Origin of the sequence: Paenibacillus sp. FSL M8-0212 (genome assembly GCF_038004645.1) — a bacterium.
Lineage (GTDB): Bacteria > Bacillota > Bacilli > Paenibacillales > Paenibacillaceae > Paenibacillus.
Genome location: NZ_JBBORP010000001.1, coordinates 4,094,289 through 4,151,959, shown reverse-complemented (window position 1 = coordinate 4,151,959; position 57,671 = coordinate 4,094,289). Strand labels below are relative to the sequence as shown.

The 57,671-nt window shown below is 47.1% G+C and carries 51 protein-coding genes, 1 pseudogene and 2 riboswitches (2 of these 54 cut by a window edge); of the genes and pseudogenes, 12 read left to right on the top strand and 40 right to left on the bottom strand.

Going from position 1 to position 57,671, the window contains the following annotated elements:
* Positions 1–770, bottom strand: partial view of a PTS mannitol transporter subunit IICB gene (locus MKX68_RS18340; protein ID WP_315938449.1) — the 5' portion only. It extends 685 nt beyond the left edge of the window; only the first 770 of its 1,455 coding nucleotides appear in the window; it begins with the start codon at positions 768–770; its stop codon lies off the left edge, out of view.
* Positions 771–1,189: 419 nt separating this feature from the next.
* A complete protein-coding gene (gene gcvH / locus MKX68_RS18335; RefSeq protein WP_047844042.1) occupies positions 1,190–1,582 on the bottom strand; it encodes a glycine cleavage system protein GcvH in 393 nt (130 codons plus the stop codon).
* A 343-nt stretch (positions 1,583–1,925) separates the two neighbouring features.
* Positions 1,926–2,048, top strand: a riboswitch (glycine riboswitch).
* A 3-nt stretch (positions 2,049–2,051) separates the two neighbouring features.
* Positions 2,052–2,152: riboswitch (glycine riboswitch) on the top strand.
* A 217-nt stretch (positions 2,153–2,369) separates the two neighbouring features.
* Here gcvH and gcvT point away from each other — a divergent pair.
* From gcvT to gcvPB, 3 genes are all read left to right on the top strand, one after another.
* On the top strand, positions 2,370–3,506 hold the full coding sequence (gene gcvT / locus MKX68_RS18330; RefSeq protein ID WP_340913449.1) for a glycine cleavage system aminomethyltransferase GcvT: 1,137 nt from the start codon (positions 2,370–2,372) through the stop codon (positions 3,504–3,506).
* On the top strand, positions 3,503–4,858 hold the full coding sequence (gene gcvPA, locus MKX68_RS18325; RefSeq protein ID WP_340913448.1) for an aminomethyl-transferring glycine dehydrogenase subunit GcvPA: 1,356 nt from the start codon (positions 3,503–3,505) through the stop codon (positions 4,856–4,858). The genes gcvT and gcvPA overlap by 4 nt, the downstream gene beginning before the upstream one ends.
* A 137-nt stretch (positions 4,859–4,995) precedes the next feature.
* Complete coding sequence (gcvPB, locus tag MKX68_RS18320; protein ID WP_340915430.1) at positions 4,996–6,435, top strand: aminomethyl-transferring glycine dehydrogenase subunit GcvPB; 1,440 nt, start codon at positions 4,996–4,998, stop codon at positions 6,433–6,435.
* Positions 6,436–6,730: 295 nt separating this feature from the next.
* On the opposite strand, the gene ptsP is transcribed toward gcvPB, so the two are convergent.
* The 11 genes from ptsP to MKX68_RS18265 form a co-directional block, all read right to left on the bottom strand.
* On the bottom strand, positions 6,731–8,443 hold the full coding sequence (gene ptsP, locus MKX68_RS18315; RefSeq protein WP_036617013.1) for a phosphoenolpyruvate--protein phosphotransferase: 1,713 nt from the start codon (positions 8,441–8,443) through the stop codon (positions 6,731–6,733).
* The gene (locus MKX68_RS18310; RefSeq protein ID WP_036617010.1) at positions 8,436–8,711 is read right to left on the bottom strand and encodes an HPr family phosphocarrier protein; all 276 of its coding nucleotides are present in this window, start codon (positions 8,709–8,711) and stop codon (positions 8,436–8,438) included. The genes ptsP and MKX68_RS18310 overlap by 8 nt, the downstream gene beginning before the upstream one ends.
* A 77-nt stretch (positions 8,712–8,788) precedes the next feature.
* On the bottom strand, positions 8,789–10,840 hold the full coding sequence (gene ptsG / locus MKX68_RS18305; RefSeq protein WP_340913447.1) for a glucose-specific PTS transporter subunit IIBC: 2,052 nt from the start codon (positions 10,838–10,840) through the stop codon (positions 8,789–8,791).
* Positions 10,841–11,127: 287 nt separating this feature from the next.
* Complete coding sequence (gene glcT, locus MKX68_RS18300) at positions 11,128–11,982, bottom strand: glucose PTS transporter transcription antiterminator GlcT (protein ID WP_047844046.1); 855 nt, start codon at positions 11,980–11,982, stop codon at positions 11,128–11,130.
* 165 nt (positions 11,983–12,147) lie between these two features.
* The gene (locus tag MKX68_RS18295) at positions 12,148–13,704 is read right to left on the bottom strand and encodes a flotillin family protein (RefSeq protein ID WP_091027708.1); all 1,557 of its coding nucleotides are present in this window, start codon (positions 13,702–13,704) and stop codon (positions 12,148–12,150) included.
* Between the two features lie 63 nt (positions 13,705–13,767).
* Entirely contained in the window at positions 13,768–14,304 is a 537-nt protein-coding gene (locus tag MKX68_RS18290; protein ID WP_017686844.1) for a hypothetical protein, read from the bottom strand.
* Between the two features lie 278 nt (positions 14,305–14,582).
* Positions 14,583–15,746, bottom strand: a complete 1,164-nt coding sequence (locus MKX68_RS18285; RefSeq protein ID WP_340913445.1) for an iron-containing alcohol dehydrogenase — start codon at positions 15,744–15,746, stop codon at positions 14,583–14,585.
* A 93-nt stretch (positions 15,747–15,839) separates the two neighbouring features.
* Positions 15,840–16,427, bottom strand: a complete 588-nt coding sequence (locus tag MKX68_RS18280) for an MSMEG_1061 family FMN-dependent PPOX-type flavoprotein (protein ID WP_315938442.1) — start codon at positions 16,425–16,427, stop codon at positions 15,840–15,842.
* A 152-nt stretch (positions 16,428–16,579) separates the two neighbouring features.
* Positions 16,580–18,178 (bottom strand): UDP-glucose--hexose-1-phosphate uridylyltransferase, encoded by a 1,599-nt coding sequence (locus MKX68_RS18275; protein ID WP_340913443.1) that lies wholly within the window; start codon positions 18,176–18,178, stop codon positions 16,580–16,582.
* 14 nt (positions 18,179–18,192) lie between these two features.
* Positions 18,193–19,182, bottom strand: coding sequence for a UDP-glucose 4-epimerase GalE (gene galE / locus MKX68_RS18270; RefSeq protein ID WP_315938440.1), 990 nt, complete (start codon positions 19,180–19,182; stop codon positions 18,193–18,195).
* Between the two features lies 1 nt (position 19,183).
* Entirely contained in the window at positions 19,184–20,365 is a 1,182-nt protein-coding gene (locus tag MKX68_RS18265; protein ID WP_340913440.1) for a galactokinase, read from the bottom strand.
* A gap of 153 nt (positions 20,366–20,518) precedes the next feature.
* On the opposite strand from MKX68_RS18265, the gene MKX68_RS18260 reads away from it, so the two are divergent.
* Positions 20,519–21,493 carry an AraC family transcriptional regulator gene (locus MKX68_RS18260; RefSeq protein WP_340913438.1) on the top strand — a complete coding sequence of 325 codons (975 nt, stop codon included), beginning with the start codon at positions 20,519–20,521 and terminating at the stop codon, positions 21,491–21,493.
* A gap of 81 nt (positions 21,494–21,574) precedes the next feature.
* Here the strand turns inward: MKX68_RS18260 and mgrA are convergent, their stop codons facing one another.
* The 6 genes from mgrA to MKX68_RS18230 form a co-directional block, all read right to left on the bottom strand.
* Entirely contained in the window at positions 21,575–22,582 is a 1,008-nt protein-coding gene (gene mgrA / locus MKX68_RS18255) for an L-glyceraldehyde 3-phosphate reductase (RefSeq protein ID WP_340915428.1), read from the bottom strand.
* A 78-nt stretch (positions 22,583–22,660) separates the two neighbouring features.
* Positions 22,661–23,401, bottom strand: coding sequence for an NAD-dependent protein deacylase (locus tag MKX68_RS18250; RefSeq protein WP_340913437.1), 741 nt, complete (start codon positions 23,399–23,401; stop codon positions 22,661–22,663).
* A 273-nt stretch (positions 23,402–23,674) separates the two neighbouring features.
* On the bottom strand, positions 23,675–24,442 hold the full coding sequence (locus MKX68_RS18245; RefSeq protein WP_340913436.1) for an HAD family hydrolase: 768 nt from the start codon (positions 24,440–24,442) through the stop codon (positions 23,675–23,677).
* 63 nt (positions 24,443–24,505) lie between these two features.
* Positions 24,506–25,270 (bottom strand): alpha/beta fold hydrolase, encoded by a 765-nt coding sequence (locus tag MKX68_RS18240; RefSeq protein ID WP_340913435.1) that lies wholly within the window; start codon positions 25,268–25,270, stop codon positions 24,506–24,508.
* Positions 25,271–25,365: 95 nt separating this feature from the next.
* Positions 25,366–26,031 carry a bifunctional 2-keto-4-hydroxyglutarate aldolase/2-keto-3-deoxy-6-phosphogluconate aldolase gene (locus tag MKX68_RS18235; protein ID WP_340913434.1) on the bottom strand — a complete coding sequence of 222 codons (666 nt, stop codon included), beginning with the start codon at positions 26,029–26,031 and terminating at the stop codon, positions 25,366–25,368.
* An 88-nt stretch (positions 26,032–26,119) separates the two neighbouring features.
* Positions 26,120–27,085 (bottom strand): sugar kinase, encoded by a 966-nt coding sequence (locus MKX68_RS18230; RefSeq protein ID WP_340913432.1) that lies wholly within the window; start codon positions 27,083–27,085, stop codon positions 26,120–26,122.
* A 222-nt stretch (positions 27,086–27,307) separates the two neighbouring features.
* Between MKX68_RS18230 and MKX68_RS18225 the strand changes: the two genes are divergently transcribed.
* The 3 genes and pseudogenes from MKX68_RS18225 to ilvD all read left to right on the top strand — a co-directional run bounded on the left by MKX68_RS18225 (position 27,308) and on the right by ilvD (position 30,719).
* The gene (locus MKX68_RS18225) at positions 27,308–28,348 is read left to right on the top strand and encodes an acyltransferase family protein (RefSeq protein WP_340913431.1); all 1,041 of its coding nucleotides are present in this window, start codon (positions 27,308–27,310) and stop codon (positions 28,346–28,348) included.
* Between the two features lie 124 nt (positions 28,349–28,472).
* Positions 28,473–28,715: pseudogene (locus MKX68_RS18220) on the top strand (KGG domain-containing protein); the annotation flags it as partial.
* A gap of 318 nt (positions 28,716–29,033) precedes the next feature.
* Positions 29,034–30,719: a dihydroxy-acid dehydratase gene (gene ilvD, locus MKX68_RS18215; protein WP_074096200.1), complete on the top strand. Its 1,686-nt coding sequence runs from the start codon at positions 29,034–29,036 to the stop codon at positions 30,717–30,719.
* Positions 30,720–30,803: 84 nt separating this feature from the next.
* On the opposite strand, the gene MKX68_RS18210 is transcribed toward ilvD, so the two are convergent.
* Complete coding sequence (locus tag MKX68_RS18210) at positions 30,804–32,207, bottom strand: polysaccharide deacetylase family protein (RefSeq protein ID WP_339789447.1); 1,404 nt, start codon at positions 32,205–32,207, stop codon at positions 30,804–30,806.
* A 174-nt stretch (positions 32,208–32,381) separates the two neighbouring features.
* Between MKX68_RS18210 and MKX68_RS18205 the strand changes: the two genes are divergently transcribed.
* A complete protein-coding gene (locus MKX68_RS18205; protein WP_340913429.1) occupies positions 32,382–33,578 on the top strand; it encodes an AI-2E family transporter in 1,197 nt (398 codons plus the stop codon).
* On the opposite strand, the gene MKX68_RS18200 is transcribed toward MKX68_RS18205, so the two are convergent.
* The 14 genes from MKX68_RS18200 to MKX68_RS18135 all read right to left on the bottom strand — a co-directional run bounded on the left by MKX68_RS18200 (position 33,557) and on the right by MKX68_RS18135 (position 49,610).
* Entirely contained in the window at positions 33,557–35,368 is a 1,812-nt protein-coding gene (locus tag MKX68_RS18200; RefSeq protein WP_340913428.1) for a peptidoglycan D,D-transpeptidase FtsI family protein, read from the bottom strand. The genes MKX68_RS18205 and MKX68_RS18200 overlap by 22 nt on opposite strands.
* Before the next feature lie 122 nt (positions 35,369–35,490).
* A complete protein-coding gene (locus MKX68_RS18195; RefSeq protein ID WP_340913427.1) occupies positions 35,491–37,779 on the bottom strand; it encodes a methyl-accepting chemotaxis protein in 2,289 nt (762 codons plus the stop codon).
* Between the two features lie 234 nt (positions 37,780–38,013).
* A complete protein-coding gene (locus MKX68_RS18190) occupies positions 38,014–39,342 on the bottom strand; it encodes a peptidase U32 family protein (RefSeq protein WP_340913425.1) in 1,329 nt (442 codons plus the stop codon).
* 17 nt (positions 39,343–39,359) lie between these two features.
* Complete coding sequence (locus MKX68_RS18185) at positions 39,360–40,289, bottom strand: peptidase U32 family protein (RefSeq protein ID WP_339789434.1); 930 nt, start codon at positions 40,287–40,289, stop codon at positions 39,360–39,362.
* A gap of 15 nt (positions 40,290–40,304) precedes the next feature.
* Complete coding sequence (mltG, locus tag MKX68_RS18180) at positions 40,305–41,345, bottom strand: endolytic transglycosylase MltG (protein WP_340913424.1); 1,041 nt, start codon at positions 41,343–41,345, stop codon at positions 40,305–40,307.
* 76 nt (positions 41,346–41,421) lie between these two features.
* The gene (locus MKX68_RS18175) at positions 41,422–41,736 is read right to left on the bottom strand and encodes a DUF1292 domain-containing protein (RefSeq protein ID WP_047844066.1); all 315 of its coding nucleotides are present in this window, start codon (positions 41,734–41,736) and stop codon (positions 41,422–41,424) included.
* Positions 41,737–42,036 carry a DUF1292 domain-containing protein gene (locus MKX68_RS18170; protein WP_017686820.1) on the bottom strand — a complete coding sequence of 100 codons (300 nt, stop codon included), beginning with the start codon at positions 42,034–42,036 and terminating at the stop codon, positions 41,737–41,739.
* Between the two features lie 12 nt (positions 42,037–42,048).
* The gene (gene ruvX / locus MKX68_RS18165) at positions 42,049–42,465 is read right to left on the bottom strand and encodes a Holliday junction resolvase RuvX (RefSeq protein WP_062835871.1); all 417 of its coding nucleotides are present in this window, start codon (positions 42,463–42,465) and stop codon (positions 42,049–42,051) included.
* Positions 42,466–42,590: 125 nt separating this feature from the next.
* Positions 42,591–42,851, bottom strand: a complete 261-nt coding sequence (locus MKX68_RS18160; RefSeq protein WP_036616950.1) for an IreB family regulatory phosphoprotein — start codon at positions 42,849–42,851, stop codon at positions 42,591–42,593.
* Positions 42,852–43,125: 274 nt separating this feature from the next.
* Entirely contained in the window at positions 43,126–45,756 is a 2,631-nt protein-coding gene (gene alaS, locus MKX68_RS18155; protein WP_340913422.1) for an alanine--tRNA ligase, read from the bottom strand.
* A 435-nt stretch (positions 45,757–46,191) separates the two neighbouring features.
* A complete protein-coding gene (locus tag MKX68_RS18150; protein WP_091027676.1) occupies positions 46,192–47,259 on the bottom strand; it encodes an AI-2E family transporter in 1,068 nt (355 codons plus the stop codon).
* Between the two features lie 293 nt (positions 47,260–47,552).
* On the bottom strand, positions 47,553–47,762 hold the full coding sequence (locus tag MKX68_RS18145) for a hypothetical protein (protein ID WP_017686815.1): 210 nt from the start codon (positions 47,760–47,762) through the stop codon (positions 47,553–47,555).
* 10 nt (positions 47,763–47,772) lie between these two features.
* The gene (locus MKX68_RS18140) at positions 47,773–48,294 is read right to left on the bottom strand and encodes a PRC-barrel domain-containing protein (protein ID WP_017686814.1); all 522 of its coding nucleotides are present in this window, start codon (positions 48,292–48,294) and stop codon (positions 47,773–47,775) included.
* 164 nt (positions 48,295–48,458) lie between these two features.
* A complete protein-coding gene (locus tag MKX68_RS18135; protein ID WP_340913420.1) occupies positions 48,459–49,610 on the bottom strand; it encodes a cysteine desulfurase family protein in 1,152 nt (383 codons plus the stop codon).
* A 132-nt stretch (positions 49,611–49,742) separates the two neighbouring features.
* Between MKX68_RS18135 and MKX68_RS18130 the strand changes: the two genes are divergently transcribed.
* The gene (locus tag MKX68_RS18130) at positions 49,743–50,138 is read left to right on the top strand and encodes a hypothetical protein (protein WP_340913418.1); all 396 of its coding nucleotides are present in this window, start codon (positions 49,743–49,745) and stop codon (positions 50,136–50,138) included.
* Positions 50,139–50,317: 179 nt separating this feature from the next.
* On the opposite strand, the gene cymR is transcribed toward MKX68_RS18130, so the two are convergent.
* On the bottom strand, positions 50,318–50,737 hold the full coding sequence (cymR, locus tag MKX68_RS18125) for a cysteine metabolism transcriptional regulator CymR (protein ID WP_076212458.1): 420 nt from the start codon (positions 50,735–50,737) through the stop codon (positions 50,318–50,320).
* Positions 50,738–51,058: 321 nt separating this feature from the next.
* On the opposite strand from cymR, the gene mnmA reads away from it, so the two are divergent.
* The gene (gene mnmA / locus MKX68_RS18120; protein WP_340913417.1) at positions 51,059–52,183 is read left to right on the top strand and encodes a tRNA 2-thiouridine(34) synthase MnmA; all 1,125 of its coding nucleotides are present in this window, start codon (positions 51,059–51,061) and stop codon (positions 52,181–52,183) included.
* 131 nt (positions 52,184–52,314) lie between these two features.
* On the opposite strand, the gene crcB (MKX68_RS18115) is transcribed toward mnmA, so the two are convergent.
* Genes crcB (MKX68_RS18115) through MKX68_RS18100 form a run of 4 tightly spaced genes read right to left on the bottom strand, consistent with a single transcriptional unit; the run spans position 52,315 to position 55,346 of the window.
* A complete protein-coding gene (gene crcB / locus MKX68_RS18115; RefSeq protein ID WP_340913416.1) occupies positions 52,315–52,674 on the bottom strand; it encodes a fluoride efflux transporter CrcB in 360 nt (119 codons plus the stop codon).
* Positions 52,671–53,072 carry a fluoride efflux transporter CrcB gene (crcB, locus tag MKX68_RS18110; RefSeq protein ID WP_340913415.1) on the bottom strand — a complete coding sequence of 134 codons (402 nt, stop codon included), beginning with the start codon at positions 53,070–53,072 and terminating at the stop codon, positions 52,671–52,673. Before crcB (MKX68_RS18110) ends, crcB (MKX68_RS18115) begins: the two co-directional genes overlap by 4 nt.
* Before the next feature lie 33 nt (positions 53,073–53,105).
* Positions 53,106–54,413 carry a replication-associated recombination protein A gene (locus MKX68_RS18105; RefSeq protein ID WP_091027662.1) on the bottom strand — a complete coding sequence of 436 codons (1,308 nt, stop codon included), beginning with the start codon at positions 54,411–54,413 and terminating at the stop codon, positions 53,106–53,108.
* A gap of 42 nt (positions 54,414–54,455) precedes the next feature.
* Positions 54,456–55,346, bottom strand: a complete 891-nt coding sequence (locus tag MKX68_RS18100; protein WP_340913413.1) for a LysR family transcriptional regulator — start codon at positions 55,344–55,346, stop codon at positions 54,456–54,458.
* A gap of 136 nt (positions 55,347–55,482) precedes the next feature.
* On the opposite strand from MKX68_RS18100, the gene MKX68_RS18095 reads away from it, so the two are divergent.
* Together MKX68_RS18095 and MKX68_RS18090 are read left to right on the top strand one after the other, a co-directional pair.
* Positions 55,483–56,226 carry an SDR family NAD(P)-dependent oxidoreductase gene (locus MKX68_RS18095; RefSeq protein WP_340913411.1) on the top strand — a complete coding sequence of 248 codons (744 nt, stop codon included), beginning with the start codon at positions 55,483–55,485 and terminating at the stop codon, positions 56,224–56,226.
* The gene (locus MKX68_RS18090) at positions 56,223–57,125 is read left to right on the top strand and encodes a DMT family transporter (RefSeq protein ID WP_340913410.1); all 903 of its coding nucleotides are present in this window, start codon (positions 56,223–56,225) and stop codon (positions 57,123–57,125) included. Before MKX68_RS18095 ends, MKX68_RS18090 begins: the two co-directional genes overlap by 4 nt.
* 123 nt (positions 57,126–57,248) lie before the next feature.
* On the opposite strand, the gene MKX68_RS18085 is transcribed toward MKX68_RS18090, so the two are convergent.
* A protein-coding gene (locus MKX68_RS18085) for a HelD family protein (protein WP_340913409.1) crosses the window boundary here: on the bottom strand, positions 57,249–57,671 show its 3' portion. Its footprint extends 1,758 nt past the window's final position; the window shows 423 of its 2,181 coding nt (coding positions 1,759–2,181); its start codon lies beyond the right edge, outside the window; the stop codon is at positions 57,249–57,251.

The following is a 57,671-nucleotide window of genomic DNA, read 5'->3' as shown; positions in this document are numbered from 1 at the left end:
ATAACGGCACCTGGTGCAGAAGATTTGGCCATTCCGCGTCCGAAGAAACAGTAAGCAAGCAAGATACCAAGTCCCGGACCCGGGTTCGATTCAAGCATGTATAATACGGATTGCCCTAACTCTCTCGCTTGATCTGTTGCAATTGGTGTCAGAATCCCGTGGTTGATTGCATTGTTCAGGAACAATACTTTACCTGGTTCAATGATTAGGTTGACCAGCGGCAGCAAACCAAGATTCATTAAGCCTTGTACCCCGGCAGATAATACTTTGCTAATTGCTTCTACAGCAGGCCCGATGCCCAGTAGCGCAAAAATCCCCAAGATCCCGCCAATAATACCGGCTGAAAAGTTGTTAACCAGCATTTCAAATCCGGCTCTAACTTTACCTTCGATCGATTTATCAAACTTTTTGATGATCCATGCTGCCAGTGGTCCGGCAATCATGGCACCTAGGAACATCGGGATATCACTACCCACGATGACCCCGATGGTCATAATGGCACCCACGACACCACCACGCTGACCATGCACCATCGTACCACCGGTGTAACCAATTAACAGTGGCAGCAAATATTTGATCATCGGATCGACTAGCTGCGCAAGCGTCTCGTTAGGGAACCAGCCTGTTGGAATGAACAGAGCCGTAATTAATCCCCAGGCAATAAACGCTCCCATATTCGGCATGACCATACCACTCAGGAATCGGCCAAAACGCTGAACACCTACCCGTAGCCCACCTTTGGAATTGGACGATTGGTCCAAATTACTCATTGTATTATCCTCCTTGGATCAAGTGATTATGATTTATGAAAGGGGTATCATTTCTCCCCTGCTGTAATCCTAAGCGAGAATGCTCTCCTGTTCAATCAAATGAAAGCGTACTTTCGTCATGAACAATGATGACAACATTAGGTTATGTAATCGTTTTAATTGATGCATAATGTCTGAACCCACTGGTACACAAGGCTTTTTTTGCCTATGACTTTTATCATTTCCAAAATCAATTTCTAACCTATAGCTTGGTCTAGTCAGGCGATTCACATCCACAATCTGCTTCAATCCGCATTGGAAACCATTCTCGGAAAGCACAAAAAACCTGTGCAAGCCTCAGGCTCACACAGGTCGAAACAATATAAAGTTCATTTCAATTTATGATAAAATGTATGTTAATAAGTACAAGTTCGTTGATACTATTCTTCCGTATGTTTACGATACGCGTCTGCATTCATCAATGTAGACAATGCTGCTGTCAGATCTCCCTCAACACGGATTTCAATCATCCAGCCTTCCTCGTATGGAGAGCTGTTGACAAGTTCAGGGGAGTCCTGCAACGAATCATTCACTGCAATAATTGAACCAGTGACGGGAGAAAACAAGTCCGAAACCGTTTTGACCGATTCGATCGTTCCAATGCTGTCCTCTGCTTTTACATTGGTTTCAAGGTCAGGCAATTCCACAAACACAATGTCACCCAGCTGATGCTGCGCGAACTCGGTAATGCCAATACGTACAGTATCCTCCCCTACGGTTTGCACCCATTCGTGCTCTTCACTGTACAGGAAATCACTTTTCAATTCGCTCATCGATATCCGCCTCGCTTTTCATTAATGAGTACATGCGTTCTTTGACCTTAACCTTTTTCCCAGAACATAGCGTATGATATTTATGAATCAAATGTCAAGATACCTCACAATTTATTTGCTGAACACCTCTAAATCCTGTAACCCGATTACACTCTTTCTTCATATACTGGTGAACATTACAATAGTAAGCGCAGTCTTTTTAAATACACGAACAATAATATTTAAGATAAATTAAATATTCGGTTTTTAGTTATGATCTATGACATCGTTCTTGACATCGGCAGTGGATTCACGTTTTAATGAGAGGAGTAAATGTGTTTATTGGACTATGTTATACCCGCGGATGAATGTAAAGGGAGAGATTACCCGTGACACCCGATTCGGGATGTACATGAGGTAACGCCGAAGGAGTAAACCACCGATAAGCGGGGGTGAATCTCTCAGGCAAAAGGACTTTTACGGGACGCAACTCTGGAGAGCATCTATTCGCCCTGTGCGGGCGTTATGATCACCCAAGGGGAAACCTGCTGCACAACGCAGCGGGGTAACTCTCAGGTACAAGGGACAGAGCCTTAGAATACAGCGTGCTACTTGGCATGCCGATTCTTTGGCCTGTCCTTTTCCTTTTTCCCAAAAAACGAAAAACAGGATGTAGAACGGCGCTGCCATAGCTGCCTTACCATACTTATGTGATGAAAATATCTAGCGGAAAAATGTAAAAATACCATGGTTCATTGATCCACGATTGTATATCCGGCCGGTTGACGGCCCATGACGAGGTGATTTGATGTCCGATTTGCTTAGAACACCACTCTTCCCACTGTATCAGCAATACGAAGGCGTACGGTGCATTGATTTTGGAGGCTGGGAGCTTCCAGTGCAATTTAGCGGAATCCAGAAAGAACATGAAGCGGTGCGTGAGCGTGCTGGACTGTTTGATGTATCCCATATGGGCGAATTCACAGTACAGGGTGAGCAGGCTGAAGTTTTTTTGCAACAAATGATGACCAATGATGTGACCACGCTCGTTCCGGGTCAAGCCCAGTACACCCTGATGTGTTACCCAGATGGCGGTGTGGTGGATGATCTGCTCGTGTATAAGCTGGAAGATCAGCATTACATGCTCGTTGTTAATGCCTCCAACATCGACAAGGATTGGGCGTGGCTACAAGAGCACTTGATCCCTGGCGTAAGCATGACTAACGATTCGGAGCAGACGGCGCTGCTCGCCTTGCAAGGTCCACTGGCTGTAGACATTATCGGGAAAGTTACAGATACGGATGTATCCACGATTGAACCGTTTCGTTTTGTGCAGGATGCCGAAGTCTGTGGAGTAAAATTGCTGTTGTCCCGTACCGGTTATACCGGTGAAGATGGCTTTGAACTATATGTACCTGCGGACCAGGCTGCTGAGGTGTGGAATGGATTAATGCAAGCTGGTGAAGGTTACGGACTGGTACCAACCGGACTTGGTGCCCGGGATACACTACGATTTGAAGCGAAGCTCCCCCTGTATGGACAGGAATTGTCGGCAACCATCTCTCCGCTCGAAGCTGGCGTAGGCATGTTTGTGAAGCTGAATGCCGGACCTTTTATCGGATACGAAGCCTTGTTACAGCAAAAAACTGACGGGCCTGCCCGCAAACTGGTCGGCATCGAAGTGCTGGAGCGTGGTATTCCCCGGCCCCACTATCCGATTTACGCCGAAGGCGTACAGATTGGTGAAGTTACTACAGGCACACAATCACCTACATTGAAGCGTAATCTGGGGCTTGCCCTCATCGACAGCAAATACGCTGCGCTGGGAACCCCGCTGGAGATTGAGATCCGCGGCAAGAAACTAAAAGCCGAGGTCGTGAAGACCCCTTTTCATAAACGGACACGTACGTCGAAGACACCTACTCAAGGAGCTGATCAAGCATGAGCAAGCACCGTTACATTCCCATGACTGAGCAAGATCAGAGCGCCATGCTCGCAACCATCGGTGTGGATACGCTGGAGGATCTGTTTCAGGACATTCCAAAAGAGATCCGTTATCAGGGCGAGCTGCCCGTATCCTCCAAACTTGATGAATATGCGCTGACACGTCACATGTCCAAACAAGCTGGTGCCAACTCCAATTTCGAAACACACGCCAGCTTCCTCGGCGCAGGCATATATGATCATCATGTTCCTTCCGTCATCAATCATGTCATTTCCCGTTCCGAGTTCTACACTGCCTACACACCTTATCAGCCTGAGATCAGCCAAGGTGAACTACAGGCCATTTTCGAATTTCAATCCTACATCTGTGAATTAACAGGTATGGCTGTAGCCAATGCCAGCATGTATGACGGCGCAACTGCCTTTGCAGAAGCAGGTAATCTGGCCGCAGCAGCAACACGTCGCAAACAGCTTATCGTATCCCGTACCGTTCATCCGGAAGCCCGTCAGGTATTGCAGGCGTATGCGCACGGATTGAGCCTCGAGATTGTTGAGATTGGTTATAAGGATGGCGTCACTGATTGGGATGCCCTGCAAGCCGCCATATCGGACGATACCGCTGCTGTCATGATCCAGAGTCCAAACTTCTTTGGTGCTGTGGAAAATGTAAAACAAGCGGCTGACCTCGTGCATGCGCACAAAGGCCTGCTCGTTGTAAGTGCTAACCCGCTATCGCTGGGTCTGCTGGAAGCCCCAGGCAAGCTGGGTGCCGACATCGTTGTTGGCGATGCGCAGCCCCTCGGTATCGCCGCTTCACTCGGCGGCCCGACATGCGGATATTTCGCCGTATCCCAGCCTCATATGCGCCGAATTCCTGGCCGAATTGTAGGCCAGACAACCGATCGCAATGGCAAACGTGGATTTGTACTCACACTGCAAGCACGTGAGCAGCATATCCGCCGCGAAAAGGCGACCTCCAATATCTGTTCCAACCAGGCTTTGCTCGCGCTTAGCGCATCTGTATATATGTCCATCATGGGTAAACAGGGCATGATCGATGTCGCGGATCTGAATTTGCAAAAGAGTCATTACACCCTGAATACATTAACTGCGATTCCTCGAGTTGGCCTTACTTTTAATGCACCAACATTTAATGAGTTTGTGATTAAACTTCCTGAAGGAACAGACTTGGATACTCTTCAGTTGAAACTGCTGGATGCAGGCTTTATTGGTGGCTACGAACTCGGACGTGATTATCCGGAGCTTGCCGGACATATGCTGATTGCTGTTACGGAACGGCGCACTAAGGAAGAGATTGACGAATTCGCACGAGCATTGGAGGGATCACTGTGACTCAGGAAACGACGACGACAACGACAACATCGGTACAAGGACAATCGGTAACAGGTACCTCTTTCTCCACTTCGGCTCAATCTGAGACAGATACAACATTCAGTGCACAGACCTTATCTCCTGCTCCGGAACAATCATTGATTTTTGAACTCAGCAGCCCTGGACGTGTCGCTTATTCCTTGCCAGAATGTGATGTTCCTCGTCAGGCTGCCGATACGTTGATTCCCCGGGAAATGCTCCGTTCGGAAGCAGCAGCACTGCCGGAAGTGTTTGAGGTAGATGTTATTCGACACTATACTGCGTTGTCCCGCCGGAACTTTGGCGTAGATAACGGATTCTATCCACTGGGCTCTTGTACGATGAAATACAATCCAAAGATTAATGAGGATGTTGCCCGTTATAATGGATTCGCCAAAATCCATCCTTACCAGCATGAATCCAGCATTCAAGGTGCACTTGAATTGTTATATACGTTGCAGAACGACCTTGCAGGTCTGACAGGTATGGACGCTGTAACCCTGCAACCAGCCGCTGGTGCCCATGGAGAATGGACTGGACTTATGATGATTCGTGCCTACCACGAAGGTCGTGGCGAACAACGTACCAAAGTCATCGTACCCGATTCATCTCACGGGACCAACCCGGCAAGCGCAACCGTTGCAGGATTTGAAACTGTGACGATTCCATCCCGCGCAGACGGACTGGTCGATCTGGACGCACTCCGTGCAGCCGTCGGTTCCGATACGGCAGCATTGATGCTGACAAACCCGAATACACTTGGTTTGTTCGAGAAAGATATCCAGGAGATTGCATCCATCGTACATCAGGCTGGTGGCTTGTTGTATTACGATGGCGCGAACTCCAATGCCATTATGGGCATTACCCGGCCGGGTGATATGGGCTTTGACGTGGTGCATCTGAACTTGCACAAAACGATGAGCACGCCTCATGGCGGTGGTGGACCTGGCGCCGGACCAGTCGGTGTGAAGAGCCGTTTGATCCCGTTCCTGCCTAAACCGATGGTGATCAAGAATGATGATGGTGTATATTCACTGGACCGTGAAGGCAATCAATCCATTGGCCGGGTGAAAGCATACTACGGCAACTTCGGTATTCTGGTACGCGCGTATGCCTACATTCGTACCTATGGACCGGAAGGTTTGCGCCGTGTCTCTGAATGTGCGGTACTGAATGCCAACTATATGATGGCACGTCTCGCACCTTACTACGAGATTCCATATCCAGGTGTATGCAAACATGAATTCGTCATGTCTGGTCGGGGATTGAAGCAGTATGGTGTGCGTACACTGGATGTTGCCAAACGATTGCTTGATTTTGGATATCACCCGCCTACGGTGTACTTCCCGCTCAACGTGGAGGAATGCATCATGATCGAACCGACGGAAACCGAAAGCAAAGAAACACTGGATGGGTTTATTGATACGATGATACGGATTGCCAAAGAAGCGGAAGAGACACCTGAGTTGGTACTGAACGCACCTTATGGTACACCGGTCACTCGTCTTGATGAGACTACCGCAGCCCGCAAACCTGTACTGAACTGCGCTTGCAGTTAATTAAATCATTGTTAATACGAAAGCTCTTGCTGATGTTCTAATCAGCAAGAGCTTTTTGTGTTGCCTTCCCCTTTAAAGATGCCACTCTTACAGCTCACCATCATCCTGTTAGAACATGTCTCAAACGAAGGCAAGCTATAGTCCGATGTATACCAGTGTCCGAATCACATTATCCTGTTCATAACAAAAAAAGCCGATATCCACATGAATCGCGGATACCGGCAAAATCGCTGCATCAATGCAGCTCATTATCGGAAAAAGAAAAACCTCAAATCCGGAGGAAACCCCGGCAAAATTACGCTTTAATGCTTTGAACCAATTCAACGACTTGTTCAGCCGTTTGCATATCCAGAGCTTTAGCAGCCAGTTCCTGCATATCCGCACGGGACAGTTTGGTGATCTGACTACGAGCTGGCAGAATGGAAGTTGCGCTCATGCTGAACTCATCCAATCCAAGACCAAGCAACAATGGAATTGCTGTTTCGTCTCCTGCCATCTCACCACACATGCCAACCCATTTGCCTTCACGATGCGCTGCATCGATAACCATTTTAACCAAACGCAAAATGGCTGGGTTGTAAGGTTGGTACAGATAAGCCACTCGTTCGTTCATACGGTCAGCAGCCATTGTGTATTGAATCAGATCGTTCGTTCCGATACTGAAGAAATCCACTTCTTTGGCAAATTGATCCGCCAGAACTGCAGTCGAAGGAATTTCGACCATGATTCCAAGTTGAATGCTGTCAGAAACAGCAATACCTTCAGCAACCAGCTTCTCTTTCTCTTCGAGCAAGACAGCTTTTGCTTCACGGAATTCACCAAGTGTTGCGATCATTGGGAACATGACACGCAGGTTTCCATGTACACTTGCACGAAGCAATGCACGCAATTGTGTACGGAATATATCCAGACGGTCCAGACACAGACGAACTGCGCGGAAGCCGAGGAATGGATTCATTTCTTTTGGCAGATCCAGGTATGGAAGCTCTTTGTCTCCGCCGATGTCGAGTGTACGAACAACGACAGGTTTGCCTTCCATTTTTTCCAGTACCGCTTTGTAAGCATTATACTGGATGTCTTCGGAAGGAAGCTTGTCTCTGCCCATGTAAAGGAACTCGGTACGGTACAGGCCTACAGCCTCGCCGCCATTCTCCAGAACACCCGTTACATCATTTGGTGTACCAATGTTGGCTGCAAGTTCAACATGAACGTTGTCCACTGTTACCGTTGGCTCATCACGAAGTTTTCTCCACTCTGCACGTTGTGCATCATACTGTTCCTGTTTGGCACGGTATTCAGCAATAACTTCATCAGTAGGGTTAACCAGTACGTGACCATCCAGACCATCAACAATAATCATATCGCCTTGTTTCGCCTGAGCCAAGATGTCCTTGGTTCCAACAACAGCTGGAATTTCAAGAGAGCGCGCCATGATCGCCGAGTGAGAAGTACGTCCACCAATGTTGGTTGCAAAACCTTTAACAAATTGGCGATTCAATTGAGCCGTGTCGGAAGGTGTTAGATCCTCCGCAAGCACGATCACTTCTTCATTGATCTCAGCCGGACTCATGAAGTCGATACCAAGCAAGTGATTTAGCACACGTTTGGTAACGTCACGCATATCTGCTGCACGTTCCTGCAGGTATGCACTCTTCATGTTCTCAAACATGGAGATAAATTGCGATGCCGTTTCGTTCAAAGCAAATTCTGCATTGATCATGTCATCCGCAATTCTAGCTTTAACCGGATCAATTAGTTCCGGGTCATTCAGAATGAGCAAATGCGAAGCAAAAATTTCAGCTTTTTTCTCGCCAAGCTCTTGTAAAGTACGCTCTTTGATCGCCTCAAGCTCAGCCTGGGATTTACCCAGAGCTGAGTCGAGTTTTGCGATCTCTGCGTCAACGTCGTTAATTTGGCGTTTTTCTACAGAGTAGTCAGGATGCTCCAAGATAAACGCCTTGGCGATAGCAATACCCGCCGAAGCCGCGATCCCGGAGACATTAAGCATTAATTTCGCCCAACCCTTCGTTAACCATAACGTCAGTCAAAGCTTGAAGAGCTTCAGCTTCGCCTTCGCCTTCAACGATGATGCTGATAGTGTCGCCTTGTTCCAATCCGAGGGAAAGAACACCCAGGATGGATTTCAAAGTTACTTTTTTACCGTTAGCTTCTGCAAAGGATTCTGCACCTTTGAATTTGTTTGCTGTATTAACCAGGGCTGTCGCCGGACGTGCGTGGATACCATCTTCGTCTGTAATTCTGAATGTTTGTTGCATTACAATCATCTCACTTTCAGTAGTTTGGTTTAGGCATTGCATATATTTACACTTGCTTGCCATCGTCGTAACACTTCTTATTTTATCTCAATGATTGGCTGTTCGCCAACTTTCAGCACTCCACTCTTCTTCAGAGTTACTGTGGAGCCCTCTGGCAGGTTGGTGAAAATAACTGGTGAAATGATCGAAGGAGCGTTTGCTTTGACATACTCCAGATCCACTTCCATAATCGGCTGGCCTGCCGATACCAGATCACCTTCCTGTACCAGTACGTTAAAGCCTTGACCTTTCAGCTTCACCGTATTAACACCTATATGAACAAGCACTTCCTTGCCACCATCGGACATAATGCCCACGGCATGTTTGCTTGGAAATACATTAAACACTTTACCATACACAGGAGAAGTTATCGTACCATCATGTGGCAAAATTGCGAACCCATCACCTGTCATTTTCTCAGCAAAGACCGGATCAGGTACGTTTGTAATGTCCAGCAATTCACCATTGACTGGCATAACGATATCCTCATCAACGATGCGCTCGCCTTGCTCACCTTGTGCCTTCTCCTCTTCTGGAGTTGGTTTGGCAGCTGCTGGCGTTGGTGCTGGTGTTCGTCCTGCAATAATATCCTGCATCTGAGATTTGATCGTGTCGGAACGTGTTCCGAAGATGGCTTGAACATTATTACCCACTTCAAGTACACCAGATGCACCCAATTGTTTCAAACGATCTTTTTTCACATTGGATTTCTCATTAACTTCAATCCGCAAACGAGTAATACAAGCGTCCAGATGTTTGATATTCTCTTTGCCACCAAAAGCTTCAAGAATGTTATGGGGCAGATCATCCGTTGAACCAGAGCCTCCGCCAGATTCGGTTTCAGGCGTTGCATCTTCTCGTCCAGGTGTTTTGAGATTGAATTTGCGAATGATAAACCGGAAACCGAAGTAATAGATCACCGCAAGAATCAATCCGACAATAATCACGTCCCACCAAGGTGTGCGGTTCGGAATAATCCCGAAGATCAGGAAGTCAATGAACCCACCGGAGAAGGTCATACCGATCTTTACACCCAGAATTTGCATGGTCATGAAAGACAAACCTGCAAAGATACAGTGTACTGCAAAAAGGATTGGTGCTACAAACAGGAACGAGAATTCAAGTGGTTCTGTGATCCCTGTCAGGAACGAGGTCAGCGCAGCTGAACCCATGATACCTGCAACATATTTTTTGTGTTCTGGTCTTGCTTCATGGTACATCGCAAGTGCGGCCGCTGGCAAACCAAACATCATGAACGGGAATTTACCAACTTGGAATGTTCCCGCTGTGAGGTTCACACCGTCACGCAATTGATTGAAGAAGATTTGCTGGTCACCACGGATGACATCTCCAGCTTTGTTCACATACTCACCGAACTCAAACCAGAATGGGGAGTAGAAAATGTGGTGAAGACCAAACGGAATTAATGACCGTTCTACAACTCCGAAGATGAATGCCGACAATGTCGGGCTTGTATCTACCATGAAGTGAGATACAGCATTTAACCCATTTTGAATCGGTGGCCAGATAATCACCAGAAGCAACCCGATTAAGAGGGAAACAACCGAAGTGATAATCGGAACGAAACGTTTACCTGCAAAGAAACCGAGGTAAGACGGCAGTTCGATTTTGAAAAATCGATTGTAACATAGCGCGGCGGCAATACCTATTATTATACCTCCGAACACGCCTGTACTTAATGTTGGTATACCCAAGATGCTGGCATAACCCGGTACTTCACCGATCATTGCCGGAGTAACCCCTACTGCGGTACCCAGTGTGACGTTCATGACCAGATAACCGATGATCGCTGCGAGACCTGCAACCCCTTCGCCACCGGCTAATCCGACGGCTACACCGACGGCGAACAGCAATGCCAGGTTATCGAATACGATCTGACCTGCATTCATCATAATTGTTGCGATCGAGTTCACCCAAGGGGTGTCGAGCGCCGTTACATATTGCAAGAAATCTGGATTAACCAACATGTTACCGATTCCGAGCAGCAAACCTGCCGCAGGTAGAATGGCTACAGGCAACATGAGAGCTTTACCTACTCTTTGCAATACACCAAAAAGCTTTTTGAACATCGCGTCGTATCTCCCTTTCGTCTAATTTATATGTTGTGATGCAAGCAAGGGAACACAAAAAAAGGCATGAATTAATAAAGTAAACTGTGCCAACCTTGGGGTATAGCATACCCTGTACAAGGAAAGAACAATCACACTTTAATTAACTCATGCCTGATCGAGTCAGTAACACGTCGCTTATGTTTATTCAGTTGCTTGATTACGGAAACCATTGTAGCACCAGTTCTAATCTATTGCAAGCCTTTACACCAAAAAAAATAATTCCGCATTCCATCACTGGAATGATCTCACTTATTCTCTTCTTCTTTCCGCTGATTCAGCCTTTGCAGATGAATGGTCAGATAACCTACCTCCGCAGGATAAACAGGCAGTTTCAGTCTTTTCTCCATTACTTTGGTCAGTTTCCATGCAAGCGAGTACATTTCGGGATACTCCAACTTAAGCAGGGAATCTAACTTATGAAGCTCCTCCACTTTGTCTCCACGGCGAACACGCTCAAGGGCGAAACGAAGATGAGTCAGCAAACGTGAGTAATCAAGCGATTCCGTTTCAAACGAATAATCGAGTTGATCGGACACCAGGTTCACCAAATCAGTGATCAATTGTGAATGTTCACGTACCTGGGATATATTTTGATTGGTCATTGCGCTATAGATATGGAGGGCAACAAAGCCAATCTCATCCATCCCCAGATCTACACCCATTTTCTCTTTGATCAGACGAACAGCGTATTCTCCCATTCGATATTCTTCAGGATAAATCTCGCGGGTTTCATATAAAAATGGATTTTGTATGATAATGCCCTGCTCCTTGCGTTTTAGCGCGAAAGAAATGTGATCGGTTAATGCAATATGGATATGTTCATTCAGAGGAACGTCCGTACGCTCTGCAATATACGTAATAACTTCGTTAATAATCTCGATCAGTGCTTCATCCACCTGTGGAAGAAGCTGTTTGTACTGCTCTTGCTCCTGCTGGTTTTTCAAAATGAACATTTTCTCCACAGCCATCAATGGAATGTGATCACTCGGTTTTCGGTTAAAGCCAATGCCTTTACCAATAACAACGACTTCCCCGTGTTCTGGATGCTGTGCAATGATTACATTATTATTTAGCGCTTTATCTACATGCAAGCTGCTCATTGTTTGCACCTCTTTTTCACACCATCTTAGGTGTGATTAAGTCACACCCTGTTACGAACGAAAAGACACCCGGAGCGGGCAAACCGCGCCGGACGTCTCGCTTAAAAAGTAACAAAAATTCGTCTTAAGGTCAATAGAGCAACCATGCAAGATTCGAAGTGCTTATTACTCGTCAACTCCAGCTCTTTCCACAATCTTGTCGATTATAGAAGGAGTTGTAACAGCCTCGCTCTGTTGAATGGCAACTGGCGCAGGTGTTTTAGACTTCGTAAGGCCTTTAATCAGCTGCTCTACATCGATGCCGGATACACTTTTGAGCATCTCTGGAGCGGTCGCCATAAGTTCGGTAACATAGTTACTCACTCGTGCTGCACCTTCACCTTTACCTGTATCTACCACCGTCAGTTTATCAATGGATGCAATTGGCTCTGCAATTTTGCCAGCCAGTTCAGGCAGCATTTTGACAATGATATCGAGTACAGCCGCTTCGCCAAACTTCTGGAATGCTTCGGCCAGTTTTTCTTTCGCTTCTGCTTCTGCAAGACCACGCAAACGAATAACTTCTGCATCTGCTGTACCTTTGGCAAGTTCCGCATCCGCCATGGCCTGACCTTCAAGTCGCTTCTGCTCAGCTGTTGCTTTGGCATGTGTTTCGATGGAATACTGTACTGCATCGGCTTCACGCATTCTTTTGGCTTTATCCGCTTCGGCAGCCTGCTCTACCGCATAACGATCCGCTTCTGCCTTTTTCTTCACTTCGGCATCGTATTGTTTCTCACGTACGACGATTTCTTTTTCCTGGAGATCAATCTCACGTTCTTTACGAACGAGTTCAACCTTCATTTCTTCTTCCACCACAGTCTGTCTAGCACGCGCTTCATGGATATGGTAAGCCTGATCGGCTTCCGCTTTTGCTGTATCCTGATCACGCTTAAACGTGGCTACTTTCAGTTCTTTCTCTTTGGCTGCCTCAGCGATATTGGTATCCCGCAGCAACTCCGCTTTTTGCCCCTGCTCTTCCGCATTGGCCTTCTGAATACGTGCATCACGCATCGCTTCCGCTTCAGCTATCTCGGCATCACGCTTCACAGCAGCAATTCTCGGTTTACCGAGAGCATCCAGGTAGCCCTGTTTGTCACGAACATCCTTGATGGTAAATGAGACAATTTGCAGTCCCATTTTCTTCAGATCTCTAGCTGCTACGCCTTGAACCTCTTGCGCAAACCGATCCCGGTTCCGATATACTTCTTCCACCGTCATTGTACCGAGGATGGCCCGCAAATGCCCCTCCAGTACCTCCTGTGCTTCGCTTCTCAGCGCCTCTACCGGTTTACCGATGAATTGCTCAGCTGCCGTAGCAACGTCCTCTACAGCGCCTCCAACCTTGATAATAGCTACACCGTCAGCAATAACCGGAACCCCTTGCTCCGTGTACACTTCAGGTGTGGAGACATCCAGCTTGTGGGACAACAAGGAGATAAACTCGGATTGCTGGAATACAGGCAGGATAAATGCACCGCCACCACGAACAATCTTAATTTTTCGGCCAGAATCATCATCAGAAATATTTTTGCTACCCAAGAATGATCCCGTAACGATCATCGCTTCATCCGGTCCAACCGTTTTGTATCTCGCCCAGAAAGCCAAACCTAAAATTAGAATGACACCGACTACAACTATAGGAATCAGCAATACATCCCAATTCAAATTCAAATTATCCATTCCACATCTCTCCCCTTATTCATTCATGATGAGTGCTTAAACTACTTAGGTGATAAGAATACTTTATAAATCTTTAAGTACGTTTTCATCCCATTCCGACACACGCAGTACGCCATCTACAACATCCACCACCACAACACGTGCTCCCGCCGCAATGGGGAGGTGTTCAAAACTGGATGCCGTTTGAATCGTACTACCGGATGCAAAACGAATCATCACTTCGCCAAAACCTTTTTCCGGCACCGGAATGGTGATTTCCCCAATTTTCCCAGATAACTCTTTCATTGAAAATGCAATCGAGACATCGCTGTTACGCATCGGTTTGATATATGCGAAGAATACCAGCATGGCTGCAGCAATACCTATAAGCAGGGATAATATTAGACCCGACATCGCACTTAATGAACTATAACGTGTCAGCATAATGCCTGCCCCACCGAAGGTTGTAATGGAACCAGCTAACACAACGGGTTTGAAAAAATCAAGACCTGGCATTTCGAAGGCTCCGTCCAGCAAGCCGTCAATCAAGTCACCCAGCACAAGGCTGACAACCGCAAATATTGCTCCTCCGATCAGACACCCCCAATAAATTGTCTCCATCCCCTGTTCCTCCTCTCCTCTGCCGCAAATTCATCCTAACTGGGCATTCCACATGTAAATAAATACGTAGCTGACATCAAAATGTTTCAAAATCTTTCCTCAAATGTATTCTGAACCCGATAATGGGTATTATCACGACATTCTGTTCTTCTTGCTTCATGTTCCTCCATCATTCTCGTGCAGAGCCAAATACATGAAAAAACCGCAAGCCCCCATAAAGGAGACTTGCGGTTATTGGACAACGGAATGTGTCCTTTCACTTTGCAGTGATTATAGAATTACAGAGAAGCCTTGTAGATGGATACAACATCTTCCCGTTGCAGTTTCTTGAAGTTACCGAACGGGCCAAACAGCATCGCTTTGTCTGCCATTACGTCGATCTGGCTATCATCGATATCGTAATCTGCCAGACGGTTAGGTGCACCAATGGATGTCCAGAATTTGCTGAGCGCATCGATACCTTCTTCGGCAATCTGTCTGTCCGACTTGCCTTCTGGGTTCACTTCGAATACATTAATTGCCAGACGTTTGAATCGATCCACATTCACATCCAGGTTATGTTTCATCCAGTGTGGGAACAAGATTGCAAGTCCACCGCCGTGTGGGATATCATACACTGCGGATACCGCGTGTTCAATATTATGTGTTGCCCAGTCGCCTGCGAGACCCATATTCAGTACGCCATTCAGTGCCATTGTTCCGCAATACAGAATCGTTTCGCGCAGTTCATAGTTCTCCAGATCTTCAACCAGACGAGGTGCTGCTTCCATGACAGTACGCAGAATCGTCTCACAGAAGCCAAGTTGAACCGGTGTATTGGCATCCAGATGGAAGTAATGCTCCAATACGTGGGACATCATATCTACCATGCCGTATACCGTTTGGTCCAGTGGAACAGTGTATGTATTCACTGGATCCAGGATAGAGAATGCAGGGAATGAGTATGCGCTACCCCAGCCCAATTTTTCTTGTGTATCCTGATTCGTAATAACGGAACCGGAGTTCATCTCCGAACCGGTTGCTGCCATCGTCAATACGGTACCGAGTGGAAGAGCGTCCTGTGCAACGGCTTTGCGCTGAGCAAAATCCCACATATCGCCATCATATTTGGCACCTACAGCAATAGCTTTGGAGCAGTCCAGTACACTGCCGCCACCTACAGCGAGGATCAGGTCGATGTTATTTGTTTTACAGAGGTCTACCCCTTTATGCACTGTAGAAAGACGAGGGTTAGGTTCAACGCCTGCCAGTTCAGTCACTTCTGCTCCAGCTTCCTGAAGCAATCCGATCACTTGATCATACAGACCACTGCGTTTGATACTGCCGCCACCATATACAAGCAGAACCCGTTTACCGTATTTCGGCACTTCTGTTTTCAATGCTTCCAGTTGTCCTTTGCCGAAAATCAGCCGGGTTGGATTATAGAATTGGAAAGATCTCATATCTATTGTCGCCTCCAATGGAGTTTAGAATTTTTAGTGCAACTCCAATTATAGTACCCCGTTTATAGAAAAACAAATCGATAGTCACTCACTTTATAACAATCCGTTAATCTCCAAATGGGCTCGAAACATCTCGCTCGTTGAAGGCAAATCCTCAGCATCGACCCATGTTTCTGAGGCCCATAATCCAGACTGTTTGAATGCCCGCGGACAATGGATAAAGCACTCTTCCACATCTACAATGACAGCCGCACCTATGGTTTTACCACTCCAGCCCATACTGGCGATGAATTCCTCATCCTTGGTAATAGATGCTGTACCATTAATACGCAGCACTTCATTCATACCCGGAATCAAAAAGAGCATACCAATACCAGGGTTCGACAACATGTTCAGCAACGAATCTATGCGCCGATTTCCTGGGCGTTCGGGATAGACGAGCCGATATGTATCATACACTTTTACGAATCCCGCTCCATCACCCCGAGGTGACACATCACTTTTTCCATCACGATCGGAGGTGGAGAGGAAAAATAACGGTGACATGGATAGAAAGTTCTGAACATGTGAATCCACAAATGAAATTGCCTTGTTACGCACATGTTCATGAGGTTCACCCACCATGCCTTGCAGTTCCTCAGCATCTGTAATCAACGGAATATTCAATGCTTTCTTTTCCAAGTTATTAACCCCATTTCCTCAATTCATTGTGGTACTCTAGGACTTCACTCCATTATAACTTGCCCGGAATTTCTTTCCAATGCATACAAATGTCTAGAATAACAAGAACAACACCCGCTCATGATTGGGCGGGTGTTTTGGTTTGTTGACTACTATTCAGTGTATCCCATGCTGCTTACAAAACGACGGAAAGCCTGACGTCCTGCTTCATCATATTTGTAGACACCTGCATGTTCCAGAATCTCGGAAAATTTCAAGCCGACTTCCTGTTGTACAATGGCAACGGCTTGTTCTTTGTCCAGGTTAGGACCAAACCGTTCAATCAATTCTTCCGCCCAGCTCAGGTGTTTGTTCAACACATGATCAGAAGCTTTGGCGGCTTCAGCAAGTTTGGCATCTCCAGCGAGGATATCCGCGATACTGTCCAGTTCTTCTTTCAAACGACCTGGCAGGATGGCAAGCCCCATCACTTCGATCAGACCAATGTTTTCTTTCTTCAGATGGTGCATCTCACGGTGAGGATGGAAAATCCCTTCAGGATGCACATCATTTGTACGATTGTTACGCAATACAAGATCCATCTCATAACCACCATCTGCACTGCGACGAACGATTGGTGTTACCGTATTGTGTGGTACTTGTTCCCCGTCCACTTCACTGAATGCTTCGATATCCACAGCAGAATCACTGTAGACCTTCCACGCTTCATATACAGCATTACCAGCTTCTAGCAGTTCTGCAGGATCGTGTGAGGCCAGACGCATTACGGACATCGGCCATTTTACAAGACTCAATGTAAGTCCAGGTGCACCCGCATGGCGGAAGACCGCCTCTGGCTGTGCATTTTGAATGGCAAACGTATGACGTCCACCCTGGAAATGGTCATGTGTCAGGATAGAACCGCCCACGATCGGCAGATCCGCGTTAGATCCGATAAAGTAATGCGGGTACTCCCCAACAAAGGCAAGCAGTCTGCGCAGCGTATCTTTGGTCAGTTTCATCGGCACATGATCATGATGGAAAATGATGCAGTGCTCGTTATAGTACACATACGGCGAGTATTGGAACAACCAAGGCTCGTTGTTAAGCTCCAGCGGAATAACTCTCAGATTCTGGCGGGCCGGGTGATTCACCCGACCGGCATAACCTACATTTTCACGACACAGCTGGCATTTTGGATATACCGGTGGCGGAAGCAATTTCGCCATGGCAATTTCCTTTGGACTTTTCTCCGGTTTTGACAGGTTAATAGTAATCTCCATGTCTCCATAGGCCGTGTCCTGAGTCCAGTAAACGTTCTTCGAGATCCGATCCATCCGAATATAGTTGGAGTTAATCGACAAGTCATAGAATTGAGATGTGGCCGCCTCAATACCTTCCGTCTGCTCCGTGTGGCGAAAGGCGCGTACCACTTCGGATGGGCGTGCCATCAAATGACCCATGATTTTGGCATCCAGCAAATCACGGAACGTATCACTATTTTCAGGAATGAGTCCAATGGTAAATCCATAATCGATCAACGTATCCAGCATCGCCTGTGGACCATCGGGCACAGTTGTGTCCAACTCACCGGCATAAGGCTCTGAAAATCCGAATTGTTCCAGCAAGAGGTTGCGGCTATAATCCCAATCCGCTTCCTCGATTAATTGTTTCTGCAAGGCAAATGCAACCAGACGTTCAATGGCATGCAGTGCTTCCTGCTGCTCCGGTGTCCGCTCTGTGGCACCTGCTGCAATATGAGTCTGTGACATAAGGTGTTCGCCTCCTAGTTTTTTCCGTAGCCGTCAGGACGTGATTGGTGCCAGCTCCAAGCGCTTTGAATAACATCTTCCAGATTGGTCCATTTTGGATTCCAACCCAGGACAGATCTCGCTTTTGCAGACGAAGCTACCAGCACAGCCGGGTCACCTGCACGACGTGGCTCCTGTACAACCGGGATATCCAGGCCAGTCACTTTTTTAGCTGTTTCAATCACTTGTTTTACAGAAAATCCTGTGCCGTTACCCAGGTTGAACACGTTACTGTTCTCACCTTTGCGAAGATAATCTACTGCACGCAGATGTGCATCAGCCAAGTCGCTCACGTGGATATAGTCACGGATACATGTTCCATCTTCTGTTGCATAGTCGTCACCAAACACTGCGATGTGCGGACGTTGTTTCAAAGCCGTTTGTAGAACGAGTGGAATCAGATGACTCTCTGGTTGGTGATCTTCACCAATTTTGCCGCTCTCATGAGCACCGGCTGCATTGAAGTAACGCAGGGAAACGTATTTGATATCCTGAACTTTATCGAACCATGACATCATGCGTTCCATCATCAGCTTGGTTTCGCCGTATACGTTGGTTGGCTCTGTACGATCGCTTTCTTCGATTGGCACTTTCTCAGGCTCACCGTAGGTAGCTGCTGTAGAGGAGAAGACGATGCGGCGTACGTTCGCTGCATTCATCGCTTCCAACAGACAGAGTGTACCAAACACGTTGTTGTCATAATATTTAACCGGGTCTTTCATACTCTCACCTACAAGTGAGTTGGCCGCAAAGTGAATAACTGCATCGATTGAATTCTCAGCGAACAGCTTCGCCAGAATTTCTTTGTCACGCAGATCCCCTTCATACAACTTACCGCCGAGCAACGCTTCACGATGCCCTGTCTGCAAGTTATCCAGTACAACAACCTCTTCACCACGTTCCAACAATGCTGCTACCGTATGAGAACCAATATATCCTGCTCCACCTGTCACCAAAATTGCCATTTTACTTCGCCTCCTTCAATTCTTTAACACCGTCGCCTACACCGCATACATAAAAATCACCTTTGAGACTGGTACGCGCTTCATATGCAGCGCCCACTTCGCTTACAAAACGCTCGACATCATCTTCATGCACAAGTGATACGGTACAACCGCCAAATCCTGCGCCAGTCATCCGAGCACCAAGCGTGCCTGGAATCCGCTGAGCTTCTTCAACCATAACGTCCAGCTCATCACAGCTTACTTCGTACAAGTCACGAAGCGATTCATGAGAAGCGTTCATCAGCTTGCCGAAGGTTTCCAGATCGTTACCCTGCAATGCTTCGACCGAAGCGAGCACACGCGCGTTCTCTTCCACAACATGTTGTGCACGCTGTCTTACTTTCTCATCCTTGATCTGATCCTGTAGTGTTACGAACTGCTCTGGCGTCAATTGAGCCAGGTAATTCAGTGCAGGCAGCTGTTCCTTCAAGATGGCAAGTGCCTGCTCGCATTGGGAGCGACGTTCATTATAAGCCGAATCTACCAGACCGCGGCGTTTGTTTGTGTTACCGATGACCAATTTGTAGGAGCCTGTACGGAAAGGAACCTTTTCGTACTCCAGTGTGTCACACATCAGCAGGATCGCGTGATCCTGAGCACCGTTTGCGACAGCGAACTGATCCATGATTCCACAGTTGACGCCTACGAACTCATTTTCCGCTTTCTGGGACAGAAGCGCCAATTGAACCGTATCAATATCCGTTACGCCCTCCAGAGACTGAATCGCAAATCCGGTGAGTACCTCCAATGATGCAGATGATGAAAGCCCTGCCCCGTTCGGAATCTCCCCATGGTACAGGAAGTCGTAGCCTTTTGTTACATTAACGCCTTTGCCCTGCAATTCAACCATGACACCAACAGGATAGTCGGTCCATTCTCCGGTTTTCTCCTTACCGATGGAGGAAGTGTCTAGTACCCCTTCATATGACATGTTCGTGGAAGCCAATTGCAACTTGTTGTCCTCACGCTCACGGATAATTAATGTTGTTCCGAATTCAAGTGCTGCCGGAAGCACGTATCCACCATTATAGTCAATGTGCTCACCGATCAGATTCACACGCCCAGGAGCATGAAATACACGGATGTCCGCTCCACTCTCTCCGTACTTTTCAATAAACTTTTGTTTCAATTCAGTTACGTTCACTGCTGGTGCACCTCGCATCGTTGTTGTGGTTTTCTTAATGTTATTATATAAGAAAGCGGTGCCTCTTGTAATGCAACCATGTGTGTTTCATATGGATAAATGTGACCTTAAGGCGTATAATGATCGGAGCATCCCAGAAAGAAGGAAACGAGTATGACAGACTCATTCAACGCCAAGAAAGAATCCCTTGCATCTTCTACAGAAAAAATACAGGAATCACCTTCCGGTAAAAGTGGAGCACTCAGTTATTCGGTTGCCTCCAATCCCATCTATTATGAGCAAGGCGCACTGCATGTCCTGTTTGCCGGAGCAAGCCAGACCCTTCCGGGTCACGCCGTCGGCCCCAAACTGTTTGATTATTATCTGCTGCACTATGTAGAAAAAGGGGCGGGTACGTTCCGTACCGAACTGCACACCTACGAGTTATCCGCAGGTGACTGTTTTCTCATTCATCCCGGGCAACTGGTAAGCTACCAGTCTCACGCCCGCAATCCATGGCAATACCGCTGGATCGCTTTCACGGGCAGCCAGGCTGCCCAGCATGCCGAGGAGGCGGGATTCCGCCCCGAGAAGTCCGTTTTTCATGCCGGACCCTCTTGTGGAATATCCGATTGGTTATCCGTGATGCAAGATGCTTTTGCCGAGCGCAAAGAAAGCTCCCATTTCACATCACTGGGTACGTTATATATGATTCTAGCCGAAGCACAGAATCACCTTTCGCAGGGCCAAACCTTAATTCCAGGTGAATCATCCATCCGACGTACGGTGAAACAGATGATTCAGTATATGTCCACCCAATATGCCTATCCTGTCTCCATTGAACAAATGTCTGCGAGTCTCGGGTACAACCGTGCGTATCTATCCCGTATTTTCAAACAGGAAACCGGTCTTTCGCCAGTCACTTATCTGCTCAAACTGCGGATCGACAAGTCGCGCCAACTCCTGAGAGAACGCCCGGATCTGTCCATCGAACAGGTATCTGCATCGGTCGGACTGCCAGACGCGCTGTATTTCTCCAAACAGTTCAAACGATTTCACGGTGAAGCGCCTAGCTTGTATCGAGAGAAAATCCTGTCCCGCCCACTACATCAGGGGTTACAGAAGAACGCTCAACAAAACAAACGGTGAGCAAGATAACGGCCGGAACCACATACGACAAAAAAAGGTGCATTCCGCCATTATGGCTAAGATGCACCTTTTACACTTTATTTATTTGTCATCAGGCTGCGGAGACAGAATGGATTCAATCCGTTCCAATTCCTCTGTAGAGAAATCCAGCTGACTAAGCGCAGCCACATTCTCTTCAATCTGTGAAGGACGGCTTGCGCCAATCAGCGCAGAAGTTACCCTGCCATTCCGCAGCACCCAGGAGAGTGCAAATTGGGCCAAACTCTGGCCGCGGGCTGCTGCAATCTGGTTCAGCGCACGCACTTTGCGGAGCGTCTCTGGAGAGATGTTGTTTTCATTCAGGAATACCGATGGTCCTTTGGCACGTGAGTCTTCCGGGATACCATTCAAGTATTTGTTCGTGAGCACACCTTGTGCCAATGGACAGAATGCAATACTGCCTGTTCCATACTCATCCAGCACGTCCTGCAAACCATCTTCAATCCAGCGCTCCAGCAGCGAGTATTTCGGTTGATGGATTAACAGGGGCGTACCCAGACCTTTCAGAATTTCGGCAGCCTGTCTTGTCTGCTCTGCGGGATAGTTGGAGATCCCTACATAAAGGGCTTTGCCCGAGCGAACAATATGGTCCAGTGCCATCATCGTTTCTTCCAAAGGCGTCTCGGGATCATAACGATGTGAATAGAAGATATCCACATAATCCAGGCCCATACGCTTCAAGCTCTGATTCAGACTGGACACCAGATTTTTGCGTGAACCCCACTCGCCATACGGCCCGGGCCACATATAATATCCCGCTTTGGTGGAGATCACCAGTTCATCCCGATAAGGTTTCAGATCTTGGGCAAGTACCTGTCCAAATAACTGCTCTGCTGAACCTGCCGGTGGACCATAATTGTTGGCAAGGTCAAAGTGTGTAATGCCCAGATCAAATGATCGGGTAATCATATTACGGCCATTCTCAGCGTTATTAATACCGCCAAAATTATGCCACAGCCCCAGTGAAATCGCTGGCAGTTTCAAACCTGAACGTCCAACGCGGTTATATTTCATCGTTTCATAGCGAGTATCGCTTGCTACGTAGACCATCATGAATCCCTTCTTTCCCCAGGTTCCGCCTCTTTTGTCCGGTCTGTGCCGGAGAATGCGGTTGTTCAGTCCATACGTTTAACCAAGAAGCTGGTCCACATTATTCATTACCTCGCCAATCGGATCTGTAATCAGCAAATCAGCCCTGCGGTCATAAGCAGTAGGTGTAGCGTTCAGCAGAACGGTATGTTTTCCCTGAAAATACGTAATTAACTGGGCCGCCGGATATACCGTCAGTGACGTGCCTCCCACGAGTAACAGATCTGCAGAAGACAGTGCATCAATGGAACGATACAAAGTCGTCTGATCCAGCTCCTCTTCGTACAGCACCACATCCGGTTTGATCACACCACCACATGTGGTACAGCGAGGCACGGTATCTTGGGACTGTATAATATCATTCAGCGTATAAAACTGCTTGCAATCCATGCAGGCATTACGATGAATTGAGCCGTGAAGCTCAAAGACATTGCTGTTGCCTGCCTTCTGATGCAGTCCGTCGATATTTTGCGTGATCACTGCCTGAAGTTTCCCCTCATGCTCCAGACGGGCCAAGAGTCGATGGCACCCGTTAGGTTCCGCATCTGGATGAAGCATTTTGCCTCGATAAAAATCATAAAAAATATCGGCATGTTGATCAAAAAAATGCCGGCTTAACAATTCTTCCGGTGGATAAGGCGAATGCTGCTCCGTCTGATACAGACCCGCAGCCGAGCGGAAGTCGGGAATCCCGCTTTCCGTTGAAGTTCCGGCCCCTCCGAAAAAAACAATACGGGAGCTTTCCTGAATCCAGGCAGCCAGTTGTTCTATTGCGTTCATCCTCTCTCCTCCTTTTATATACAATATAAATTGAACTAAATAATATTTACACTGGCCACTCCGATGACAGAACAACCTTCCGATCGCTGTTATCCCCAGATTTTTTTGATTCCCTTATTAAAGGGGAAAATCCGGTGATAGCATATGCTTCCGATGTAGCTTTCTGTTAGAAAGCTTTTAGGCGAACGCTCCGCTTCTTCAGGTCCTTTCTGTCCTCTCCGTTTTGTATAAATGTTGAGTTCAATTTATATCGTTCAACCAAACCAGAGTGACTTATATAATCACGCTTATCTCATTATAATGACGAATAATGGCATGGGCATCAACCAGGTGGGATCCTTGATCTAACTGTGGACAGTAACCAAGCGTATAGGATACCTCTGCGTGCCTCCCCATCTGCATATCCCCATTGCTGTCTCCAATGACAACGGCCTCCGCAGGATCGATATGTAATTCACGGCAAGCCAAGAGTGCTGCTTCTCTATCCGGTTTGCCCTGGGTCACCCGTTCACAGCCCACAATGGATGTGAAAAAGGAACGTATCCCCATCCAATCCAGATGTGTTTCTGCTGCTGCTGTGCTGTCTGAAGTGACGACCGCCAGTGGTATGTCCGCTGCCCTGCATTTCTGCAAGAAATCCAGCAATCCTGACATGGGTTCAGCGGATTTGCGCTCTCTTACCGATCTCATGGCTACACTTGAAAATTTGCGTATCGTTGTGATCGCTTCATTCCATGGCATACCTGCCGCATATAACTGCCCGGCAAGCAATCCCGTGCACTCATCCACAGTCGCAATGGCCAGCGGACCTTGCGGATCATATCCAACAATGTGTCCTTGTGGATCATGAATGGTGCCCAGAACATGCTCCCGTTCAACTGTAAATGGAGCTCCAAGTTCATTCATACGTGATTGTAACTGATCCATTAATGTCTCTGCCCACGGCCCCCATAGCTGGAGAAATTCCAGCAGTGTTCCATCTTTATCTAATAGGATACCTTTACATGGGATCTGCGCTCCATTCACTTGAAGCATAGCCATCCGTACCACCTCCATCAAGTATGCTATAAATGCATACAGCCCTTAATGCAGAATGATCAATACCTACTTGATAGTACTTAACCAAGCCAGTACCGTCTTGACCGTCTGATTCAGCTGTTCTTCTCCACTCACTTCCGGCTCACCATCTCCTTTTTGATGACCATAATCACCGAACTGGGCGTGGTTACCACCTTCAATGGTGTAATATACCGTGTCTTCTGGAAGATACATCCGTCCACTTTGATACTTGGTCATATTCACAACCTCATCTTTAGTACCCAGAATGGATAATGCAGGTATTCCCAGTGTCATTACGCTTCCTTTTTCATCCGGGTAGGATGCCAGAAAGAAGATGCCGTGAAGTGCATCAGGATGCGATGCTACATAACGTGCAGCCATCGCCCCGCCGAGAGAGTGTCCACCCATAACAAATTGTTCGTCCGGATATGCGGCCAGAATCTCATCTGCCAAGTTTGGCTTGAGCACTGCCAGATTAACTGGCATTTTGGCAATAATCGTGTGATGACCCGCAGCGGCCAACTCATGCGCAAGTGGTGCGTAACTTTCAGGTTTTACCAGTCCACCAGGGTAGAAAAGTACACTTTTCCCCGTCGATTTATCTGGCACAAAATCAATCCAGTTCTCTTGTTCGCTCACGGTCACCTTATTGGCTGTTTCCATGGCCGTTTGAGCTGTTTCCTGTGGACCGTATGGTGTGAATAATTTCCACGCAACAAATCCACATCCAATGACAATGAGCGCCAGAAGTACGAGCAGGAATTTCCCGATGCCCCTCTTCTTGCGCCCTGTATTATACCGATTTCTCAACGTTAATCACCTTTCTTCACTTCCGCAGGTGCCGCGGCTCACAGAATTGGGAGCCTTCGTTAATTCAGGCTCCCTTTCTCCGAATTGAACAAATATTATTCAGCCTTGGCCTTGCGGTAAGCATCCATATATTGTTCCGCTTTGCGACGGACATGACTCAGGTCACCCGTCTTCACAGCTTCCGATGTCAAGTCGGAGCCGATACCAACAGCCACCGCTCCACCCTTGATCCAATCCCCCAGATTAGACAAGGATACCCCGCCAGTTGGCATAAAATTTGCCTGTGGCATAGGGCCCTTCATCGTTTTGATAATTGAAGGATCATACAGATTACCCGGGAACAACTTCACAATGTCCACGCCGAGTTCCAATGCGCGTTGAACATCAGCAATCGTCATCACACCAGGCAGAATCGGAATTCGATACAGGTTGCAGATCTGAACCGTATCCGGGTTCAGGGAAGGTCCGACTACAAACTCGGCACCCGACATGATGGCCGCTCTCGCCGTTTGCGGTTCAAGCACCGTTCCCGCACCAATAATCGCGAACTTCTCTGGATCTTGTGTGTTCCAATGGTATACACGGCTTAATTTTTCAATGGCTTTGAGCGCACTGGGCACTGTCATCGTAATCTCGATAACTTTAATGCCACCCGCAATCGCTTGCTCGGCCATGGCAATGACTTGATCAGCAGAATCTGCACGCAGAACTGCCACAACCCCATTCTCCGTAATCTTTTGCAACAGCTGAAGCTTCTTCATTTCATTCTCTCCCTTGTCAATGTGGTGGTTGTGTATACAAGCCTTACATTTAAGAACGAAGATGAGCCATATATGATTTCAGCAGCGACTAGCGCTCAACATGGGCAACGTTGTTCAGCTTGGCCTCGACCTGCCCCCACGTGGGGAGCGCCTCCCAATCGCCAACAGCCTGTATAACCATGGAACCGGTCAAATTGCCGAGACGGGTTGCTTCCTGCGGGGAGTATCCTTTTAACAACCCCGATAAAAATCCCGCGCAGAATCCATCTCCTGCTCCTACCGTATCCAGAACATAATCCGCCTTAAAGTACGGAACTTCCGTTAGGGTACCATTCGCCAATACGTAGGTCAAATCAGGGCCACCCTTCACGATGCACACAGCATTCATGGCAGATAAACGCTCAAGCACTTTTTGATCATTTTCTTCGTTATATAGAAGTTTCATCTCGTCCAGACCCGGTAAAAAGTAGTCCGCCAGTTCAGCTAAACGCAGTATAACCGGACGAGCCTCATCCGCAGACCATAGTTTGAGACGCAGATTTGGATCAAAGCTTACTTTCACCCCTGCCTGTTTGGCAATATGTATGGCAGCCTCTACCGTTGCAAGTCCGGACGGGCTTATCGCCGCCGTTATACCTGTAACATGTAATATCTTCGCCCCGGCAATATAGTCGTGATCCAGATCATCAGGTGTAATCGCACTTGCAGCAGATAGCTTCCTATAATAATGCACCGAGGCTTTCCCGAAAGCGTTCTCACGAATCATCAAACCAGTAGGCTCGTCATCACTTAACCTTACCCGGGATACATCTACACCTTCACCGCGAATGGCTTTCAGAATCATACTGCCGATCGGATCATTGCCCAAGCGTCCAAACCAACCACTGGTATGCCCCAGGCGGGATACGCCAATAGCCAGATTGCTCTCAGCACCCCCGAAAGACTTGTCCAGTGTGGCTGCATATTCCAGCCCTCTTGTATCCTTGGCGGTCAGCAAACCCATACTCTCCCCAAACGTAATAATTTCCGGGCTTGGATAGGGACTCGTTGACATGATTTCTTCCCTCCTTATATTTACATTCCCTCATCTTCTTTTACTATTGTCATCCTCTATGCAACCGTTGTCAATCCCGTTGCGTTCATTTTGTTGTCACAGCTTTGAGAAAAGATAACGCTTACCAATGTGAATTAAATCACAATAGATAATGTACATCCGTATTACCCTTATTACAGATGCAAATGACCTTGCAACTAGGGTCTATAAGGGGGCTACACCATGAAAAAACAGACACTGATCCGGGATGATCAGGAATCTTTCTTTTACAATCTGCGCTTTATGCTTATCGTCTGTGTCCTTGCTGGTAATGCACTGGAACCACTCATCACACGCTTTGCAGGAGCAGAAGCTCTGTTCCTGTGGATATATACGTTTCACATGCCACTCTTTGTATGGGTAACCGGGTATTTTGCGACACACTCACTTCAAGGTGCCTCTGGGCGAAATGTCCTGAAGCAGATTGCCTTACAATATGTACTGTTTCAGTCCTTATACGCATTAATGGACTTTACCGTCTTCCACACACCCCATATGCGGCTATCCTTCTTTGCACCTTACTTGCTGTTATGGTTTCTCGCGAGTCATTTCTGTTGGCGACTGTTGCTTCGTCTGACGATTTCATGGAAACCGATATATCGGCTGATTGGATCGATTGCGCTCGGTGTAATTGCCGGGTATTTGCCTATCGACGGATTCTGGCTCAGCTTCAGCCGTACGTTTGTGTTCTTGCCTTTCTTTGTTATCGGTTATGACTATGGAGCATCCATTCGTTCTCGTTTATTATCCGGTTGGGGGCGAAGAACTGCAGCCATCCTCTCCGCTGCACTGTTGGTATGGATCGCGTATGGCGGTTTGAATATTTCATCGGGATGGTTACTTGGCAGCATGACATACGCCGAACTGGGCCATCACGAATGGTATGCCGGCATCTTACGACTTGGCGTCTACTTGCTGGAAATCGCATCGGCAGCACTGTTCTTGGCCTGGGTACCTTCCTTGACTTCCACACTGACGGACCTTGGACGACGCACACTCTATGTATTCCTGCTGCATGGTTTTCTTGTTCGTCTCGCGATCTGGTCTGGAGTCTATAGTTATATGGGAAACTCGGCGTATATTCCAGTCATACTTGTCATCGCCGTACTCTTTGCAGTCACACTGGCTCTGCCGGCTGTACGTCACACGTTCAAACCCTTAATTGAACCGGATATATCCCGCTTTTCTTTCAATCGGCATGAGGTGTTTAAACGGTCGGCCTAACGCTCTGACGGATCTCTTGACCATCGATTCCATCCTGGTGTGTTGTTTCAGGCTGGAAATGATGTGGTAAATTAGGGATAACGCGCTACAAAAAACAACTTATTGTTGTAAGGAGTGATTTGTAATGGCACGTCAACCGACGTCAGAACGCAAGATGAGCCGTGAGGAAGCCGGTAGATTAGGTGGTAAAGCCACTTCCAAGAACCATGATCGAAGCTTCTACCAGATGATTGGAAAAAAAGGTGGAGAAGCGACTTCAGATGCCCATGATACTGACTTTTACAAGCAGATTGGTCGCAAGGGCGGCGAAGCAACCTCCGAAACCCATAACAAGGAATTCTATCGTGAGATTGGACGCAAAGGCGGAAGCAACTGATGAATTCCGCTCGCCACATCGAAACATGATCATAGCTTTCCCGCAAATCAAGAAGTCTAATTCCATGAAAATGGTTTGAGGCTTCTTTCTATTGATTGTAGAAATATGACGACGGTTGTGATAGACTCAATAGAAAAACCGGGTGTTCACGGGTTTAAAGCAGCAAAGAATTTCACAAACTACGGGGAGCTCGACACCGGCAAGCCCGATCTTTTTTTTAGAGTACGGATGAAATTAAACGACAGATGCACTGCCATTTACTTTTCCATTCATGTTGCTCAATATTATATATTTGGGGGGAAACACACCATGTCAGCCAAGAAGATGCGTTCCGATATGATCAAAAAAGGTTTTGACCGTGCACCGCACCGGAGTTTGCTCCGCGCAGCGGGCGTTAAAGAAGAGGATTTCGGCAAGCCATTTATTGCCGTATGTAACTCTTACATCGATATCGTGCCCGGCCACGTCCACCTTCAGGAATTCGGTAAAATTGTAAAGGATGCTATTCGTGAAGCCGGTGGCGTTCCATTCGAATTCAACACCATCGGAGTAGATGATGGTATTGCCATGGGACACATTGGTATGCGTTACTCGCTGCCAAGCCGTGACATTATCGCGGATTCCGTGGAAACCGTTGTATCTGCACACTGGTTCGACGGCATGGTATGTATCCCGAACTGCGATAAAATTACACCCGGCATGATGATGGGTGCACTCCGTTGTAATATCCCTACCGTGTTTGTCAGCGGTGGACCGATGAAAGCCGGTCGTGACAGCAATGGTAAAGCTCTGTCCTTGACCTCTGTATTTGAAGGCGTAGGCGCTTATCAAGCGGGTAAAATCGATGACAAGAGCTTGCTTGAACTTGAACAGTTCGGTTGTCCAACATGTGGATCATGCTCCGGTATGTTCACAGCGAACTCCATGAACTGTCTGGCTGAAGCGATGGGACTGGCTATGCCAGGTAACGGAACCATCCTGGCTGTTGCTCCTGAGCGTCGTGAGTTTGTTAAACAATCCGCTAAACAACTGATGGAACTTATTAAAATGGATCTGAAACCACGTGATATCGTTACTGTAGAAGCGATCGATAACGCATTTGCACTGGATATGGCTATGGGTGGATCTACGAATACAGTACTGCACACGCTGGCACTGGCTCATGAAGCAGGTATCGAGTATCCAATCGAACGGATCAATGAAGTAGCTAACCGCGTTCCGCATCTGGCGAAACTTGCACCTGCTTCCGATCTTCACATCGAAGACGTTCACAATGCAGGCGGCGTAAGCGCAGTGCTGAACGAATTGCTCAAGAAACCAGGCGCGATTCATGGTGACTGTATTACAGTAACAGGTAAAACAATCCGTGAGAACGTTGAAGGAAAAGAAATCCAGGATACCAATGTCATCCACCATCTGGATAACCCGCATTCCGAAAAAGGCGGCCTGGCTGTATTGTTTGGTAACCTTGCACCACAAGGAGCTATCATCAAAGTTGGTGCTGTTGATGCTTCGGTTGGTGGATACCACAAAGGTCCTGCCATCTGCTTTGACTCCCAAGAGCAAGCGCTCGAAGGTATTGCTAACGGCAAAGTAAAAGAAGGACATGTTGTTGTTATCCGTTATGAAGGACCAAAAGGCGGACCAGGTATGCCTGAGATGCTGGCTCCTACTTCCCAGATCGTAGGTATGGGTCTTGGTGCCAAAGTTGGTCTGATCACCGATGGACGCTTCTCTGGTGCATCCCGCGGAATCAGTATCGGACATATCTCTCCGGAAGCAGCTGAAGGTGGTCCAATCGCCTTTGTTGAAGAAGGGGACATCATCGAGCTGGATCTGAACAACCGTATCATCGAATTGCACATCAGCGACGAGGAGTTTGAACGTCGTCGCGCAGGTTGGAAAGGCTTTGAACCGAAAGTAAAAACCGGTTACCTGGCTCGTTATTCCAAACTGGTTACCAATGCAAGCAACGGTGGCGTACTGAGTATCTAATTCACTAATAAAAAAGGGTTGCTCTTTTGCCAAATCTGGCGAAGGGCAACCCTTTTCTTTTGCTGGTTGGTGTGATCAGTCCGTTTAGTTCCGTTCTGGCAGTATCTCTTGTTCAATTAACAGCGATCCATCTCTCGACTCTTCTACCGTTGCTGCCACCTGCGTCGTATGTTGACCATAACGTTCCAGCAGTACATCCAGCGGCATGGCAATCATCTTGGGTACCAATTGTTCTGTACGCTGTTTCAAACGTTTGGTTCCTGCTGGATGGATCACACTTAAGAGCAGTTTCAGGTATACTTTGGATGCAGCACTGAACGGTCCAGGAGGCAATTCTTGTATGGTAAATCCAAATTTTTCTGGGCCTCTGTTAATCATGCTCACACCGTATATCGCCTTGGCAGAGCGTAACTCAGGTTCGAGTGCCACCATGCGTGCCAAATCCGGCAATTGCTGTTCCATCGTCCGAATCATGCGAATAGCCAAATGCATACTGGAACGCGAAGTCACCCCAAGTTCGAACAACTTCTGATTGTCAAAATGCAGTTCTATCACCGGATCTCCATTTTGAATGACATGGCCATCATTCATCTCCACTCGTGCTCCGTGATATACACGTGATCTGAAGTGCAGCATCGGGTCCTCTGGTGAAGCCGTCCGCAGATGATATACCCAGTGGAACAACTTCTCCCAGTCCAGCCATAAGGCAACAACGATTCGTTTCCATAGCTTCAATGGTGTCTGTAATTGCGTTTTGTTCTGAGATTCGCTCACTGTGATACCTCCCATCAACGTATCAACGCGTACACTTTGCAGCCCAAGTCGTTCAGCTTCCTGCAAGACGACTTCCAGCGCCTGAAGCATCTGCTCCGGCGCGTGTGCATCTGCACCAAGGGTCGTTCCTCGATCATGCAGCAGCATGACCTCTCCACCTCTCAGTTCCTTCAGCATCCGTTCGGTCAATCTCTCGGCACCTATTCGGCTTCTCCAGTCTTCAAACATGGAAGACCACAGTACGATCTTACGTTCTTTCTTGCTGAAAAAATCAAACAGATTCATAATCCCCCACGGTGGACGATAATAACAAGTCTTCACGCCGGTTACTTCATGGATAATCTGACCTGTTCGCTGAATCTGATCACGAACGGTACGCGGCCGCATGAGCCAGTTCGTCTTGTGAATATAATTATGAATGCCAATAAGATGACCTTCGTCATGTATGCGCTGAATGAGTTCAGGATGACTCGCGGCATGTTCTCCAACGACAAAAAATGTTGCTTTTGCTTGATGCTGACGAAGCAGATCGAGCAGTCTCGGCGTATAATGTGGATCTGGCCCATCGTCAAACGTTAATGCAAATTGTGTATCACTTCTTCCCCGTCGAAATACACGAAAACCAAAAAGCCTGCTAATCAAACTTGGAATAAAGGCGTAAAAAGATGAAAGATACAATAACCACAGTAAAATACTATGAAGTATCGTTGTCATGATGCAAGCTCCCCACTTCTCATGCTGAATTACGGTGCACAAGGGCACTATCTAAAATAAACCGCCTTTAATTTTATCATAGTTCATACTTTTCTTAAATCCTGTTTTCCCAAAAAGATAGCTATCGTGTACAATAAATACAATCTAATTATTGCCATCAAAGGAGCCATGTCCATGCTACCGCTTTACAAAAAATACGGGCGCACTGTCTTTGATATCGCGCTGCTCGTATTAACCGTGTATGTGATCATGTACGGTTTTAGTCAATTATACCAAGTGGCTGCACCGGTCTTTCTATCATTCATTGTGTATTGGATGATTGAACCGCTGGCCAAATTTTTACATCGCAAAGGATTGCCCAAGACACTTGGAGCCGCCATCTCCGTCTTGTTGTTTCTTGCATTAATTGTCGCTGCCTTTTTTGGTGTAGGTTTAATTATCATTTCACAAATTTCCAATCTTCAAGATAATTTCCCTGTATACATTGAAATGATACAGCGTGAATTCACCAATCTGGTGTTATTCATTCAGGACAAGTCAGACGCTCTTCCTGATGGAGTTATGGAAAAAGCGAATGATTATTTCGCAACACTGACCGGGTTCCTGTCCAAATGGGTAACTAGCGGAGCACAATTCGTTGTAGGTTTCCTCAGTTCATTCTCTTCGTTTATTACGAACTTCGGAATTGCGATTATTCTGGCATTTTTCCTCAGTATCGAGATTGAATCCTGGCGCAAGTTCGCCCGTGCGAAAACGCCCAAAACATTAAAGTTAGCTATTGAATTCATGCGTAGTCACGTGTTCAAGACCATTCGCTCGTATCTGAAGGCACAGATGATCATGATGCTCATTACGTTTGTATTGATTTATGCAGGTTTGTTGATTTTGGGAACCTCTAACGCCTTTACCATTGCAGCAGTCTGTGCGGTTTTTGATCTGGTACCATTGCTTGGCGTTCCTGTTGTATTTATTCCATGGATCGTCTACTTATTCATTATTGGCAATAGTAGCCTGGCGATTGGCCTGATTGTGATTCTGGCAGTAACGATGCTGACACGGCAGTTGCTGGAACCAAAAATATCGGGTAACTCGATTGGTGTATCTTCGGCGTACTTGATGCTTTCGTTTATGCTGATCTCCCTTTCGATCTTTGGCCTGGCTGGTGTAGTGTTATCTCCAGTGCTTCTGATCCTTCTGAAAGAACTGTTACAACAAGGGTACCTGCAACAGTGGATTCACCTGCCAAAAGATGAATTTGAGTCCTCTCCATTGGTCATGGACCCACCCGTTAATAAGGCCTCAGCGAATTCTGCCGAGTCTACTGTACAACGTCCCGTTCCTGCGAAGGATCATGAGGACTCCGCCAAATAGTCCATCACCTTCCTGAAGAGAGCCGTCGCCTGATGTTGGCTTTCAGGAGAGACATTTTGGACAAGAACAGCTACAGCATATTTAGGTTGTTCTACAGGTCCATAACCAATGAACCATTGATTGTTTCGCTTCTCCCCATGTTTCTGTACCTGAGCTGTACCTGATTTCCCTGCAACATGCCACCGTGCACGCTGCAGGGATTTTCCTGTTCCCTCACGGACTACCTTATTCATCCAGGATAAGAGCTTATGTGCAGTTGCGGGAGCAATCTGTCCTGCTACTGAAGACGAATCATGCAAGGGCATCTCCAGGATGGTGCCACCATCCGCATATCGGATACGTTCAACGAGACGTGGGGCGCTGACCTTTCCATCATGTAACAGTGTCACGATCAGATTGGCGGCTTGCAGCGGTGTGACCAAGACATCTCGCTGACCGATTGCTGTCTGTATCTTCGCACCTTCATCAGCAGAAGAAACAGCCTCTGTTCGCACACGCCCGTGATCCTCATGATCAAAGTGTCGTAACACGGGCATCCCAGCCATCTGTTTCCCCTCCCAACCTACAGGACGCGCCAGTCCCAGACGATCTGCCGTATTCTCAAGTTGCTCCATACTAAGCCTGCGCGCCGTTTCCGCAAATACGATGTTGCAGGACTCTGCGAACCCTTGCTCCAGATTCAGGTTTCCATGACCATGCTCCTTCCAGCAGGACAGCCCGTATCTTCCGTACTCACCACCACAATGGAATTCTTCTCCGTTAGAAACCGCCTGATACTCCAAAGCGGCAGCGGCAGTGACAATTTTGAAAATGGAACCCGGTACGGCTCCCTGTACTGCACGATTCCCCCATGCCGATTGCTTGGGGTCTACATGCTGTGGCTGATAGAAAGGGCGGGAAATCATGGCGCGAACATCTGCGTTAGCGGCATCTAACACAACCACGGCCCCTTCTTGTAATCCAGATTCTTGCGTCAACTGCTCCAACCCACGCTGTAACTCAGCATCGACTGTGGTTTCTACACGTAAAGGATAATGACTATTGGCCGGTGCAATGACGTGCGGCTGAATATCAGGAATAGTCTCTCCACCACCCGAGACCATACGTGATACAAGCGTAGGGCCAATTCCCCTCAACAGGGGTTCAAGTGTCCTCTCCAGTCCCGCTGCCCCTGATTTCATGGCAAATGGCTGTTTTACTTCATCCTGATGCCCAGTTAGAACTTTGGAGGACTCAGGCTGTTCAGCCAGATAACCCATCCACTGCATCCCTGTATGCCCCAGAAGATACCTTGTCATCATCGGATAGATGCCAGCTCCTTGCAGGTGCAAACTACGTAGGCGCTCCACCTGAGCAGCGTTCAAATGAACAGGCTGATCTGTACCTGCTGTCCAGAAATGAGGTGCGCTTTCCTGATTCCATTCCTTCTTCAATTGATCCAAATCGGTATGTAATATAGCTGCCAACTGTATTATCTCGGAGCCTTCTAATGCCCCTTGCTTGCGTAATTTCTCTAATGGACTTGCCTGTGGAAAAAGAACCAGTCCCCATTGCAGTTTACCGGTCAACGCCTCACCCTTGTAATCCGTAAATTGTCCCCGCCCTGAGTCAAGCATCACCCCGCGTTCACGCTGCAATACAGACATTTCCCGTACCGTTCGATGAAATCCAGGCATCGTCTGATTCACCTGAACGATCTGGATCCATCCCAATCGCAATATAAGCAATCCAAAGACAAGAGTTAGAAGAATACAAGTAATATAGATTCGCCGTTTCGCAAGGAGATGCATCCCAATCTCACCTTTTGTCGTTTTGACATATTATTGCTGATATGGCTTGGAATTATCCGGTAAACAAAAAGAAAACCTGTCCCATGTGCGGGACAGGTTCTCCTCATTTCAACCTTGGCTTGTTACACCGTAAAGCGTGACAAGGTTTCTTTCAGTTCAGTAGACACATTCTCCAGTTTGCCAGACAGATTTACCAGCTGGTTACTGATATTTTGCTGTTCACTGCTCAAGGAAGCTACTTCTTGGGACGTTGCAGAAGATTCTTCAGCTACAGCGCTGACATTGCTCATGGCTTCAGACAACGTACCTTGAGATTTGTTTAAATCTCCAATAGAACCTGTCACCATGCCCAGACGTTCCACAAATGCACCCATCTGTTCCTGTACGGAAGCAAAGATGACGTTGGTGTCTTTAACCGCATCCATCTGTTCCTTGAATAACGGATAAGCTGCCGACAAAGCATCCACGGTTTCATTCATTTCAGTCATGATTTTGTCTGTAATCTCTCCAACCATCTCAATAGATTGTCTGGATTGAGCCGCGAGCTGACGAACCTCATCAGCCACCACCATGAATCCGCGACCGGCTGCACCGGCACGTGCTGCTTCAATGGTTGCATTCAGGGAAAGGATATTTGTCTGTTTCGTAATGTTTTGCAGCACTTCAAGCACTTTCAGAACAGAAGACGTACTCTCTTTCAGCGAATCAACCTTATTCACCAGTGCACCAATCATTTCTTCTGTCTTCTGCGTTTTGGTCATCAACTGATTCAGATGTTGCGTTCCTGTCTGACTGGACATCTCTACATGACGCGCAGAATCACCCATCTGTTCATTCGCAGCGATTACACTCTGCATCTGACGAGAGATATTGTCAGTTAATTCATTGCCACGTTCCGCTTCGGTTGCCAAACTGCCTGCACCGCCTGCGATCTCTTCTGTAGCTACGGCAATCTCCGAAGCAGATACAGCCGTTTTCTTGGATGCACTGCTCAGCTCAGAGGCCGTATCCAATACTTCCTGCGCAGAACGATTGGTTTGTTCAACCAGCTTTGTGATCTGCTCCATCATCAGATTGAAGGCGGATGAGAGCTGACCGATTTCATCCTGGGAGCTATATGGTGTACGAACTTTAAGATTACCTTTCGCACCTTCCTGCATCAGGTCTTTTAATTTGCCGAGTGGACGAGCGATCATACGCACCATCCAGATCCCGATCAATACTGCAATCCCCGCATCAATCAGCGCCATCCACAGGGTCAGGGTCAGAATGCCTTTTGCATCCTGAACCAAAACAGAGGTAGGTATCATACCAACCAGTTTCCAATTGGATGTGTCCATCGTACTGTATACAGCCAACATTTCCGTAGATTTGCCATCTACCGTATACTCCGTATTCGTGCTACCTGCTGGTTCGGTCAACTCTTTGACAAATGCAAGCTCTGTATCTTGTCCCGTACGATCCGAGATGGAGGATGCAACCACTTTATTATCGGGAGCAATCAGTTGAAGAACAGCTCCTGAACCCAGATCAAGCGATTTCAATTGTTCCTCCAGAACTTCCAGTTTCAGTTCAATAACCAGAACATACGACTGGGTCGTTCCCTGCAGGTTTTTCATTGAACGTGCGATTTTAAACGTTGGCGTTGAGCCATCTTCCTTGACCTCTGTTGGAAGCCAGCGATAACCGCCCGCCTCAATCAACTCACTATACCATGCTTCCTGGCGAATATTGCCCATGGATGAACTGTTGCTACCTGTACCCATAATGGACTTTGTATCGTCCGTAGGTACCAAATAAATCGCTTCCATAGATTTATTTGTAAATGCAACATTGGACAGTTGCTTGTTGATTGAACTTGAGTTTATGAATGTATCATACGCAGTCAAATTCGTATCTGACATTTTTTGAAGCAAGGACTGCATTTCCGGATCAAAGAAAATCTGTGTGGATGTATCCACAAACCGCTCCAAAATGATGTCCATTTTTTGTTTGGTCTGATCAATTGTCTCCTGATTGGCCCGAGATGCATTCTTCTCTATCGTACCCTTGGCTTTTGAATAGGATAATAGACCCAAACTCACTACAAAAATCATAATTCCCGCAAAAAAGATCAAGAACAGTTTAACCCCTACGGATTTAACCGGATTTGCCTTCTTAATCTGTTGGAAAGAAGACCCTCCAAGGTTTTTCCAATCCCGGTTTTTTAATTGTTTCTTCACCCAATCAGTCTTGATCCAGCCCAGCTTGAGCTTGCTGCGGTCAATCTTAAACATTTTTTTGCCACTGCCTGTTGTTTTGCTTTTGACTACTTTTTCTTTCTTCACTTTCTGAACCTTCTCAGGATTAACCTGCTCGGCTTTTGTCACTTGCTCCCCACTGTCGTTCTGCTTCTTTTGAACCAATCCCATTCACCTGCCAGTAATTTACTTGTTGGATTTTTCTTTCTCTCCCCTATAAATATGTAGTATTCGACAGCTTTCTTCGTTCCCCTTTCACTTTCCAGAAATATTTTACAACTTTATTCCTATTTTTCTATAAAAAAAAGACCCCCATCTGCCGATAAACGGAGGTCCCCAAGTAAATTTCATAACACTATTTTGTTAAATCATAATACAATATTGACACATTATAGGTATTTGAGCCTACTTCTTTTTTCTCATCATATCGAAGTAAGAAACAGGTTGATCTACCTTCATTTTAATCAGTTGCAACGGGTGACGAGCAGCATCTAGAACATTGCCTTCTTCATCCTGTATTTCACCGACGACCTGTTTGAAAAAGTGACCTCCCGGACCGAAAAATTCGATTTCCTGTCCTGGTTTGAAATGATTGCGCTGTTGAATGGTTGCCATTCCTGTTTCAGCATCATACCCCATGACCAATCCAGCGAAGTCAAAAGGCACAGCCTTTTCTTCCGGTTCATAGATATGATCTTCATGGTCTGGTGTGTCATAGAAAAATCCGGTATTCAGCGGGCGATTCGCCGCTTTGTTCATTTCTTCAACCCATTCAGGTTTCAAAAAATAATTTTCCGGGTCCGCCATATAGGCGTCAATGGCTTGACGGTATACGTTAACCACAGTTGCCACGTAGTGGATCGATTTCATACGTCCTTCGATCTTGAAACTGTCCACACCCACATCAATCAACTCGGGAATATGGCCAATCATGCACAGATCCTTAGATCCCATGGAGAATGAATTATCCTGTTCCTGGAACAGAGGAAGCTGGTTCTCACCCAGTTTGAATGGCGCAGGTGCCTTCATCTGCATGTCCTCTTCGCTTACCCACACCGTATCTTCTCTCGCATCCTCGAACAGATCATACTTCCAACGGCAAGACTGGCAACAGCCACCCCGGTTGGAGTCCCGATCCGTAAAATGGTTGGAGAGCACACAACGTCCGGAATACGAAGAACACATCGCCCCGTGAATAAAGGCTTCAATTTCGATATCCACATTGGCCTTGATTTCTTCAATCTCTTCAAAGCTGGTCTCACGTCCGAGAACAACACGTGGAAGTCCTTCATCTTTCCAGAACTTCACGGCTTGCCAGTTAAGTGTGGATTGTTGAGTACTCAGATGTACCTCAAGGCCCGGCACAGCACGAAGGGCAACCTCAATAATAGCCGGATCAGCTACGATGATCGCAGAGATTCCCGCATTATAGAGGTTTTGCAGATATGTTTCGATCCCCTCAACATCCTCATTATGTGCATAGATGTTTGTCGCTACGAACACTTTGGCTCCATACTTTTTGGCAAACTCCACACCTTCACGCATCTCTTCAAAGCTGAAATTATCCGCGTTGGAACGTAGTCCATAGGCCTGTCCACCGATATATACGGCATCTGCACCGTAATGGATTGCAAATTTCAGTTTTTCCAGATTACCCGCCGGAGCTAGCAGCTCCGGTTTGTCCAGACGGTTACGTTTACCCGAGAACTTCCGCTGTACCGCCACTGTTTCCATTCTGTTCACCTCGTCTATTAATACACTTGTTCTTTATAGAAAAATCCAAACGACAATTCACGTTCAGGGTCCTGTAACTTCCGCACCTCATCTAGCCACTCTTCAGAGAACGCATATGCATCAGCATCGGCTACATAACTGTCAATCGCTGTCCGATATGCACGTACAACAGCTTCATTGTAGGTAAGCGATTTTAACATACCCTCAATTTTGAAACTGTGCACACCCGCCTCCATCAACAGATGAAGATCTTCGAGGATACATATATCCTCTGAGCTCATAATGTGTGTACCGTTAATATCCTCGTAGATCGGGAATTTCTCATCCCGACGTTCAGCCTCGATCAGGAACAATCCCCGCTCTTTGCCCAGATGTCCCTCAACCGGCCGCCCTTGATGAGCCATATAACTTTGCACCAGACTGCGCTTGGAATGATAAATATTCGTCATGCCATGCACCTGAACCTGAGCTTCCACCTTCAGAAAAGGAACCATTTCCGTCAACTCGTCCATATTCAGCTCTCGGGCAAGTACAACGCGACTCGCTCCCTTGGTTCCCCAATAGTTGGCCGTCGCATAGTTCGTTGAAGTCATCTCCGCATTCCAGTGCAGCTTCACATGTGGTGCGTATTCCTTCATGGTAGCCAGCACGGATGGATCATTAAACTCCACACCATCAATACCGATTCTGCCAAGTGCTTGAACATATTCAGGCAATTCTTTTAACAGTTCGTTGGACATCAGATTAGTCATGGATACATACACACGCGCCTGATGTTTGGCTGCAATGGCAACCACCTCTGCTGTCTCTTCCACGCTAAAGCTGCCTGGAAGACGCATGCCGAATCGATCATCTCCGATAACCAGAGCATCTGCTCCAGCCTGGAGCAGCACTTCTGCCTCTTTCACATTCGCTGCTGTAACGAGCAGTTCATGTTTCTTACTCATATAAATCCCCTCCGCTTATTGCGCAGCCTTACTTTTGGCTATATTTTGCTGGTGTTCCTTATACGTTTTGGCAAATAGATGTCCGGATGACCCGTCCTTTTTCGTCACATAGAACAGATACTCCGAAGCTTCCGGATTTAGCGCTGCTTCAATGGACGGAAGACTTGGACTGGCAATTGGACCTGGTGGCAAGCCTTTATTCAGATACGTATTATACGGACTTTTCACCTTAAGATCTTTGTAAAACAATCGTTCCTTTGGCCTATCGAGCAGATATTGCACGGTAGCATCAATCTCCAGCTTCATATCCTGATTGATCCGATTGTAGATTACACCTGCAACCAGAGCACGCTCCTCGTCCACTACAACTTCTTTCTCCACGAGTGACGCAATCGTCAGCAGTTCATGCAGGGAAAGGTTCTTTTCCTGAAGCTTGGCTTCCAAATCAGGTATGGAATTGATCTTGGTCTGGAATTCTTCCAGCATCCGCTGCATCACATCATGCGTGGAACTTCCCTTTTTCAGTTCATACGTCTCCGGGAACAGATACCCTTCCAATACATAGCGAAGTTCTTCATCCACTGGAATATCTTTGATAATATCTACATCGAAGGCCGAAGGATCATTGGCCAGCTTGATGAATTCATCCCGATCTACAACATGCTCATAAGAAAGCTTACCCGCCATTTGCAAAACGTTATAACCCTCCGGAATCGTAAATTTCACCATTTCCTCAGGTACAACTTCACCACTACTCAGCTTGCTAACAATCTCATCATATGTCACGCCAGGATTCATAGAATATGTACCCGCCATGAAATTAGACCCTAGTTTCTTCCACTTTAAATACCCTTTAAAGGTTAACCCGCTTCGAATGAGGCCTTCTTCTTGAAGCTGATCCGCGATTTTCGAAGTTCCCGATCCGCTCTTAATCTCGAATACGACCGGTTCTGTAGAAGCTTCCACGGGACGCATCATACTCCATACGTAACCGCCAGCGCCTCCGGCAAGAACTACAATGATAAGCAGTATGACTACAATTGCTTTCCCTTTCAAAAAAGAAACAACTCCTTTACACAACCAAAAAGAGCGGACTTCTCCGCCCTCCCGGTTTCTTCAAATTTGAAGCTGATTAATCTTCGTCAATGGGGAGTGTACACTCATCATACAGCTCCGAGATGTTCTCCCACTCATCATCATCGTCGATCGTAACTAACTCTGGCATGATCTGGTCTTCACTTCCAGGTGATACCCGCAGAAGTTCAACCTCGTCATAAGGTCGCAACGAACTGCGGAGCACCGCGTACTGCTGACCGTTCACTTCGAACTCAGCCAACAAGTCATACGGTTGTGATTTACCGTTCTCTTCCTCGAGCTCAACATGAGCACCGAATGCCAGACGCAGTGAATCTGTCCATTTCAGGTCTTTGCGGCTATATTCCGTCATTTAGTTCGCTTCCTCTTCATCTTCAGCAAGAAATGTATTAAACGTCTCCTCGACGATATCCCATTCGGCATCATCTTGGATAACGAAAAGTTTGATATCGTCGCCCTCTTCTTCATAACGGAATGCATATACATCCGTTTCGCCATCTTCAGGTTCAACCGGAGCAACCATCATGTACTTGGCCTCCGAACCATCTACTTCAAACTTCATGATGACTTCGAATTCCTCTTCATTACCCTCGTCATCCGCAATGTAAATGATTTCCGCTTCTTCTTCCATACCCAGTTGATCTTCAGCCATTGTTGATCCCCCTCACCTTCTACTATTGGCATCCAAATAATTTTGCAAAATCAAGCTTGCGGCCATTTTGTCCACAACCTGCTTGCGTTTTTTCCGACTGACATCCGCTTCGATCAGCGTACGTTCTGCTGCCATGGTTGTCAGCCGTTCATCCCAAAGGTGAACAGGTAAATTCAGTTCATCCCGCAGGCGTTCGGCAAAAGCAATGCATATCTCACCGCGCGGTCCTACGGTGCCGTTCATGTTTTTGGGAAGTCCGACTACGATCTCACTAATCTCATGCTCACGCACAAGTTCGGCAATCCGAGCGAACTCGCCTTCATCACGGCGGCGTTCTAGCACTTCCAATCCCTGGGCAGTCCAACCGAAGGCGTCACTCGCGGCAACTCCGATTCTTCGGTCCCCATAGTCCAAACCTAATATTTTCATCCATGCTCTCCCATCCTGGGGCCTGCTCAGGTCGATTCAACATCGCCTTCTCAAGCTTCAGGCTGTCTTCTGTCGGTTCATTTCCCGCTGCCTGCATAGCTGCAACACAGCGGAAGCGGCGTACATTACCGGTGATTGGCCAGATAGGAACGTACAAGCTCTTCAATCAGCTCATCGCGCTCCTTTTTACGGACCAGACTACGTGCGTTGTTGTGACGAGGAATGTATGCCGGGTCTCCGGAAATCAGATACCCAACAATCTGGTTGATCGGATTATACTCCTTATCGACCAATGCATCATATACCGTGAGAAGAATCTCTTTGGATGATGCTTCCTGTTCGTCACCTTTCACATTAAATTTAACCGTCTTATCCATGGAGTCCATTGATGACACCTCGCTCCTGCATGAACATGGGGACCATGTCCTGCCGAATTGATTTCTGTTTATATAATAACATATTCTGACTGCCACAAGTAAACAAAGGATAAGGCAATTGTGTTTTTTGCTTGTCCTTTACTGGCTTCAGCATATTGCATCAGTCGATTCCACTCGCTCTCAGGTACAAAAGTTGGACGGGAAGAAGCATCCCGATCCAACCTCCGTATAACGAACAGAACCTTTCGAACTATATTTTGGCCTTTGAAAGCCCTCGTTCGATTTATGCATTATGCCCGCTAACCAGCGAAACCGCCAGTTTCAGCGCTTCATCCAGCTTGGTAGCATCCTTGCCTCCGGCTTGCGCCATATCTGGACGTCCACCGCCACCGCCGCCGCATACTGCTGCGACTTCTTTGACGATTTTACCAGCGTGCAATCCTTGTTTTACTTGTTCAGCAGGTACAGCTACAACAAAATTCACTTTGCCGTCCGCTGGAGCACCCAATACGAGTACGGCGTTAGGCAATTTTACTTTCAACTCATCTGCCACTGTACGCAGTGCATCCATGTTCGGAGCATCTACGCGTGCTGCCAGCAATTGTGTATTTCCTGCTTGTACCACTTGATCGGTCAATTGACCCGCTTCCATGGCACTCAGCTTGCTTTGCAGGGATTCAGTCTCTCTGGCTGCTTCTTTCAGTTGCAGGTTCAGACCTTCAATCCGTTTAGGTACATCAGCCACATTTGCTTTGAGCAGTGCTGCTGATTGCTTGAGCAGTTCCAACTGGCTTTCCACATACAGATATGCGCCACGGCCAGTTACAGCTTCGATCCGACGAACGCCGGAGCCGATTCCGCTCTCGCTCACCAGTTTGAAGATTCCAATCTCTGAAGTATTATTTACGTGACAGCCGCCACAAAGTTCCAAACTGTAGTCTCCAACTTGAACGACACGTACAATATCTCCATATTTTTCGCCAAACAGGGCCATCGCACCCATTTCTTTAGCTTCATCAATAGCTTTCAGCTCAATGTTCACGTTCAGACGATTCCAGATCTGCTCATTCACCTGACGTTCAATCTCTGTCAACTCTTCTGGTGTGATACTACCGAAGTGAGAGAAGTCAAACCGCAGACGCTGTGGCTCTACGAGCGATCCGGCCTGGTTTACGTGTGTGCCGAGCACATCTTTGAGTGCCTTGTGCAGCAAGTGAGTTGCTGTATGGTTTTTGATAATGTCGCCACGTTTCGCTGAATCCACTTCGGCGTTGATCACATCACCTACACGCAGTTCACCAGACTCCACAGTCACCAGATGTACATGTTGTCCGAGTGGAGCTTTGAACAAACCTTGTACTTTTGCTGTTACACTAGCACCTCGCAGCAAGCCCTGATCACTCACTTGACCGCCACTTTCCGCGTAGAACGGAGTCTTGTCCAGAACAACCTGACACGTTTGTCCTTCGCCTACAGATTCAACAAGGGCGTCACCAGCTACGATGGCTACCACTTTTGCTTCCGTCAACAGGTCAGTATAACCAACAAACTCGCTTTTAACCTCCAGGTCAGCAAGTGGTCCGCCTTGGACTTTCATGCTCTCGTTCTCTTGACGTCCAGCACGTCCAAGCTCACGTTGTTTCTGCATGGAAGCATCAAAACCTTCACGGTCCACAGTCAGACCATGCTCTGCTGCATAATCTTCTGTCAGGTCAAACGGGAAACCGTACGTATCATACAGTTTGAAAGCTTCAGGTCCGCTAATAACGGTGCGTCCTTCGGATTTGGCTGTGCCGCTGATATCAGCCAGAATAGCCAGACCATCTGTGAGTGTTTCGTGGAAACGCTCTTCCTCGGTTTTGATTACTTTGGCGATGAACTCCTGTTTGTCTACTACCTCAGGGTAGTACATGCCCATCACTTCACCAACAGTTGTTGTCAATTCATACAGGAATGGACGGTCAAGTCCAAGCACTTTTCCATAACGAACTGCACGGCGAAGCAAGCGACGGATGACATATCCACGTCCTTCATTACTTGGCAGAACGCCATCACCTACTGCAAAAGCAACCGTACGGATATGATCGGCAATGACTTTTAATGCAACATTAATCTCTACGCTGTCGTTATATTTCACACCCGCAAGAGCGGCTGTTCTTTGAATCATCGGTTGGAACAGGTCTGTGTCGAAGTTGGAATCCACATTTTGCAGAATGGAAGCAAAACGCTCCAAACCTGCACCTGTATCAATGTTTTTGTTAGGAAGCGGTGTGTAGCTACCATCTTTGTTATGGTTGAACTGGGAGAATACCAGGTTCCATACTTCCAGGTAACGTTCGTTTTCCCCACCTGGATACATTTCAGGATCACTCATGTCGTTTCCGTAAGCTTCGCCGCGGTCATAGAAGATTTCTGTACAAGGTCCACATGGGCCTTCGCCGATATCCCAGAAGTTTTCATCCAATTTGATGATACGTTCAGCAGGCAGTCCTACTTTTTCGTTCCACAGTTTGAATGCTTCTTCATCTTCCGGATATACCGTTACAGAAAGACGTTCCGGATCGAATCCGATCCACTCTTTGCTGGTCAAGAATTCCCAAGCCCATGTTACGGTCTCTTCCTTGAAATAATCTCCAATGGAGAAGTTGCCAAGCATTTCGAAGAACGTATGGTGACGACGCGTTTTACCAACATTCTCGATATCATTGGTACGGATACATTTTTGGGAGTTCGCTAGACGCGGGTTCTCTGGCTTCTCACGTCCGTCAAAATATGGTTTGAGCGGTGCCATACCTGCATTGATCCACAGAAGGGAAGGATCGTTGTGAGGCACGAGCGATGCGCTCGGCTCGATTTTGTGACCTTTACTTGCAAAAAACTCTATCCATTTGGACCGGATTTCACTGGCTTTCATACTGGATGCCCCCATTAAATTATAATAGTCCGTTGCGTATTCGCTCCGGTTGGTCAACATTGTTTTTGTAAAAATAAACACAAAAAACGCCCCTGAATAATCAGGGACGATGTTATCGCGGTACCACCCTGGTTATTGCTGTTCATCCCTTGCTGCCCGGACAAACAAACAATCTCCTCGTTCATGCGAAATAACGGTCGCTCCCGGCAGGGTTGTCCTGCACTCCGAAATTAGCTTTCCGCCGCTTCATCTTTCAAGACTCTTCCAGCCATCAGCTCAGGCTCACCCTGATCTGAAGAAGTCTTTTCTCTGAGGAAAGGAACCCTCGGCGTACTTTATTTCATCATCGATTTCATGTTCTAAACATACACACTCATTATATCGGTAGCACAAGCGGGTGTCAACGCGGGCCAGTTGATGTTTTGAGTCTACTATTTAGTCGGTCCTTCGTTTGATGTAATAGGCGAAAAAGTGTTGCACAATTACCTTCAGTACGGCAAAAACAGGTACTGCCAGAATTAAACCTACAATGCCTGCCAGTTCACCTCCAACGAGCAGTGCAAATATAATCGACAGTGGGTGCAGATGCAACGTACGTCCCACCACCTGAGGAGAAATAACGTTGCTCTCCAGCACCTGGCAAAGTGTGTTCACAATGACAACCAGCAGCACCATTTTAAACGATACGGTTGATGCCATGACCACAGCAGGAGCAGCTCCAAGGAACGGTCCCAAGTAGGGCACAATGTTAAACACAGCTACAATGCTTGCAAGCAGCAGGGCATACGGCATATCTATGATGATATAACCAATGTAGGCAAAGATACCAACAATGACACAGACAATAAACTGTCCTCGAATGTAGTTCCCCAGTGCGGTATCGATCTCTTTCATCACCGAGACAATCGCTTTACGACGTGAACGTGGAAGATATGCCACAATGGTACGCTCGAATACCTCAAAGTCTTTTAACATATAAAAGATCAGAAATGGCACGATAAACACATTGAATAACACATTAATGGTCGCCCCAATATTGTCCATGAGCACGGTAATTCCCTGAGTTAGTCGATCCTCCATCTGAAAAAACCAACTGTTCATGCCTGTTCGCACACTTGGCGGCATTAATTTGTGATCCATATTGTTCATCAGGCTCTGGGCACGCATGGATAGCTCAGGCATATGCTCGTTGAGTTCCCCCAGCTGTTCAATCAATACCGGAATGACATTCATCAGAATGACACCGAGGCAGGTCAGGAAAAAGGCATATATGAGCAGTACCGCAATCGTACGCGGCACCTTGCGCCCTCCCAGCATGCTGACAATCGGATTAAGTACATAGGATATGATAAGGGCTACGATAAAGGGTGCCAGCACTGTTTTCAGGAACGCATATATATGAAGCAGTAATGGCCGTAGCAGCCATATAAAATATAAAATGATCAATCCGAGCAGCAGCCAGATCGCGTAACGGAACAGCTTGTTTTTGGTTAATTGCTCCACTTTGCATCTCTCCTTTTGGACTGGCTCTGAGAGTCAGTATATGTAGGAAAGGTAATATTTATTAACAAAGCGCAGAAGTGGAAGGAGCAATCCGAACTTTTTTTCTTAAACCAAAAAACGCCTCCTTCATCAGAGAAGGAAGCGCATTTTGCAGTATAGGATAGCATATAATCATACATACACCAACCGAGCCACTATGTAACCGCATCTATATACATCTGCCAACAATTAACGACAGCCTCCCATGACAGACATTGTCATGAAACCGCATATAGAGGAAGTTATTCTGCTTATTAAGAAGAAGCGTGAAGATGAGGGAAGTCTTGTGGCAGCTCGTCCCCGAAAAACAGATCATCCAGGGAACTCAGCGTACCGTCTTCTTCCACCTGATATACAGACATTTTCTCACCGTTCACCGTTAATTCAATAAAGCATCCCCAGCAATAAAACTGGTGGGAACCAATTTTCCCGATATCTTTGGAACTACAGTTTGGACATTTCATATTCATTCACCTATCCATTAACAGAATGAATGGCATTTTCCAAGCGTTGTTCACTCAGAGACGGCACCATAATGGCACTTTCCCCGATGGACATATCGCTTGTACATGGCAGCCATTTGCGGCCCTCGATCAGATCGGACACAAAACCGTCCGTAATTTCAATCCCTATTATTGTATTTCCCAACTCTTGGTCAAAATAAACATCGGAGACACGCCCGAGCAGCAAACCTTCTTCGGTGAGCACGGACATCTCCTTCAATTTAGACCGACCGAGGAGGTACGTGTATTTTATGTCGTCGGCTCCCGTCTTGCGGACAGCCTGTTGATTACGGATCATGACGGCATCTTCGCCGTAGGCAACGATATCTTGCCACTGCACGATTTTGACATGATTGGTAAACAGACCTTTGTTCTCAAGCTCAATGCCTTCGATCTCCCAATCATCATTCACAATGAAATCCTGGATTTTACCGACCTGCTTCCCGTCCTCAACATCAAAAACGGCAAGTCCGATCATTTCCTGAAGCTTCATCGCTGGGTCCCCCTCATCTTCTTATCATTAAATAGGCGCGGCGCTCTTGCTAGGTATGCCCAAAGTTGATGAGTGGCAATCAGACGCCGATCATCAAAACCGCTTCTATCCAACCGATGAAATGGAACTTCTTCCCTCCTTCTGTTCCATGTGTAAAGTTCCCCTTAGGGTCTATTACGCAGACGTCCAAGAATGGTTCCAATTTTTTCGGCGGTTATCATGATTTCTTCCGTAGTATTACCCAATCCCCAACTAAATCGAATCGCAGAGTGTAAAAATGTTTCAGGCAATTTCATCGCTTTCAGCACATGAGAGACTTCAAGTGACCCGGAAGTGCAGGCAGAACCGCTTGCAACAGCAATCCCTTCCATATCCAGATTCATTAACATCGTCTCTGTGGACACTTCCGGAAAGCTGATATTCAGGATGTTTGGCAGCGTATGCTCCAGATGTCCATTCACGTGAAAGTGCTCCGTACCCACATGAATTTCAAGCTGTTCCAACAAAAGTTTACGCAATTCCAAATCATGCTGACGATGCGCCTCCGTTTGTGCTGATGCAATCTTGAGCGCCTCTGCAAATCCGGTAATACCTGCGATATTTTCCGTACCAGCGCGACGCTGACGCTCTTGCAACCCACCGTGAGCTCTTGCTTCCAGCACAATTCCTCGCCGGACATAGAGTGCACCTACGCCCTGAGGTCCATTGATTTTATGCGCTGAGAAGCTGATCAGATCCACAGGCAGTTCCTTACAGGAAATATTCTGGCTGCCCAGAGCCTGAACTGCATCGGTATGGAAAATGATATTATGCTGACGGGCAAGCTCACCCACCTCGCGGATAGGCTGAATCGTGCCTACTTCATTGTTGGCATACATCATGGTGATTAATACCGTATCTGGTCGAATGGCCTCTTTTAGCTCATCCAGATTAATTCGTCCATAACGATCAACAGATAGATAGGTTACTTCATAACCTTGCCGCTCCAATTCCTGACACGTATGCAATACAGCATGGTGCTCAATTGCGGTCGTGATGACGTGTTTCCCCTTATCCTGCCTTGTTGAGACTGCTCCGAAAATCGCCAGATTATCACTCTCCGTGCCACCTCCGGTAAATACCAATTCGTCCGGGAAACAGCCCAAAGACGCCGCAATGACATCCCTTGCTCCGCTGACAGTCCGTTTGGCCTCACGCCCAAAAGCATGGATACTTGATGCATTGCCAAATTGCCCTGTCATGACGTTCATCATCGCTTCTGCGACTTGTGGATGCATAGGTGTCGATGCGGCGTGATCCAAATAAATTCGTTTCATTTATCTTCACCCCGTTATATGTTAAATTTCTATCTCATGGCAAACTGTCAAAATTGGAAACTGAAACGGATGCTCTATTGTCACATCTTCGTGTATAATGTTATATATCCATTTCAAAAAGGAGAGAGAGACATGAGTGACCCCATTCTCGGGCAGATTCTGAATCAGCTTCAACAAATGGACAAACGATTCGACAGTATTGATGGACATCTTGGAAAAATAGACCACCGGCTTGATGCTATGGAAGAGAGGCTCGGTGCCGTAGAGAGCAGACTAGACACTGTCGATGACAGACTGAATACCATGGAAAGCAGATTGGACACCATTGAGGAACAAACTAAAAACATTCCGCTTCTTCAACAAGCTGTTCTGGAAACATTGACAGTTACGAAACGTCTTGACGCTTCCCAATCCGCCTCTGAACGCAAAGTAACTACCGAATTGAATACCCATCAGCACAGCATTGATATTTTGAATCGCCGTCAGTTACGCATGGAAGCTGATATAGAAACTTTAAAAAGTCGCTGATTTACAAGTGATCCAGTTAGGTTCACACTGACCATCTTGTAAATCCCGCGGCTGAATACATAGCCCTGCTCAATTAAAATAATCTGTAGAAATTGAAGAACAGAACAAAGTACCCATTGGCATGTCTAAAGCCCCCAAGTTGGGGGCTTTATTGTGTTCTGTGATGCGAATTAATGATCTTAAATATAGAACATGTAGCTGTCTTTTTTGTCCTGATCCTGGAAGGTAATCAGGTCTTTCAGTGTTGTGGAATCCAACACTTCCGCAATGCCGTCACGAATACGCAACCAGAGATCACGTTTCGCCGGATCATCTTCCTCTGTGAAATCTACTGGAGAGATTGGCCCTTCCAGTACACGGATTACATCGCCTGCAGTCACGGTTGCAGGATCACCCGCAAGGATATAACCGCCGTAAGCACCTCTAATACTTTTCACCAGTCCTGCATTACGTAGTGGAGCAATCAGTTGCTCCAGGTAATGCTCCGAAAGCTGGTTGCGCTCGGCAATGCTTTTAAGTGATGTAGGGCCTTCGCCTGTTCTGGCAGCAAGCTCCATCATGATTGTGAGGCCGTAACGGCCTTTTGTCGATATTTTCAAAGGAGTCACCTCTTTCAATTTTCAGAAACGATTGGAAACTTTATATTTAATCCTATGGTCCATGACCGTATGTTTCACGATCTGTCCACAGCGGAGATGCATTGAGATTAGCATAAACCTTCTAATCCTCCGTATTCCGATCATAACCCTCAGCTAATGTTAACATATCTGCATGCTTTATGGAAAAGAAAGATTGACGATATTCCAAAATGTGCGCCTCTGGTGGACACTATCCAAAATTGGCCGGGTGTATCGTATCTTGAGTCCGGTTATGCTAGAATAAGAAACGAAACACATTTATATATAGAAATGGTGATAACGATGTCCAAAACAATTGAAAATACACGGGTCGTCGTTGGCATGTCCGGAGGTGTCGATTCTTCCGTTACCGCACTGCTGCTGAAAGAGCAAGGGTACGATGTCATCGGCATTTTCATGAAAAACTGGGATGACACCGACGAGTTCGGCCACTGTACCGCTGAAGAAGATTCAGAGGATGTACGCCGCGTATGTGAACAGATCGGCATTCCTTACTACACTGTCAACTTCGAGAAAGAGTATTTTGATAAAGTATTTACCTATTTCCTTGATGAATATAAGTCGGGTCGCACGCCAAATCCGGATGTCATGTGTAATCGTGAGATCAAATTTGGTGAATTCCTGAACAAAGCTCTGGATCTCGGCGCAGATTATGTAGCTACAGGACACTATGCTCGCCTGATTAAAGAAGATGGCACACTCAAGTTGCTTCGTGGTGTGGACAACAATAAGGATCAAACGTATTTCCTTAACGCACTCAATCAGAACCAGCTGTCCAAAGCCATGTTCCCGATTGGTCATCTGCCCAAACCGGAAGTACGCAAAATCGCAGAAGCGGCTGGTTTGTATACTGCCAAGAAAAAAGACAGCACAGGTGTCTGCTTCATCGGTGAGCGTAATTTCAAAGAGTTCCTGAGTAACTATCTGCCTGCCAAAGGTGGAGACATGGTTGATATCGCAACCGGTGAAGTCAAAGGTCGTCATGACGGTCTGATGTACTACACACTTGGACAACGCCAAGGTCTTGGCATTGGTGGTTCCGGCAATGGTGAACCCTGGTTCGTTGCAGACAAGAATCTGGAGAAAAATCAATTACTTGTTGTTCAGGGCGATGCCCACGCAAGCCTGTACTCCACGGGTCTAACCGCTACGGGTGTGAACTGGATTGCCGGTGCAGATCACATGCCTAATGTGCCATTCCGTTGTACTGCCAAATTCCGCTATCGTCAGCCGGATCAAGGTGTTACATTGACCTGGCAGGAAGATGGAAGTGTGGATGTACAATTTGATCAGCAGCAAAAAGCCATTACGCCAGGACAAGCCGTTGTTTTCTACGACGGAGAGGTCTGCCTGGGTGGGGGTACGATCGATCAGGTGCAAAAGGTACCTGTACCCGCAATGCAATAATAGAGCTTGTCCATTAAAATGCGGATTATACACAATACCGTGTATCCCTATTAAAAAAGCCGTCTTTCATGTATACCATGAAGGATGGCTTTTTTCCTGCTTTTCTTTGCAAAAAAAATAAAATTAGTTCGTTATGCAGTCAACCAGACTCCTGCCAAGGAGGCCAACACCCCAACTACAACCGAACTGACGACGTAGAGCGCCGCGCTTGCGTATCGTTGTCGACCCATAAGTCCTAACGTTTCATAACCAAAGGTGGAGAACGTGGTGTACGCACCGCAGAACCCGGTTCCCCAGATCACCCAGATTCCATCTGAGATCATTGCAGATTGATGCCACCCGTATAACAGCCCAAGCAACAGTGAACCACTGATGTTAATGATCCATGTCCCCCATGGAAAAGTCGTTCCCAGCAAGCCAGAGACCCATTTTCCCAGACTGTAACGCAGTACCGCACCCAGCACACCTGCTAAACCAATCCATAGGATCATGAGGCATCACCCTCTTGTCTTGGTGTTCCCAACATACGCTGTCCAAGGTTCATTCCCAGCGCACAAAGCATTAATCCTGCCAACAGACTTACAATCATATAAATCGCGGCATTAATCCATTCGCCCCCTTCGGATAAACGAACAATATCCAGTGTAAACGTGGAGAATGTTGTAAATGCGCCAGTAAAACCTGTACCAATCGCCAGTCGAAGTTGTGGTGTTATTTTGCCTGGAACAGCTATGGTAAAGAACCACCCTAAAAAAAGACTGCCCATCGCATTGATTAACAGCACTGCCCAAGGGAACCCCCCATGTACAGTTGGTATCGCCAACTGTATGGCATATCGGGTCACTGTTCCGAGAAATCCACCTGCCCCTATATACAAAAGCTCTTTCATGTTATGTGCATCTCCCGAGTGATCTGACTGATCTTACAAATCCCTACGCCGCTGTTGGTTTAACCTAATCTTCGATTCGTTTCCCTGCTCCGTGGCCTCATAGAATACTCTCCGTGAGAGCTGCTTCGGCAAATATTCTTGTTTCACGTAATGCCCCGGATAGTTGTGTGGATATTGATAACCCTCATGTCCGAGCTTCACGGCACCCGAGTAATGCGTATCTCGCAAGTGAAGTGGAACTTCTGCCGATTTTACCTCATCAATGGCGTTCATGGCTTTGGAAATGGCGGTGTACACCGCATTGGATTTTGGACTTTCGACCGCAAACAGAATCGCTTGTGCAATGTTCAGCTTGGCTTCGGGCCAGCCGTTATTTCGGTACGCATCAAGTGCTCCAATCGCCTGAGTCATGGCTTGCGGGTTCGCAAGTCCAATATCTTCACTGCTCGCTGCAATCAGACGCCGAATGAAGGTCATCGGGTCCATGCCGAGCTTCTCCACCGCGTATAGAAACCAGAACAGCGCCGCATCACTGGAACCCCGAATACTCTTGTGAAATGCAGACAGCACATCATACTGGGTGGATTCATCTGCCTTCACAATGGGGCGTCGAATAGACTCTTCAGCTACACCAAGCGTGATATGAATGGACCCATCCTTCTCCGGTGGCGTGGTCAACGCAGCCAGTTCAAGCGCGTTAAGCGCACGCCGAATATCTCCGTTGGCCATCGTTGCAATATGCTCAAGCGCCTCATCGTCCGCCTGCAGTTCCATGAACCCCAGACCTTTGTCCGCATCACTCAATGCTCTGCGCATTGCAATTAGGGAATGATCCTTATTTAGCGATTCTAGCTGGAACAGAGTAGAACGGCTCATCAAGGCTCCATTGACATAATGAAAGGGATTCTCTGTTGTTGCACCGATAAAAATAATCGTGCCCTTTTCTACCGCTGGCAATAGCGCATCCTGACGTGAACTGTTAAACCGATGTACCTCGTCGAGGAATAGAATGGTTTTGGTTCCATACAGCTGTTTGTTCGTTTGCGCCTGTTCGATGACTTCACGCACATCCTTGACGGAAGCTTCCACTGCATTCAGTCGAACGAACTGTCCTTGCGTTTGCTGAGAAATAATATGTGCAAGGGTTGTCTTACCGCATCCCGGAGGGCCGTATAACAAGATGGATGATATCTGATCAGCCTCAATGGCGCGCCGGAGCAATTTCCCCGGTCCAATAATATGTTCCTGTCCAATATATTCATCCAGATGCTCTGGCCGCATGCGGTCTGCGAGCAATCTAGCTTGTGGTTTTGAGTCTTGCTGAAACGAAAATAAATCCATTGCTCATCACTTCCTTAACGGATTGCCTTGCCTTGAATACAATTACACTTCTGATGGTTCTCCACTCTCTATCATATCATACTCTCGCGGTAACATAGCCATAAATGCATGAAGTGCACTGCTGACAAAGGCATCCTTGCGAGTAATAAAATGAGTCATCATACGATTCATACCGACGGGGAGTGTGTGCGTGCGCAGTAATCCATTTTCGATCTGATGCCTAATCACAATCTCTGGTAATAAGGAAATTCCCATACCTGAAGTAACCCCACTAATAATCGCTTCAAGGGTTCCGAATTCCATAATTACTGGGCGGGTAACACCACCCACCTCTAACCATTCCTCCAAAACCTGACGATAGGAACACCCCATGCTGTAGACAAGAATGGGTTTACTCTTAAGATCTTCATCCGTAGGACCCATACCAGAATAGACAACAAATAGTTCCTCATCAAATATGGGAATAGAAACGATATCAGGATGATCACAGGGACAGCCTATAAATGCTCCCTCCAATTCATACCCAATAACCTGATCCATAAGCATCTGCGAATTACCAGTAACCAGTGACAAGGAGACATCTGGATACTGTTTATAATATCTGACGAAAAGTTCAGGTAGTCGCACGGCCGCCGCGGTTTGTGTAGACCCTATTCGCATTGGACCCGATGGTGTGCTCGTCGCCCGAAGCGCCTTGGAAGCATCATTCAGCAAACCAATAATTTTATCTGCATAGGTCAGCAACATTTCTCCGGCTGGAGATAACGTCATGCCTCGGTTATGACGAATGAACAACGTTGTACCTACTTCTGCTTCCAGATGCCGGATTCGTGCCGTTACGTTGGATTGCACATACCCCAGTTTAGAAGCAGCTTTGGTCAGATTCCCTTCCTGTGCAACACACTGAAATATTCTAAGATCCCCGCTCTCCATGGTCCCTCCACTCTGACATCATTCAAAATGATATCCACTTCATTACCAATCATTATACTTCATGTGTAAACCGGACTACAATTCATGTAGATCCCAAACCAGTCATCTGACTGGATGATGATAAGGAGTGTTCAGCATGACATACTGGAAAAATAGAGTTGCTCTGATCACAGGTGGTGGAACAGGTATAGGCCGTGCTGTAAGTGAGATGCTCGCTGAACGCGGAGCCTTGGTCGCTGTCAACTATTCCCGCTCACAAGATGCAGCAAACGAGACTGTTCAACACATTCTGAATACGGGAGGCCATGCATTCGCCGTTCAAGCTAATGTTGCCAATGATCTTGATGTCCGGCGGATGGTAACTACAGTAACTGAAACCTATGGCCCGATCACTGCACTTGTAAATAACGCTGGAATCACGCACCATATCCCCATGCACGATCTGGAGTCTGTTACAGATGACATCTGGAATGAGCTGGTTGATGTGAATGTGAAAGGCATGTTTCATTGCGCTCGTGCAGTAACGGAAGGCATGAGACAGGCTGGTAGTGGTTCCATCGTGAATTTGGGCAGCATTGCAGGAAGTACGGGTTCTGGCTCATCCCTCCCTTACGCCGTCTCCAAAGCGGCAGTTCACGGTCTGACATTATCACTTGCGCACGCACTCTCCCCACACATTCGGGTGAATGCTATCGTCCCTGGCGCAGTTGCGACAAGGTGGTGGGCTGGAAACGAGGAGCGCATGAATCATCTCGGTGGAGAAGTGTTATTGCAGCACATTGCCTCACCTGAGGATATCGCACACATGATCTGTGCTGCGCTGGAACAGCAATCCATGACCGGGCAGCTAATTACTGTAGATAGCGGACAGACGTTATGAGCTCCAGTCATGATAAAGATACCCGGATCATCAAACCATTGAAATATACACTATTGATCATTTTGACAACGCTAATCATGGGTACTTCTTTTCCAGTTGGCAAGATCGGCATGTTATATGCCCCACCTTTCCTGCTCATGGGCATACGTTATGTACTGGCTGGTGGATTGATGGCCTTGTTCCTTCGTAAACGTCCTTTGCCTACTGGATGGCAGTCTTGGTTGAAAATAATCCTCATTGGCCTGTTCCAATCCGCAGGAGTGATGGGCTGCGCCTACTACAGCATGAACTGGATTACATCTGGCGAATCTGCCATTATTACATTTACCAATCCATTGCTGGTCATTATCCTCAGTGCTCTCTTATATAGAGTGACCTACCGTTTCAGTCAGTGGATCGGTGTTATACTCGGTTTCATCGGGATAATGTTAACTTTTGGGTGGCAGATGAGCTTTAGCCCCGGAACCTGGATTGGATTTGGTGGTGCGATTTCCTTTGCCGTGTCCACATTGCTCATCAAACGCTGGGGTAATGGCTATGATACTTTTGTCTTAACTGCCTATCAGATGCTCGCTGGAGGTGCTGCGTTGCTTCTGCTGAGCGTATGGACTGAACAGCCTCACTTTATGGTCAATACCACCTCGGTTATGGCGCTGCTCTGGTTAACGCTTGTTTGCTCCATCATTCAGTTTTCACTCTGGTTTTATCTGCTGCAGAATAGTGACCCAGCCCAAACCAGTTCGTATCTGTTTCTGGCACCGTTCTTTGGTGTACTATCGAGTTGGATTTTGCTGGGAGAGCACGTTCAGTGGTTTGCATTGGCAGGCGGTTTATTCATTGGTGTTGGTATATTCCTGGTGAACCGTCGCTCATCCAGAATGAGAAATAGAGTAACATAACTTGAACTTCTTCATCGTTCTTCCTTGGAAGATTAATCATTTCTCGCACAAAAGCAAAAAAGGCATGCGCTTATGGGACTTTCCCATGAACGTCATGCCTTTTGTTGTATAAGTAAACTCTATCTAACCAAGCTCTGGCCAACCCTGAATGGTTACGGGTTCGCCATCGGGATTATGTGTTGCAGCCGCATAGATCGGCAGTACACCGTCATGGAACAACCACAATTCGTGCAAGGCCCGTGTACAACCAACGTACAACAGCTTTGCATCACCCGCATTTGGCAAATAATGCTTCTGGTCTACGTCTGCCACAATAACGGCATCAAACTCCAACCCTTTGGACAAGTAGACCGGTAAAACGGAGTGTCCACCCGTGTACTGCTTTTTGCCACCATCGATCAGGTTTAGATCCCAGCCTGCGGCCTGAAGTTCACGATGAAGTTCCTCTGCTTCATGCAGTGTACGGGTCAGGATGGAGACTGTTCGGTAGTCTTTGACCGTTAACACCTTCAAAGCCTGCTCCAGACTCGCCGTCCGCCCTTCGCC

Excerpts from the sequence above, each read along its gene's own strand:
- crcB (WP_340913416.1), bottom strand. The coding sequence starts at position 52,674 with ATGATCCTATGGATTGGTTTAGCAGGTGTGCTGGGTGCGGTACTGCGT.
- MKX68_RS18310 (WP_036617010.1), bottom strand. The coding sequence starts at position 8,711 with ATGCAACAAACATTCAGAATTACAGACGAAGATGGTATCCACGCACGT.
- MKX68_RS18275 (WP_340913443.1), bottom strand. The coding sequence starts at position 18,178 with ATGTCACAGACTCATATTGCAGCAGGTGCCACAGAGCGGACACCGGAG.
- MKX68_RS18250 (WP_340913437.1), bottom strand. The coding sequence starts at position 23,401 with ATGAACGCAATAGAACAACTGGCTGCCTGGATTCAGGAAAGCTCCCGT.
- MKX68_RS18205 (WP_340913429.1), top strand. The coding sequence starts at position 32,382 with ATGCTACCGCTTTACAAAAAATACGGGCGCACTGTCTTTGATATCGCG.
- MKX68_RS18105 (WP_091027662.1), bottom strand. The coding sequence starts at position 54,413 with ATGGATTTATTTTCGTTTCAGCAAGACTCAAAACCACAAGCTAGATTG.
- gcvPA (WP_340913448.1), top strand. The coding sequence starts at position 3,503 with ATGAGCAAGCACCGTTACATTCCCATGACTGAGCAAGATCAGAGCGCC.
- MKX68_RS18095 (WP_340913411.1), top strand. The coding sequence starts at position 55,483 with ATGACATACTGGAAAAATAGAGTTGCTCTGATCACAGGTGGTGGAACA.
- MKX68_RS18160 (WP_036616950.1), bottom strand. The coding sequence starts at position 42,851 with ATGGACTCCATGGATAAGACGGTTAAATTTAATGTGAAAGGTGACGAA.
- MKX68_RS18230 (WP_340913432.1), bottom strand. The coding sequence starts at position 27,085 with ATGTCAACGAGTCCCTATCCAAGCCCGGAAATTATTACGTTTGGGGAG.
- ptsP (WP_036617013.1), bottom strand. The coding sequence starts at position 8,443 with ATGCTTAATGTCTCCGGGATCGCGGCTTCGGCGGGTATTGCTATCGCC.
- MKX68_RS18175 (WP_047844066.1), bottom strand. The coding sequence starts at position 41,736 with ATGACGGAATATAGCCGCAAAGACCTGAAATGGACAGATTCACTGCGT.
- mnmA (WP_340913417.1), top strand. The coding sequence starts at position 51,059 with ATGTCCAAAACAATTGAAAATACACGGGTCGTCGTTGGCATGTCCGGA.
- MKX68_RS18185 (WP_339789434.1), bottom strand. The coding sequence starts at position 40,289 with ATGAGTAAGAAACATGAACTGCTCGTTACAGCAGCGAATGTGAAAGAG.
- ruvX (WP_062835871.1), bottom strand. The coding sequence starts at position 42,465 with ATGAAAATATTAGGTTTGGACTATGGGGACCGAAGAATCGGAGTTGCC.
- alaS (WP_340913422.1), bottom strand. The coding sequence starts at position 45,756 with ATGAAAGCCAGTGAAATCCGGTCCAAATGGATAGAGTTTTTTGCAAGT.
- MKX68_RS18260 (WP_340913438.1), top strand. The coding sequence starts at position 20,519 with ATGACAGACTCATTCAACGCCAAGAAAGAATCCCTTGCATCTTCTACA.
- MKX68_RS18100 (WP_340913413.1), bottom strand. The coding sequence starts at position 55,346 with ATGGAGAGCGGGGATCTTAGAATATTTCAGTGTGTTGCACAGGAAGGG.
- MKX68_RS18195 (WP_340913427.1), bottom strand. The coding sequence starts at position 37,779 with ATGGGATTGGTTCAAAAGAAGCAGAACGACAGTGGGGAGCAAGTGACA.
- gcvT (WP_340913449.1), top strand. The coding sequence starts at position 2,370 with ATGTCCGATTTGCTTAGAACACCACTCTTCCCACTGTATCAGCAATAC.
- MKX68_RS18170 (WP_017686820.1), bottom strand. The coding sequence starts at position 42,036 with ATGGCTGAAGATCAACTGGGTATGGAAGAAGAAGCGGAAATCATTTAC.
- MKX68_RS18135 (WP_340913420.1), bottom strand. The coding sequence starts at position 49,610 with ATGAAACGAATTTATTTGGATCACGCCGCATCGACACCTATGCATCCA.
- mgrA (WP_340915428.1), bottom strand. The coding sequence starts at position 22,582 with ATGGTCTACGTAGCAAGCGATACTCGCTATGAAACGATGAAATATAAC.
- ilvD (WP_074096200.1), top strand. The coding sequence starts at position 29,034 with ATGTCAGCCAAGAAGATGCGTTCCGATATGATCAAAAAAGGTTTTGAC.
- glcT (WP_047844046.1), bottom strand. The coding sequence starts at position 11,982 with ATGAGCAGCTTGCATGTAGATAAAGCGCTAAATAATAATGTAATCATT.
- gcvH (WP_047844042.1), bottom strand. The coding sequence starts at position 1,582 with ATGAGCGAATTGAAAAGTGATTTCCTGTACAGTGAAGAGCACGAATGG.
- MKX68_RS18200 (WP_340913428.1), bottom strand. The coding sequence starts at position 35,368 with ATGCATCTCCTTGCGAAACGGCGAATCTATATTACTTGTATTCTTCTA.
- MKX68_RS18130 (WP_340913418.1), top strand. The coding sequence starts at position 49,743 with ATGAGTGACCCCATTCTCGGGCAGATTCTGAATCAGCTTCAACAAATG.
- MKX68_RS18090 (WP_340913410.1), top strand. The coding sequence starts at position 56,223 with ATGAGCTCCAGTCATGATAAAGATACCCGGATCATCAAACCATTGAAA.
- MKX68_RS18210 (WP_339789447.1), bottom strand. The coding sequence starts at position 32,207 with ATGACAACGATACTTCATAGTATTTTACTGTGGTTATTGTATCTTTCA.
- ptsG (WP_340913447.1), bottom strand. The coding sequence starts at position 10,840 with ATGTTCAAAAAGCTTTTTGGTGTATTGCAAAGAGTAGGTAAAGCTCTC.
- MKX68_RS18295 (WP_091027708.1), bottom strand. The coding sequence starts at position 13,704 with ATGGATAATTTGAATTTGAATTGGGATGTATTGCTGATTCCTATAGTT.
- MKX68_RS18290 (WP_017686844.1), bottom strand. The coding sequence starts at position 14,304 with ATGGAGACAATTTATTGGGGGTGTCTGATCGGAGGAGCAATATTTGCG.
- MKX68_RS18285 (WP_340913445.1), bottom strand. The coding sequence starts at position 15,746 with ATGAGATCTTTCCAATTCTATAATCCAACCCGGCTGATTTTCGGCAAA.
- MKX68_RS18225 (WP_340913431.1), top strand. The coding sequence starts at position 27,308 with ATGAAAAAACAGACACTGATCCGGGATGATCAGGAATCTTTCTTTTAC.
- crcB (WP_340913415.1), bottom strand. The coding sequence starts at position 53,072 with ATGAAAGAGCTTTTGTATATAGGGGCAGGTGGATTTCTCGGAACAGTG.
- MKX68_RS18140 (WP_017686814.1), bottom strand. The coding sequence starts at position 48,294 with ATGAAGCTTCAGGAAATGATCGGACTTGCCGTTTTTGATGTTGAGGAC.
- MKX68_RS18235 (WP_340913434.1), bottom strand. The coding sequence starts at position 26,031 with ATGAAGAAGCTTCAGCTGTTGCAAAAGATTACGGAGAATGGGGTTGTG.
- galE (WP_315938440.1), bottom strand. The coding sequence starts at position 19,182 with ATGGCAATTTTGGTGACAGGTGGAGCAGGATATATTGGTTCTCATACG.
- MKX68_RS18145 (WP_017686815.1), bottom strand. The coding sequence starts at position 47,762 with ATGAAATGTCCAAACTGTAGTTCCAAAGATATCGGGAAAATTGGTTCC.
- MKX68_RS18190 (WP_340913425.1), bottom strand. The coding sequence starts at position 39,342 with ATGGAAACAGTGGCGGTACAGCGGAAGTTCTCGGGTAAACGTAACCGT.
- MKX68_RS18245 (WP_340913436.1), bottom strand. The coding sequence starts at position 24,442 with ATGGCTATGCTTCAAGTGAATGGAGCGCAGATCCCATGTAAAGGTATC.